Raw genomic sequence first — 57,671 nt, forward strand, 5'->3', positions numbered from 1 at the left:
TGGCATCTTCAAATTTAAAGCCACTACCTGGCTCCAGCGGCTCCAGGCTCAGCACCACATGGCCGTACTGCCCTTTACCGCCGGACTGGCGAACAAATTTACCTTCGATATCCTTCACCGTTTTACGCAGGGTTTCACGGTAGGTTACCTGCGGACGACCAATGTTCGCCTCGACGCCAAACTCACGCTTCATGCGGTCGACGATGATCTCAAGATGTAGCTCACCCATCCCGGAGATGATGGTCTGGCCGGACTCTTCGTCAGTATGCAGGCGGAAAGACGGATCTTCCGCCGCCAGACGCTGCAGCGCGATCCCCATTTTCTCCTGATCGCCTTTGGTTTTCGGCTCGATCGCCAGCGAGATAACGGGGTCCGGGAACTCCATGCGTTCAAGCGTGATCACCGCGTTCGGATCGGTGAGCGTGTCGCCGGTGGTCACATCTTTCAGCCCAACGCAGGCCGCGATATCCCCGGCGCGCAGTTCGTCCACCTCGTGGCGATCGTTGGCATGCATTAGCACGATACGCCCGATACGCTCTTTCTTCCCTTTCACCGGGTTGTACACCGCGTCGCCTTTGCGCAGCACGCCAGAGTACACGCGGATAAAGGTCAGTTGCCCGACGTACGGGTCGCTCATCAGCTTGAACGCCAGGGCGGAGAACGGCTCATCATCGCTTGGATGACGCTCCGCGTGCTGCCCTTTTTCATCCACACCATCAATGGCCGGCACGTCCAGCGGCGACGGCATGAGCTCAATCACCGCGTCGAGCATGCGCTGCACGCCTTTATTCTTGAACGCGCTGCCGCACAGCATCGGCTGAATTTCACCCGAGATGGTGCGAATACGCAGCCCTTTGATAATTTCCGCTTCCGTCAGGTCGCCCGTTTCCAGGTACTTATCCATCAGATCGTCGCTGGCTTCCGCCGCCGCAGAGACCATTTTTTCCCGCCATTCACGGGCGGTACTGACTAAATCATCCGGGACGGGCGCATAGGTGAACACCATGCCCTGCGTCGCGTCGTCCCACAGAATGGTGCGCATCTTGATGAGGTCCACCACGCCGGTGAAATGGTCTTCGGCACCCACCGGAATGACAATCGGCACCGGATTGGCCTTCAGGCGTTCCTGCATCATGCGTACGACGCGGAAGAAATCGGCACCCGGACGGTCCATTTTGTTGACGAAGGCCAGTCTCGGAACGTGATATTTATTGGCCTGACGCCAGACCGTTTCCGACTGCGGCTGCACGCCGCCCACGGAGTCATACACCATTACGGCACCGTCGAGTACGCGCATGGAACGTTCCACTTCAATGGTGAAATCCACGTGCCCCGGGGTGTCGATGATGTTGATCCGGTGCGGCTCATATCCCCTGTCCATGCCCGGCCAGAAGCAGCTGACCGCCGCGGAGGTAATCGTGATCCCGCGCTCTTGCTCCTGCGCCATCCAGTCAGTGGTTGCCGCGCCATCGTGTACTTCACCCAGCTTGTGGCTCATCCCGGTATAAAACAGGATGCGCTCGGTGGTGGTGGTTTTACCGGCATCGATATGCGCGGAGATACCGATGTTGCGATAACGTTCGAGAGGGATGGGTCGGGGCATGATATTTCCTTAGTCACTATGACTTGTTTGTGACGACCAGGATGGTCGTGCATTCGTTCGTTTGCTATAATAGTCCTATTGTACGAGTATTATCGAACTATTTTTTAACGGTTGACCTATTGTTGATATAGCTCAATCTGACGCCAAACGCAGGAAAACGATGATCCCCAACCACCCTGAAACTGAACAAATACTGCTGGAAAATGTGCTGTTTGCCCTCGGCAACCCGCTCCGACTGTCGATCATTCGCCGGCTGGCCGATGGCAGCGAACTCAGCTGTAACGCGCTGCGCCCGGAAGACGTGGTGAAGTCCACGATGACCCACCACTGGCGCGTACTGCGCGACAGCGGCGTGATCTGGCAGCGCCCGCAGGGACGCGAAAACATGATTTCATTGCGAAGAGAAGATCTGGATGCCCGCTTTCCAGGGCTGATGAAGATACTGCTGCAGGTTAAATAATTTCAGTCTCTTCCAGATGATAGACCGGGATCCGCCGGGTTGTTTTGGTGAGTGTATCAAACACCTCGGCGTCGGACGTCACGATCCTCATCCCTGTCTTGCGTAACCTCTGTACATCCGCCGCGATGCGCTGAATGCCAAACCAGAAAAGCCCGTCGAGTGCCGTTACCGTTAACCCATTTTCCAGCGCCAGCTTAAGGCGTTCGCGAGGTGCTTTAACCTGCTGGGCAATTTGCCGGTAAGGCAATTCATTACATCCTGTCGCATCACTGCGCTGGATCCGCGTTTTCAGCTGATAGGTAAACTCGTCAGGTATTCCGTCGAGATCCCTTTTAAGGCTATAGACGCAGCCAAAGCGCTTGCCGTTAAACAGAACATTTTTCTGACTGAGCTGAAGCTCTTTTCTGACGGCGTCTATCAGCTGGGGCGCACGGGTAAGAAGCAGCCTGAAGGGCAGCTCGAAGCTGGTGACGTAATCCACATTAAGCAACGCGAGGCGCAGCCGCTCCTCTGCACCGGACTTTTGCTCGCGACACTCCTCCATCACCTCTGCCCACTGGCGCGTCAGACGCTCCGGCTCGGCGGCTTCGGTAAGGAGATATTTTTCAATCTGATAATCAACTCTTGCGGTCATCGTGTGGTATCCCGTCGCTGTGGATGCGGTAATTCTATACAGTACGGTGAGTTTTATAAAGGACTGAACCGCAGCGACATCCTGAAAATGTCGTTGCGATTCAGTATCCTGACGTTTCGGATCAGTGCGCCATAATCCAGCCCATCAGCAGCGTGGCGAAAATCACCGTCGACGCGCCGCCGATGCGGGTGGCGATCTGCGCGAACGGCATGAGCGACATCCGGTTAGACGCGGACAAAATGGCCACGTCCCCCGTCCCGCCCAGCCCGCTGTGGCAGCAGGTCACAATGGCCGCTTCCACAGGATACATATTCAGACGCGACGCGATAACGTAGCCGCTAAGCGCCATCGCAATCACGACCGAACCGCATACCACCACGTATCCCACGGAGAAAACCGACACCACGCTCTCAAGCGGCACGTATAACATCCCGAGGCCGATCATCAGCGGCCAGACCAGCGCAGCCGAGACGAATTTATAGCAGCTGTGCGCGCCCTGCTCCATTGAGGCTGGGATCACCCTGAAGTATTTACACAGGACGGCAATCAGGATCATCAGCACCGGGCCGGGAATGTGGACCAGTTTCTCAAACAATCCGCCGACGATGAAAAACGCGCACACCATCAGCAATCCGCCCCCCATCAGATGAAAATCCGTCTGCTGAGCGCTTTGTGCCCCGGCAAACAGGCTGGCGTCGTCTTTACTCCGCGTGAGCATGCCGTTTCCCGAAAGCGCAGGACGTTTCGCGCCGAGACGCGCCAGCGAGCCCGCACAAATAATGGCGAAGATATTCCCGACGACCGCAGCGGGTGCCAGCTGCGCAACGTAGACGTCCGGCGTCTGCCCCAGTATTGCCGAATAGGCCAGGGACAGCGGCAAAATCCCCTCGCCAATTCCGCCGCCGATGATGGGCACAATGATGAAGAAGAAGGTGTGGTAAGGCGTATAACCAAACAGTGAGCCCACCATGAGGCCGCTCAGCACGGCCATGCATGTCCCCGCCGCCAGCGGAACAAACATGCGCATCATCCCCTGGATCAGCAGCACCCTGTTCATTCCCAGAATGCTGCCGACCACCAGGCAGGCGATGACGAAATAGAGCAGATTCGCCTCTTTCATCAGCAGGTGCACGGTATCAAGGGTTTGTTTCCCGAATACGCCAAAATAGACCAGCACCGAGGGCACCATCAGGCACAGGATCGCCGGGCCGCCGATATCCTTCAGCACCGGGATTTGACGCCCCACTTTGGCAAACGCGAAGCCGAGGGTCATGATGACCGCGAGACCACCTATCATATTTTTCGGCAGCAGCCCTGCCCAGGCGGACGTCGCCACGATCGCGGCAATCCCGACGAACAGCATCAACGGGACCGTGCCCACCTCGGTATTGTTGAGCCCAAAGGCAAAACGCGAGGTAGACAGCTCAGAAGTCGGTACAGGATTATCTTTCATATAATCACCTGAAAATTGTGTTCGGATATACAGAGAAAGGAATAACTGAAATTATTCCTGATACGAAAAAATGTTCTTAAATATAAATAATGAATTATGCGGCCTTTTCTAAAAACAGGCTCAGGGTGAAATTAGCATGTGCTCCCGCAGAGAAATGTGAACGCAACAACTCTTTCCTTTTAAATAATTTAATTCATCATTATGTAACTAAAGTTATTCATGGCGATCGGTGCATTCCTTTTTGAAATTAATAAAACCAGAAAGAATGTGAACTTTATCACTCCTGCTCCGTTAGCTAAGCGCTAAATTACCCCCCAATCAAACGCACAATAAACCGTGTCTTTACACCCAGTAAAGCCACTGTTTTTACTCGCCTTTTATCTGTATTGCTTAAATATTCAGGAGTTAACCATGTCCCGGAAAGAAGTTCTGTACACCCCCTATAACGGGGCCGTATTGCTGGAAAATCCGCTGCTAAATAAAGGGCTCGCATTTATTAAAGAAGAGCGTGACAATTTTAATCTACATGGGTTATTGCCGCACAACGTTGAAACCATTGAAGAACAAACCGAGCGCGCCTGGGTGCAGTTCTGCCATTTTAAAAGCGATATTTCGCGTCATGTTTATCTGCGAAATATTCAGGACACCAATGAAACACTCTTTTATAATCTCCTGCGTTCGCATCTGAAAGAGACGTTACCGATTATCTATACCCCGACGGTCGGTGAAGCCTGCGAGCATTTCTCCACGATTTATCGACGCGCGCGCGGCCTGTTTATTTCATGGCCTAACCGCCATCGTATTGACGAGATGCTGCAAAGTTTTTCGCGCAACGACGTTCGCGTGATTGTGGTGACGGACGGGGAACGTATTTTAGGGCTTGGCGATCAGGGTATCGGCGGAATGGGCATCCCCATTGGCAAGCTGTCGCTTTATACCGCCTGCGGCGGGATCCATCCGGTCTCTACCCTGCCGATTATGCTGGATGTCGGCACCAATAATCAGCAACACCTCGACGACCCAATGTACATGGGCTGGCGTCATCCGCGCATCAGCGACGACCAGTACGCTGAGTTTATGGATATGTTTGTCAGCACCGTTAAAGTGCGCTGGCCCAACGTCCTTCTGCAGTTTGAAGACTTCGCGCAGAAAAATGCCACCCGACTTCTCCAGCGCTACCGCGACCAGCTGTGCTGCTTCAATGATGATATCCAGGGCACGGCCGCCGTCACCGCCGGTACGCTGATGGCGGCGGCGCATGCGGCGGGCACGCGCATTCGCGACCAGCGCGTGGTCTTCCTGGGCAGCGGCTCTGCCGGATGCGGGATAGCTGAAAAAATTGTGGCGCTGATGGTGGATGACGGCCTGACCGAGTCCGAAGCGCGCAGCCGGATCTTTATGGTCGATCGCTTCGGCCTGCTGACCGACGACATGACTAACCTGCTCGATTTCCAGAAAAATCTACTTACCGCGCGCGACGCCGTTAGCCGCTGGCAGGTAGAGGCGAAGAATATTTCCCTGCTTGACGTGGTGAAGAACGCGCATCCTACGGTGATGATCGGCGTGTCAGGCCAGCCGGGGCTGTTCAGCGAAGAGATTGTCAAAGAGATGCATCGCCACTGTCCGCGCCCCATCATCATGCCGCTTTCGAACCCAACCTCGCGGGCGGAAGCCCAGCCGCAGGATCTTATCGCCTGGACCCAGGGAGCCGCGCTGGTGGCCACCGGCAGCCCGTTCGCCCCGGTATTCTGGGAGAATGAACACTACGAGATCGCCCAGTGCAACAACGCCTATATTTTCCCGGGCCTGGGGCTGGGTGTACTGGCCTGTAACGCGCGCCGGGTGACGGAAGAGATGCTGATGGCAGCAAGCCGCAGCCTGGCCGCGCAGTCTCCACTGGTCACTACGGAAAAAGGTGGATTGCTGCCGCCGGTAGATGAGATTGAAACGGTGTCACGCCAGATTGCCGTTGCCGTCGCCCGGGCCGCGATTGCACAGGGCATGGCTCCGGCGATAGATGATGAGACGTTGATGGCGCGTATCGAGAAGACCTGGTGGCAGGCGGACTATGCGCCGTACCGCCGGTCTGCGCTATAGCGCCAGTCATGCCCTCACCCCAGGGTGAGGGCATCGCTGAGGTTTTAGTGCTGTACGCCTGAACGGTCAGAAAAATCGCTAGCGGAGAGAATATCACCCCGTGTTGCCGTCTGTTTCAGGCGGGTATACCGATCGGGTACACCTTCAGGACGCGTTTTGAAGCGACGGTGCAGCCACATATATTGCTCAGGCGCCATCCGTACCGCTTGCTCAATCGCCCTGTTCATCTGCGTCGCAACAGATTCTTTATCTCCCCCCTGCAACGCCTCGCTGATATCCTCCAGAATGATCAGTTCGTAACCGGTGCCGTCCGCCCTGCGGCGCGGCACAAAGGGAACGATGGCAGGCTTAGCGCTTTTGACCAGCATATAGCTCCCCGCGGTCGTGGCGGCATCCGGCACCGCAAAAAATGGCACAAAGACGCTATTGGTTTTGCCATAGTCATGGTCCGGGGCGTACCACAAAATTTCATTCTGCTTCAGCGAGCGAATCATGCCCTTTAAATCATGGCGATCGAGCATGGTTTTATTTGAGCGCAGGCGTCCACGCGTCTGGAGCCAGTCCAGCAGCGCATTATTGTTGGGACGATACACCCCAATACCGGGGTTAAGCATGCCAAATATCCGCGCGCCTAGCTCAAGCGTCAGAAAATGCATCCCCACCAGCACCACGCCCTTTCCTTGCGCCCTGGCCTTTTCCATGTGCTCATAACCCGTCACGGTAAAGCATTTCCGCACCCGCCATGCAGGCCAGAACCATGCCATTCCGGTTTCGATCACCCCCATTCCTACCGATTCAAAATTACGCTGCAGCAACGTCTCGCGTTCATCCTTTTTCATCTCCGGAAAACAGAGCTCAAGGTTGCGGCGGGCAATCTCAACGCGGCGCGGAAGCAGGCGCATCGCCAGTCGACCAAGCCCATGACCGATTCTGAACAGAAGCGGATAAGGGAGCAGCATAATGAGCCACAGCGCGGCAATGCCGGTCCAGCTTAGCCAGTAACGGGGATGAAGAAAGGCGAGTGAAAAACGGGGTAATTTTGTCATGAGAAAATTATCCTTTAACGTGTCTGTCCTTAACTGATTCTGTTGGAGATCTTTCCTAAGGATTGATGAGCTGTCAGTCAGAAACGTTAAGTGTAGCGGATAAGACAAAACGCATTTTTATCGTTTTTTGCGAAAAGCGGGAAGACGTGACGGGAAAAACCGGGAAGGAGCGCTCCCCCCGGCAATTGCGCTTACATTGAATAGCCTGGCTTTTTGATTAACTCGTCCAGCTTTGGTCCTATTTCGGTGTCCCAGACCTGCGCTTTCCAGTCCTCCTGGTTCACCTGATTCAACGCAACGGACACCGAGCTGTCTTTGCTGTTGAAATGGCGAATAATGACCTCAGCAATATCCTCGGCCAGTGCGGTTTTTTGTTCGTCGTTCAAATCGCGGGGAAAACATTTGATATCTACGTGTGGCATATGCAGGCTTCCAGTTGTGAGTAAGAGCTCCACGTTATCAGATAATACCGTTGGCCTTTAACACCTTGTGCAGTTCCGGCAGCTGGCAGACGGTATCTGCGATGGCCGTCAGTTTCGGCGTATTGGCTGCAAACCAGTCATGGCGTGGCCCCCAGGTGCGCGCCACCGCGATATACACATCCAGCAGCGTCAGCCGTTCACCTAACGCAAACGGGGCGGCCTTGAGCTGAGTGTCGAACCACAAATAGAGGGATTTCCGGTATTCGATGCAGTTTTTCTGCAGCTGTTCCGGCGCATCCGGCGCCCAGCGTTCGGGATAGTCCGCATACGTAAATGTGGGATAGACGTTGGCCACAAACCAGATCAGCAGACGCTGAAACTGCTGGCGTTCGGCCTGTCCCACGGGCGGCGCGAGATCGGGGCATCGGTCGAGCACCATAAGGGCAATCGCCGCCGTTTCGGTCATGATGGCACCATTTTCCAGCGCCAGCGTGGGTACCTGACACAGCGGGTTGAGCTTTTGCAGCAGCTCACGCTGCGGGCCGGGCTGGTCAAACCCGTCCACGTTGATAAATTGATAAGGGATATCAGCCAGGGTTAGCATCACTTCACCGATTGCCGAGCCCCAGCCGGGTACGCCATAGAGTTTTATCATGTTGCCCCCTGCGGGATGAAAACCCTAAGTGTAGAGCACCATTAGTAGGTTATCCCAGGCGGGTTGACCTCCGACTGCGCCACCGCTTCCCCCTGCTCGCCCCAGCGCGGCCTGCGACGCGTACACCAGCTCATTGGGGTCAGTTTGGATATCGAAAATTATTGTACGTTAAGGCTGTTATTTAACCACTCAGATATGAGAAAACCGCTCTCTGTGCAGATTCTCGTATCTTGATGGGCGATGCTGAGAGCACCGCTCAAACGATCTTAAAAAGATCCTTCTGAATCTTTGATCTTAATAGTATATGTTTTATCAAATTCCCCACCTGTCGCTACATTAGTGCCAAACAATCCGCCTGATACTCGTACGGTGACGATCCCCGGCTTTACTGGCACTCCCTGAACCCTGATGCAATTGTGAGCTGGAGAATCATTACAATACCTTAAAGTTAATCCTGTATCGGGTGGAGTCATTTCACCTACGAATCTTTCTTTTCCACTAGAATCTAAAGATGATACAGCACCACCATTTATATTTATTTCACTGGCATACAGCGTTCCTACTATAGCATCGTTAAGTGAATTACCATCAGGAGTAACATCAGCATGTAAAGTACATGCTGATACTGAAAATGAAATAAAAATAACAGAAAATATCCTCATGGCTATTTTAATGGTTTGAAAACCACTCCCCCGAAGAATCTATTAATGAAAAATTGCAAATCTTTTTTCTGTTTAATCCAGTTGGTTGACTGCCCCCAGGAAAATAACTTCAAATTAACATACCCATTTTTATCCTGTGTTACAGAACCATCCCATACAATCCAGTGCGTAGGTAATGTCGTGTTGTTTGTACTACCTTCAAGCAGCCCATCATTTATTAATGTCACGACTTTATAGCCTTGCTCAACATACTTATTTAAATCTCTGATCGCCTGGACACCTGCCTGAGTGATTCCTACATTACTGAACACCTTTTCATAACCGGCCTTTTCAAACCATTCAGTCAGTGTTTGCCACATTGTGATACCAGCCACTGGCGAATCAAGAGTATCAAAGTTCAGTACAGTATTCTCTGAATCCCTTAGCCCAGCCAGTGTCATCCAGTCAAGCCCTAAGATTCTTGGCTGACCTCCACCTGTATAAAACATACCTGAAGGGTGTTTACACCCTTCGCCAGGGGAGATGGTCAGTGCACCTATTTTAGTCTTTCCATACCGCCATAGTTCCCTGGCAGCTTGTGCATATACATCAGGACGATCCATTTGAACACAATAAAAAAATGCAGCAGGTCCACATACACTTGCCCTATCCTGATAAGGGTAAGAATAATGATAAAATCTGTCGTTTATCTCAGAATCAATTTTGTTTTTTTCAAACGGATCCTGCGGTGTTCCGATAGGATATTCTTTTGCTATAAATGGACGTTTCGGGATGGTGATTTTAATCTGCTTTGTTTCGCCTCCCTGACTCTCAGGTTTCATTGTCCCTTTTGACTCAAAATAACAGGGGTTCTCCCGCTTCACCGAAGACCAGGCTCTGCCTGACGCAAATTCTTCCAGCGTGTACATTTTAGTGAACGGAACAGGTGTTACACAGTGAGTATGCAACATGGTTTTTCGGTAAAGCTTCATTTCCATAATATAAATTGTCGAGAGTGACTCATTTATATTTCCGGTCATGTAACTCTGTGTTTCATAATTTTCCAAAAACGGCTGCTGCTTCACATTCACCAGGGGGGATTTATTCCTGCTGGATTCCATGCGATAAATACACAGGTCATACAGCAAAGAATCAGCCGGTACATTAGAGTTAATACGGGTTCTGAGATGGTAAACAGCCATAATTAATCCATTAATATATGCAGGTTAATATTTTCAGCGGATTCAGCATAATGCCATCCGGTAACCCCGTGTTCATCGATAACACCAGCTTCAGAACGTCCGTCCGGGAACATCAGAGTGTAGCGGCAACCAGCCATTAGCTGGCCATCGTCACTGGCGCACTGAAAGCGTATACAGTTCCGCGCGCCGGAATCCTGTGCCTGCTGCACCGGGACAGGCGACTGACTGGTATTGCGGGAGGTCAGAGAGCCGGTGCCTGTGCTGGTAGACTGCGTGGCTGAACCGTACACATAGTGATCTGGGCAACGGCACAGCACTCTGTCACCTGTGGCCGCATACGCTTTGCCTTCTTCTGCCCAGTCCTGCGCGGAGGCCAGAATTTCAAAATACCCGTTGCATTTGCTGCATGATGCCTTGTCGCCGGTCCGGGCTATTGCTTTACTTCCTTCATACCAGGACGCAGTCGCTGAAATGATTTCTCCGTAACTCGTTTTATCACCCAAACAGGCCAGTGCTCTTGCCATCATTAATCCATCAATATATAAGGGGTTATACTCACCGGCATCATACAACAATCACAACTTAACCAAAATCTTCGGCTTCTGGTTGCCGGTACAATGCCTGAATGCGGCATATCTGGGAGGGGCTGTACCCTGTCGCATCTACCGTTTCACGGATGCTCAGTTTCTTGACCTGCATGTAGTACAGGACTTTCTGGTGCCGCTCCTGATCGGCCTGTTTTCCCCGGTATCTCCCCAGCGTATGTGCGCGTTCAATTCCCTGTTTTTGGCGCTGGCGGCTGTTCATACGGCCTGTTGATGTCAGTAAGTACAACAAACAACCTCAACGTACAATATTTTCCGTTTCCCAAACGGAGCACCATCAGTAGGTTATCCCAGGCGGGTTGACCTCCGACTGCGCCACCGCTTCCCCCTGCTCGCCCCAGCGCGCCAGCACCTTCTGGTAATCTCCCCGCTTAATCGCGCCGTCCAGCGCGGCCTGCAGCGCGTACACCAGCTCATTGCCTTTTTTGGTGGTGGTCGCGACATAGGCTTTTTTCGGCCCTAAACCGACAACGCGGGTTTTGCCGGTGAGCGCCGCTTTGTAGGCCGAGACCGACTGAGGGCCAAAGAACACGTCCGCCCTGCCGGACTGAATATAGAGATTGCCCGAGGCATCGTCGTGGAGATAGACCGGCAGCGCAGGCGTCCGCCCCGCCTTTTTGTTCTCTTCGTTCCAGCCCAGCAGAATGCGCTCCTGATTCGTACCGGAGCCGACAATCACCTTTTTCCCTGCCAGATCTTCCGCGCTTTTGATTGACTGGATCTCGCTGGTGGATTTCACCGAAAACGCCAGCGAATCGACGCGGTAGGTCGCAAAATCAAACTTCTCTTTACGCTGTTCGGTCACCGCAATATTTACCAGCGCCACGTCGTAGCGCCCGGAGGCGATCCCCAGAGGCCAGTCTTCCCACGCCGTCGGCACCAGCTTCAGCTTCAGTCCAAGGCTGCCCGCCAGCAGACGGGCGATATCCGGATCGCTGCCAATGCGCGTGCGGTTATCGCTGGCCAGCAGCGCCAGCGGCGGAGAATTCAGCGCCGAAACGGCGACCGTTAGCGTACCCGGCTCCACGAATGTGTAGTTTGCGGGGATCTTCGCTACGGCCTGCCGATCCACCGTCACCGGCAGCGGCTGTTCGTTGGCTTTCAAATCAATGCTGGCGTGGCTCACCGTCGTGAAGACCAGCCCCGCCAGAAGTCCATATTTCATTGGCGCTCCTTACAAGACTTTGGAGAGAAACTGGCGCGTTCGCGCATGTGACGGACGGTTTAATACCTCGTCACTGCTTCCCTGCTCGACGATTTTTCCGTCTACCATAAACACCACCTGATCCGCCACTTCCCGGGCAAAGCCGATCTCGTGAGTCACCACCACCAGCGTGGTGCCGGACCGGGCCAGCTTTTTGATCACGTCCAGCACTTCCCCTACCAGCTCCGGATCCAGCGCCGAGGTGGGCTCATCAAACAGCATCACGCGGGGACGCAGCGCCAGCGCGCGGGCAATGGCAATACGCTGCTGCTGACCGCCGGAAAGATGGCGTGACCAGGCATCGGCTTTATCACGCAGCCCGACCACGTCCAGCAGGCTGTACGCCCTTTCCACCGCCTCTTTTTTGCTGAGCTTTTTATGCGCGATGGGCGCCTCAATCAGGTTTTCCAGCACCGTGAGATGCGGAAAGAGATTGAAGTTCTGGAACACATAGCCCACGTTGACGCGCTGTTTGAGGATCTCCTTTTCCTTCAGCTCATAGAGCTTATCGCCCTGACGACGATAGCCGATGTAATCCCCGTCAATCTGGATAAAGCCTTCGTCGACGCGCTCCAGGTGATTAATAGTGCGCAGCAGCGTCGATTTACCGGAGCCGGAAGGCCCGAGGATCACCGTCACGGACCCGGGCGGGATCTCAAGCGAGACGTTGTCGAGCGCTTTATGGCGGCCAAAAAACTTGCTGACGCCGGTAATCGAAATATGTCCTTCAGGAGAGGCTTGCATGAATAGGCTCCTGTGTTGGTGCGGTGGTGACAGAACGGGTACGACGGGTGGCACGGTTCTGATTAACGGCAGAGCGGCGTTCGCTGCGGGCAAGCGCGCGCTCGACGCCATACTGGATAGCGGACAGGACGGTGGTGATCGCCAGGTACCAGGCGGCACCGACCATCAGCAGCGGGATCACCTCCTGCGTGCGGTTGTAGATCATCTGGATGGTATAGAACAGCTCCGGCATCGCCAGGACGTACACCATCGCCGTGCCCTTAGCGAGGCTGATGATTTCATTGAACCCCGACGGCAGAATGGTACGCAGCGCCTGAGGCAAAATGATGCGCACCGTTCGACGCCAGGCCGGGAGGCCGAGCGCGGCGGCGGCCTCGTACTGCCCGTGATCGACCCCGAGGAATCCCCCGCGAATGATCTCGGCAGTATAGGCGCTCTGCACCAGGGTTAGCCCCACCACGGCGGTAGAAAACTGCCCCAGCACGTTGATGGTTTCAAAGCTGCCCCAGGTGATGCCGGTGAACGGCACGCCGAGAGAGAGCGTGTCATAGAGATAGGAAAAGTTGTACAGAACGATCAGTACCACAATCAGCGGCAGTGACCGAAACAGCCAGATGTAGGCCCACGCCAGGCTGCTCAGAAGCCACGACGAGGACAGTCTCGCCAGCGCCAGCATGCCACCCAACACCACGCTCAGCGCGGTGCCAATCAGGGTCAGCAGCAGGGTCTGCCCTACGCCTTCCAGGATCACCGGATCAAAGAACCAGCGGGCGAACACCGCCCACTCCCAGCGCGGGTTAAAGGCCACGGACTGAATCACGACCGCCAGGACAAACAGCGCCACCGCGGCGCCGACGGTCCGCAGCGGATAACGCGCCGGGACCACCTTAATGGTTTCAACGTTGCTCATCGTCGTTCCTCATGCGGTTTTACTGAACGCTTCGCGTACCAGCGTTTTGGTGAAGCGCAGCCGACCGTCAAACGGCGGCTGGCTGTACTCTTCCGGATCCCGGTTCAGATCGAACTGCGGCTGATATCCCTGACTAAGATAGAGCCGTACCGCTTCCGGCTGGCGAAAGCCGGTTGTCAGGTAGATTTGGCTATAGCCTGCCAGCACCGCCCTGCGCTCCAGCTCCTGCACCACACGTCCGGCAAGCCCCTGCTGACGCAGGGTTTTGTCCGTCCAGATGCGTTTGATTTCCGCGGTGCGTTCGTCAAAAGGTTTGTACGCGCCGGTGGCGATAATCTTCCCGTCGCGTTCCAGCACGATAAACAGCCCCTGCGGCGCTAAATACCATTCGGTGAGTTCAACTTCCGCGTCTTTTGAGAAGTAGTCGCCATAGCGGGCGGCATATTCACCGAACAGCCCCTCAATGATGGGCTGAAGCTCGGCATCCTCCGGGGAAACGTCACGAAATCGTTCGCTCATGCAGCCTCCTTAATCGCCCAGGCCAGCCGGGTTCACTTCGGACTGAGGAATGCGCTCAACCCCTTCCCCCCAGCGGTTCAGCACTTTGTCGTAATCGCCGTTTTTGATCACGCCGTTCAGCGCGGTTTGCACCGGCTCAACCAGCCCGCTGCCTTTTTTCAGCGTCACGGCAATGTGCGCCGCCTTCGGCCAGCCGCCGTCGACGCTACCCACCAGTTTGGTTTTCCCGTTCAGCGCCGCTTTCCAGGCGCCAATCACGTTCGGACCAAAGTAGGCGTCCGCGCGTCCGGACTGCAGCGCCAGCGTTTGTGCCGCATCGTCTTTGGTGTAGATCGGGGTGAAGGGCTTCAGTCCCTTCTTCAGGTTTTCGGCATTCCATGCCAGCAGAATGGCCTCCTGGTTGGTGCCTGAGCCGACGATAATCCGCAGCCCTGCGATGTCTTCCGCCTTCTGCAGCGACCCGATCGGGCTGGTGGATTTCACGTAGAACCCGAGGGAATCTTTTCGGTAGGTGGCAAAGTCAAACTTCTCTTTACGCTCTTTGGTGACGGTAATGTTGCTGATGGCGGCATCATATTTCCCGGAGGCCACGCCCAGCGGCCAGTCTTCCCAGGAGGTCGGCACCACGTTCAGCTCCAGCCCCAGGCTGTCAGCGACCAGACGGGCGACGTCCACTTCACTCCCCAGCAGCGTTTTGTTGTCATCGGAAAACACCGTCAGCGGCGGTTGATTGAGGCCCGCCACCGCAACGGTAAATTTCCCCGGCACGGCGAAGCGATAATCTTTTGGCAGCTGTGCCACCGCATCGTTGTTTTTGGCGGTATTAACCGGCGTTTTATTGGCCTCGATGCTCACGCCGGTGCCGTTAATATTCACATTCTCTGCCCAGACGGCAGGGGTAAAGGCCAGCGCGAGCGCCAGAATAAGCGATGTTTTCTGCATAGCGGTGTTCTCTTTTATTGTTGTGTGAACTGGTTTTTAGGTTCGTCTAAACCCAGACTTTCGCGCAGCGTGGTGCCCGGATAGTCGGTGCGGAACAGGCCGCGGGCCTGCAGAACAGGCACCACCTGATCAACAAAGCGCGGGAAGGTGTCCGGCGTGCCGCCCTGAATGATGAAGCCGTCTGCGGCATAGCCTTCAAACCAGGCCTGCAGGCCGTCGGCCACCTCTTCCGGCGTACCGGAAAAGCGCGGGCGAGGCGAAGCGGCTTCAAGCGCCACCTGACGCAGGGTTAAGCTGCGCTCGCGGGCGTTACGCTTGATTTCATCGGTGGTGCTGCGGAAGCTGTTTTTGCCTAAGTCGCCGATATCCGGGAACGGCTCGTCGAGCGGATACTGGCTGAAATCGTGATGTTCGAAGTAGCGTCCGAGATAGTTGAGGGCATCGTTAATCGACACCAGCGCCGCCGTGGTTTGATACTGGTTTTCCACGTCATCGGCGTCTTTACCCACAATCACGCTGACGCCCTGGAAAATATGTAAATCTGACGCGCGGCGTCCGTTACTTTCCAGCTGCTGCTTCACGTCGCGGTAAAAGGCTTTTGCCTCGTCGAAGGTCTCGTGATGGGTAAAAATGGCATCTGCATGCTTCGCCGCCAGCTTTTTCCCGTCGTCAGACGCGCCGGCCTGAAAGACAATCGGTCGTCCCTGTGGCGTTCGACCAATATTCAGCGGCCCGGCGACCTGGAAGAAATCACCGTGGTGGTCCAGGGTATGCAATTTTGCCGAATCAAAGAATTGGCCGCTCTCTTTATTGCGCACAAAGGCGTCGCCCTCCCAGGAATCCCACAGCCCTTTCACCACGTCGAGATACTCATCGGCAATGCGATAGCGCAGCGCGTGTTCGGGGTGTTTTTCGCGGGAAAAGTTCTTTGCGGACCCTTCCAGCGGCGAAGTCACCACGTTCCAGCCCGCGCGTCCGTTGCTCAGGTGGTCGAGGCTGGCGAACTGGCGCGCCGTGGTGAAAGGCTCGCTGTAGGAGGTGGATAAGGTTCCCACCAGCCCCAGGCGCGAGGTGATGCTGGCGAGAGCGGATAACACCGTCAGCGGTTCAAAGCGGTTTAAAAAATGCGGGATCGATTTCTCGTTGATATAGAGACCGTCGGCAACGAATAGAAAATCGAGTTTGCCCTCCTCCGCCTTCAACGCAGTGGCTTTGACGAAATCAAAATTGATGCTGGCATCGGCGAGGGCCTCAGGGTGACGCCAGGCGGACATATTTCCGGATGCGCCATGCAAAATGGTCCCCAGCCGCAGTTGTCGGGTTGCAGACATATTCACCTCTTAAGAATTAAACGTGTTGCAGGGCTTTTTCCGCAAGCTGTGCAAAATAGCGGGCAGCGGGCTCAATTAAGGCTTCATCCGGGTTGAATGCCGGATGATGCAAACCATACGGGCTGTTGCTGCCGATGCTGACAAACGCCCCGGGAATGGACTGCAGGTAGACCGCGAAATCTTCCCCGCCCATATGCAGCTCAGCGTGCCGGGTTTCGTATCCGGCGTCCCGGGCAACCGAGGTGGCGAAATCGGCCCAGCGTTCGTCATTGACCAGCGCGGTGGGCCCGGCATACCAGGTGATATCAATCTGCGCGCTAAAGGCGCTGGCAAACCCGGCGGCGATTTCGCCCACGCGGGCCTTCACGTTCTGCTGCACTTCCGTGCGGTGGGTGCGCAGCGTGCCTTCCAGCTCGACGCTTTCCGGCAGCACGTTCCAGGTGTTACCGCCTGCAATGCGCGTCACGCTCAGCACCACCGAATCCAGCGTGTTGACGTTGCGGCTGGCGACGCTTTGCAGCGCCGTCACCAGCTGGCTCGCCAGCACAATGGCGTCGTTGCCTTCATGAGGTCGTGCGGCGTGCGCGCCCTTACCGGTAATGCGGATCACGAAGCGATCGACGTTGGCATAAAACGGCCCGCCGCGGGTCGCGAACTCACCCACCGGCAGGCCGGGCTCGTTATGCATGCCGAAGATGGCGCTAACGTCACGCAGGGCACCGGCCCGTACCATGCTCTTCGCACCGCCAAAGTTCTCTTCGGCAGGCTGAAACAGGATCCGCACCCGGCCGTTAAGCGACGCTTCCCGCTCTTTCAGCTTCAACGCGGCGCCGAGGATGACGCTGGTGTGGATATCGTGCCCGCAGGCATGCATTACGCCTGCACGCTGGGAGCTAAACGGCACGCCGCTGCGCTCTTCAATCGGCAGAGCATCAATGTCGGCCCGCAGCGCAATCAGTTTGTTGCCCGAGCCGATTTCCGCCACCAGCCCGGTAGTCAGGTCGTAAGGCTGCGGGGTAATCCCGGCATTCGTCAGCCACTGGCGCAGGCGCGTCGTGGTCTCCACTTCCTGGCCGGACAGCTCCGGGTTCTGGTGCAGTTCGCGACGCCAGGCAATCAGCTGTTCGCCAAAGCTCATACGGTGACCTCCTTGTTAAGACGCGCCTCGGCCAGCAGGCGCAGCGACGCAACGCGCGTTGCTCCCTCCGCTACCGGCGTGTCGATGATAAATTCGTCAATGCCCCACTTTTCATACAGGGCGTTAAGCTGTTCGACCACCGACTCAGCCGTACCCGCCAGCAGCGACTGCGCCCGACGTGCAATGCGTACCGGCTCGCTGCCCGCCTGACGCGCAAAGGCGTAGGCCTGCTCTTCGCTGGCGACGGTGACGCGCTGGCCGTTTGCCAGCTCGACGCCCCACACTTCGACCTTTTGCGCCAGGGCTTCTGCCTCGGCCTGCGTCGGCGCGACAATCGCCTGTACCGCTACTATCGCGTCCCGCGTGCTGTTCTCACGCCAGGTGGTAATCACCTCACGCAGCAGGTCCGGGTCACCGTTCAGGTGCGCGGCAAACACAAAGTGCCAGCCGAGCCCGGCGGCCAGCAGCGCGCTTTCGGTACTCGCGCCCAGCAGGAAACCCTCAGCAGGCAACGGTGGCAGAGGCGTGGCGCGGACGGCATCCTCGGTTGACGGATGTTCAGGACGGATCCAGCGGTCGAGCTGGGCCAGCTGTTCGGCGAAGCTGCCCTTTTCCTGTTGATTCAGGCCCTGCTGCAGCGCGCGGGTTGAGAGCGGTAATCCGCCGGGGGCTTTCCCGACGCCGAGATCCACACGGCCAGGCGCCAGCGCGGCCAGCACGTTGAAATTCTCGGCGACTTTATAAGGGCTGTAGTGCTGAAGCATTACGCCGCCGGACCCAACCCGAATGCGCGTGGTTTGCCCGAGGATCCAGGCAATCAGCAGCTCCGGCGAGGGGCTGGCAAGGTGGGGAGTATTGTGGTGTTCGGCAATCCAGAAGCGGTGATAGCCCAGATTTTCTGCCTGCTGCGCCAGCGCCAGGGTACGCGCCAGTGCATCGGCAGCCGTTTCGTTTTCAGCGATGGGGCTTTTATCCAGAATGCTGATTCGCCATGACATGTTGCGTTCTCGTTTGACTTAACATGTCGACATTATTAAAGGCGCATTTCACCACTGAGAAACAATTAATTTACATTTAGTTTGCCGGAAATCAGATATATAAAACCATGCTAAGAATAAGACTTTAAGTCGGCAATCAGCGTTTCCACCTGCCCGCGCCGGGTAATGCGGATGAAGCGAATATGCCCATACTGCGGGTTTTGCAGATCGGCTTCATAGCGCGTGCGGTTGTTACGCCAGGTTTTTATCGTCCAGATGAGGATGGACTCTCTGCTGAAAAACGCGCGCCGGAAACTCTCTTTGTTCCCGGTGCCGGGCCAGAGCTCGTGCTTATGCCAGGCCCGTTTGATGGCCCTGATGACGGCCTGCCAGAGGGTGCGGGCAAAGCCATAATCGACCCAGACCACAACGTCGACATTACGCCATTTCACCGGCCGCGTGCGGTTATAGTTGCCGTCAAGCACCCAGTCTGGCGACGCCTGTAGCGCCTGCTCCAGCTTTTCCTGAAACACATCGTCCGGCGTGCCCTGCCAGTCGGGTCGCCAGTAGAGTCTGTCCATCTCGATATAGGGAATAGCCAGTTCGGTCGCAATCTGCTTCGCCAGCGTGCTTTTTCCGCTCCCGCTGGTTCCGATGACGTTAATTTTCACCTCAGCCTCACTGTGTTATCGAAAACAGCCCAAATCATAGCGTTTTCATCCTGTTAACGAAACGCTATTTCAGCATGGCAATTTTTCCTGAGAGACGATCTCCCTCTTTCAGTTTGGCTTATGTCGTTTATTTGCAGCGACTCCAGAATACACCCCTGAAAATATTTTCATTTTTATTACATTCGCCAGCATTAACAGATTAAAAATAATGAACAACGGGTATTTCAGACGGTCAGAATTTCAGAGAGAATATGCAGCAGGCCGTTATATAAAAATAATCACATTAATCTTGCCGGAGCATTTTCCGGACGTTTTTTTATTCTTGCACATCATCATGGAGTTACTCATGAGGCGTAACAGTCCCGTTACACAAAACGAGTATTTACTTAACGATGGTTCGACGTTAATGTCGACCACCGATATAAAAAGTCATATTACCTATGCTAATTCCGCTTTTATTGAAGCCAGCGGATATAAAGAAGAACATCTTCTGGGTGAGCCGCATAATCTCATCCGTCATCCCGATATGCCTGCCGAAGCGTTTGGCGACATGTGGTTTACCCTGCAGCAAGGCGAGACCTGGACGGGGCTGGTGAAGAACCGTCGTCATAATGGCGATCACTACTGGGTGCGGGCTAACGTGACGCCGGTCTGGCAGGGAGGATCCCTGACGGGCTATATTTCCGTGCGAAATATCCCCGCGCGGGAAGAGATCGCGGCCAGTGAAAAACTGTATGCCAAAGTGCGTAATAACGAATTAAAACATTACCGCTTTTATAAAGGATTACTGGTTCGGCGCGGTTTATTTTCGTTTATGTCGCTTTTTAAAAGCCTCAGCACCAGCAAACGCATTCATCTTGGTATTGCGACGACGGCCTTACTCTCCTGCCTGGCGGTGTATTTATTCCCTGATAAACTGGTGCAGTCGGGGAGTCTGGTACTGCTGTTTACTTCCCTGGCTTATTATCTTCATGCGCAGATCGCCCGGCCGGTAAAATCCATTGTGCAGCAGATGCAGCGCATAGTTTCAGGACGTAAAACCGACTATTACCATTTTGACAGGATCGACGACATCGGGCTGATGATGCGCCTGGTGAATCAATCAGGCTTGAATCTGAATTCGCTGGTTGACGATGTCGGGGCGCAAATCAGCGGGATTGGCACCATCAGCCAGCAGGTCGCGAAAGAAGGTGCAGCGCTGCAGACGCGCTCAGAAGAGACCGCAGACTTTCTCCAGCAGACCGCGTCGGCGGTGGAGGAGATCGCCAGCGCGGTGGAGCAGACGGCAGAAACCGCGAAAGAAGCCACGGAGATGGCGGATCGCACCCGCGACAGCGCCCACTGCGGCGAAGCGATGATGAAAGAGACCATCGGCATGATGCAGTCCGTGTCGCAGGATAACAGCCAGATCGTCGATATTATCAGCGTTATCGATCGTATTGCCTTCCAGACCAATATTCTTGCGCTGAATGCTGCCGTGGAAGCGGCGCGCGCAGGTGAAGCCGGGCGCGGTTTTGCCGTGGTGGCGGCCGAGGTGCGCAACCTTGCGCAGCACTCCGCGACGGCGGCGAAAGAGATCAAAGCGCTGATTGAGAAAAACGTCGCCAGCGTCAACGCGGGCGTGGAAAAAGTGGAACAGACCGAAACGCAGCTGACGGTTATGATCGACAACGTGCTGCGGGTCTCCTCCCTGATTAAGGAGATCGGCCACGCCACGCAGGAGCAAACCCAGGTGCTGACGCTCATCAACGCATCCATCTCCCGTATCGGCGCAATGACACACAACAATACGGGGATGGTGGATAACGTCACTCACGCCGCGAATCACCTGACGCAGCGCACGACGCGCCTGCAGCAGGCGATTGCCGTTTTTGGCACTTAGCCGTTCGGGTACTGCTCGTCGGTGACTTTTTCCAGCCAGGTTACCGGGCTGCCGTTAACGGATTCGGCGATGGCAATATGCGTCATCGCCGTTTGCGCGCTTGCGCCGTGCCAGTGCTTTACGCCGGGTGGGATCCAGGCAATATCGCCCTGATTCAATATTTCCGCCGCTTTGCCCCACTCCTGTAACCAGCCGCGCCCCTGCGTCACAATCAGCGTTTGCCCAAGGGGATGCGTATGCCACGCGGTGCGCGCGCCCGGCTCAAAGGTTACGGTTGCCCCGCCGACGCTGGCAGGTTCGCTCGCCTGAAATGGCGCGTCAATGCGGACCGTGCCGGTGAACCAGGCTTCCGGTCCCTTTGCTGAAGGTAATGACCCGCTGCGGATAATTTTCATCTTATGCTCCTCTTTTACTGTTGCGTTAACAGTAGCGCAAAGCAATCCGGAGCATTAGCGTGCATAATCAGATAGGAAATATGATTGAAATTCATAAATAGAGGCAATCGCGGTGCTAAAAGATAATTTCAACGACCTGCTCTCCTTTATGGTGGTTGCCCGCGAGCGCAGCTTTACGCGCGCCGCGGCGCAGCTGGGCGTCTCGCAATCGGCGCTAAGCCATGCCATGCGCAAGCTTGAAGCGCGGCTCGACGTTCGCCTTTTAACCCGCACAACCCGCAGCGTGGTTCCCACCCAGGCGGGTGAGCAGCTCTTTGCGCGCTTGAGCCCGCATTTGCTTGAGATTGAGCAGGAGCTCACGGCGCTTCGCAGCGCGCACAACAAACCCGCAGGTTCTATTCGCATCGTCGCCGGCGAGCATGCCATGGATGCCGTGCTCTGGCCGGTACTGAAGGCGTTTATGGTGCAGTATCCTGAGATTAACGTCGAAGTGACGGTCGATAATGGCCTGACGGATATCGTGGATGGCCGTTTCGACGCGGGAGTTCGCCTGGGTGAACAGGTGGCAAAAGATATGATTGCGGTACGGATCGCGCCGGACATGCGCATGGCGGTCGTTGGCTCCGAGGATTATCTGGCACGCTTTGGCGTACCGCAGACGCCGGAGCAGCTCGCTAACCACCGCTGTATCAATATGCGCCTGCCCACGCGAGGGGGGTTATACCACTGGGAGTTTCAGCGCGACGGGCGCGAGCTTCGCGTGCGGGTTGAGGGGCAGCTTACGCTGAACAACCTGTCGCAGCGCATCGACGCCGCTGAGAATGGACTCGGACTAGCCTACGTGCCGGAGGCGTCGGTTCTGGGGGCGCTGAGTGACGGACGGCTGGTCAGGGTTCTTGACGCGTGGTGCCCTACTTTCGAGGGGTATCACCTTTATTATCCAAGCCGTCGCCAACACACTACCGCTTTCAGGTTACTGCTAGATGCTCTGCAGCAATCAAAATCTTGACCACCTGGTAATAATTAAGAGAATCTGATGATTAAATAATCAACCCGCCAACTGTTTTGTCTAAAAACTCACCACGATTCAGCGTGTTGTGATCGCCGTCTGCTCTGACCACACGATTTCCTTCGACGTGCATCACTTTCGGCACGGTTATATTTTGCGTCGCTTATGAATTGCAGGTAGGATGCCTCGCCATGTTTCGCCTTATCCATACGCAGAATGACTGGGAAGGCGACATGTGTTTGCGCAGAAGCAATCGTTTGTATTGCGCTCTGCCAGGCAGGACTATCACGATAATGGTTCAGACAGGCAAACAGGTAACTCAATGAAAACAAGCAATAAAAGCGCAGCCGATCATCATGCTGCTAAACGTCGCTGGTTGAACTCCCACGAAGAGGGCTACCACAAAGCGATGGGCAACCGTCAGGTTCAAATGATCGCCATCGGCGGCGCTATCGGAACGGGTCTGTTTTTAGGTGCGGGTGCGCGTCTGCAAATGGCTGGCCCGGCTCTCGCCCTGGTCTATCTGGTGTGCGGGATCTTCTCTTTCTTCATTCTACGCGCGCTGGGCGAACTGGTACTGCATCGCCCTTCCAGCGGAAGCTTCGTCTCTTACGCCCGCGAATTCCTCGGTGAAAAAGCGGCCTACGTTGCGGGCTGGATGTACTTCGTCAACTGGGCTATGACCGGTATCGTCGATATCACCGCCGTTGCGCTGTATATGCACTACTGGGGCGCGTTTGGCGATGTGCCGCAGTGGGTATTTGCGCTTGGCGCGCTGGCGATTGTCGGCACCATGAACATGATCGGCGTGAAGTGGTTCGCGGAGATGGAGTTCTGGTTTGCGCTGGTAAAAGTGCTGGCCATTGTGATTTTCCTGGTTGTGGGTACCGTCTTCCTCGGCAGCGGCAAACCGCTGGACGGCAATGCTACCGGCTTCCACCTGATAACCGATAACGGCGGTTTCTTCCCGCACGGTCTGCTGCCTGCGCTGGTGCTGGTTCAGGGCGTCGTGTTCGCCTTCGCCTCTATCGAACTGGTGGGCACCGCAGCAGGTGAATGTAAAGATCCGCAGACCATGGTGCCAAAAGCCATCAACAGCGTGATCTGGCGTATCGGTCTGTTCTACGTCGGTTCCGTGGTGCTGCTGGTTCTGCTGCTCCCGTGGACTGCCTATCAGGCAGGTCAGAGTCCGTTCGTGACCTTCTTCTCTAAGCTGGGCGTACCTTACGTGGGCAGTATCATGAACATCGTGGTCCTGACGGCGGCGCTCTCCAGCCTGAACTCCGGCCTTTACTCTACCGGCCGCATCCTGCGCTCTATGTCGATGGGCGGTTCTGCGCCGAAGTTCATGTCGAAGATGAGCAAGCAGCAGGTTCCCTATGCGGGGATTCTGGCAACGCTGGTGGTTTACGTCTTTGGCGTATTCCTGAACTATCTGGTGCCGTCCCGCGTATTTGAGATCGTTCTGAACGTGGCTGCACTGGGGATTATCGCCTCCTGGGCCTTCATTGTGGTCTGCCAGATGCGTCTGCGCAAAGCAATCAAAGAGGGCAAAGCGGCTGATGTGAGCTTCAAGATGCCGGGCGCACCGGTGACCTCCTGGCTCACCCTGCTGTTCCTGTTCAGCGTGCTGGTGCTGATGGCGTTTGATTACCCGAACGGTACTTATACCATCGCGACCATTCCGCTGCTGGCCGTGCTGCTGATTGCCGGCTGGTTCGGCGTGCGTAAGCGCGTTCACGAGATCCACAGCACCGCGCCGGTTCATCACGACGATGATAAACACGACGCACCGCTGGTAGAAGAAACCTCGCGTTAATAAAAAAGCCGGGTGGCGGCTTCGCCTTACCCGGCCTACTTCTCATGGTTTTGTCGGCCCGGTAAGCGCAGCGCCACCGGGCAATTCCCACCTTACAGCGCGATACGAATGACGTCGTCAGGCTGAGTGGCTTCCTGCTGACGGGTCGACTTCTGTTTCACCGTCACGTACAGCGTTTTACCATCCCCAGAGAGTGCCAGGCTGTTCGGGTAAACCGGCGTGTCGAAGGTTTTTGTGACCTTATAAGATTTCGCGTCAATCACGCTCACCTTACCGGCTTCCCGGTGCGTCACATAGGCTTCATTGCGGGCCGGGTTAAACAGGACCGCCAGAGACTCCGGCGCGGCGATTTTCTCGATCACGCTGCCGTCTTTCAGGCTCACCACCAGCACTTCCGGCTGTTTTGAATCGGTCAGGAAGGCACGCTGACCGGCGGTATCGAGGCTCAGGTTCAGGTAGAAGTGCTCTTTACCGTCATCCTGCACTTTTTTACGGCTCAGGATCTTGTTCGTGGCCGTATCAATGGTTACCAGCTCACCGTCCGCATTCGTGGTATAGAGGCGTTTCGCCTGCGCATCCAGCGCCAGGCCGGTGCTATAGGTACCGGTATTGGCAATGGTCTCTTTCAGCTTCAGCGTTGCGCCATCCACCACCCAAATCACGCTCTCTTTGCCGACACCGGTGATGTAAATCGTGTTGCTCGCGTCATTCGCCACCAGCTGGCGTGGCTGCAGCGGCTTGACGGTTTCACTGCGCTGGCGATTATCGAGCACCAGACGCCCTTTCACGTCGCCCGTTTTCGCATCGATGGCCGTCACCGCGCCGTTGATAGTGTTGCCAAACCACAGGGTTTGCGTCGCGCCGTCGAGAGTGGCACCAAAGGGTTTGAGATCGCTATGAATCGCCTGCGTCACGTCCAGCGTAACCGGATCAAGGCGATAGATAACCCCGCCCTTATCGGTTTTGCGGCTTTGCGACGTTGCCACCCACAGCGCATTCTCCTGCTGGCTCACCGCCATTTCATACGCCCCTTTGCCCACCGCTTTACGCAGCACCTCTTCGGCGGCATGCGCCTGGAACGTCCCGGCAAGCAGTAAAGTGGCAGACAGCAGCGACAGGCTCAGACGCGGCGAGCACAGTTGACGTAAAGACATAACAATTCCTTTTCTGAAAAGTGGGGTTGGGCTGACATCACTTCCGGCAGACAACGTCATGGCATTGCCTTTTGATAATGAGAATAGTAATCATTAATGTGTTAAATGTGGAGTTTTTCTTTCCCGCTTCGCCTTCCATTAACGCAATGTGCGGTTATAGTTTTCAAAACTTTTACAAAACCTTTAACATATATGGACATGTTCCATTTGGTTCGTTTATACACCACAACCGGTTTTATTCATGAAAATCATTTCTGCCCGTAAGGCTTCTCTCCCGCTGCTGCTGGTTCCTGTTATTTTTGCGCCGCTCACTGCCATGGGCGCAGAGGAACAGACCATGATCGTCAGCGCCACGCCGCAAACCGTATCGGAGCTGGATACCCCGGCCGCGATCAGCGTCGTCAATGGCGATGACATGCGCCAGGCCACGCCTCGCATCAACCTGTCTGAATCCCTCGGCAGCGTCCCGGGACTGCAAATTCAGAACCGTCAGAACTATGCTCAGGATCTCCAGCTTTCGATGCGCGGGTTTGGCGCCCGTTCAACGTTTGGCGTGCGCGGTATCCGTATGTACGTCGACGGCATCCCTGCCACCATGCCGGACGGACAGGGCCAGACCTCCAACATCGACCTCTCCAGCGTGGAGAGCGTTGAAGTGCTGCGCGGCCCCTTCTCTGCCCTGTACGGCAACGCCTCTGGCGGCGTGATTAACATTAACACCCAGACCGGGCAGCAGCCGCCGACCATTGAAGCCAGCAGCTATTACGGCAGCTACGGTACCTGGCGCTACGGCATGAAAGCCACCGGCGCGATGGGTGACGGCACCCACGCGGGCGATGTGGATTACACCGTTTCCACCACCCGCTTCACCACCAAAGGCTACCGTGACCACAGCGGCGCGCGGAAGAACCTCGCTAACGCCAAACTGGGCGTGCGAATTGATGACGTCAGCAAGCTGACGCTGATTTTCAACAGCGTGGACATGAAGGCCAACGATCCGGGCGGGCTGAGCTATCAGGAGTGGCAGAATAATCCGCGTCAGTCTCCGCGCGGCGATCAGTACAACACCCGCAAGACCATCAAACAGACCCAGGCCGGTCTGCGCTACGATCGCCAGCTCAGCACGCAGGACGACCTCAGCGTGATGATGTACGCCGGCGAGCGTGAAATGACGCAGTACCAGTCGATTCCCTATCAGCCGCAGCTGAAACCTTCCCACTCCGGCGGGGTGATTGATATGCAGCGCCACTATCAGGGTATTGATACCCGCTGGACGCACCGCGGCGAGCTGCTGGTACCGGTCACCTTTACCACCGGCCTGAACTACGAAAACCTGAGCGAAGATCGTCGCGGATACGAGAACTTCGTGATGAACAACGGCGTGCCGGATTACGGCGTGAAGGGCGACAAGCGTCGAAACGAACGTAACCTGATGTGGAACGTCGATCCCTATCTCCAGACGAGCTGGCAGCTAACGCAGAAGCTGTCCGTGGATGCGGGAGTGCGCTACAGCTCGGTCTGGTTTGATTCCAACGACCATTACGTTACGCCGGGCAACGGCGATGACAGCGGTGACGCGAGCTACCACAAGTGGCTCCCGGCGGGCTCCGTGAAGTATGCGGTGACGGACGCCTGGAATCTTTACGCTGCCGCAGGGCGTGGATTCGAAACCCCAACCATCAACGAACTCTCCTACCGTGCCGATAATCAGGGCGGTCTGAACATTGGCCTGAAGCCGTCCACGAACAACACGTACGAAGTGGGCAGCAAAACCCGCATCGGCAATGGCCTGCTGACCGCTGCCCTGTTCCGCACCGATACGGATGATGAGATCGTGGTGGATGCCAGCTCTGGCGGACGTACCAGCTATAAAAATGCCGGTAAAACCCGTCGTCAGGGGGTGGAAGTCTCCCTCGACCAGCAGTTTGCTGAAAACTGGAAGCTGAAGCTGGCGTGGACCTACCTGGACGCGACCTACCGCACCAACGTCTGCGGCGACGCAGACTGCAACGGTAACCGTATGCCGGGCATCGCCCGCAACATGGGTTACGCTTCGTTTGGCTGGCAGCCGGAGGAAGGCTGGTACGCGGGTTCGGACGTGCGCTACATGAGCGATATTATGGCCGACGATGAGAACACGGCGAAAGCGCCGTCGTATACGGTCGTCGGTTTGAATACCGGATATAAATTCAACTATGGCAACTGGGGCATGGACGTCTTTGGCCGCGTCGATAACCTGTTTGACAAAGAATACGTTGGCTCGGTAATTGTTAACGAGTCCAACGGTCGTTATTACGAACCTGCACCAGGCCGTAACTACGGGGTTGGGCTGTCGGTTTCTTATCGCTTCGAGTAAGCAAAAAAAAGTTTATTTTATTAATGAAATAACCCTCCTGATGGCTTATTGCCATCAGGAGTTATTCACCAGATAAATAATTAGGTGCGGTATATAGTCGCTTTACTAAATAATCTCTTAGTTAAAATATTGTCGCTGTAAAAGCAAATTCGCTTCATCAATCACCTTATCAATCGCCTTCTGGCAGGCAGCAACATCTCTTCGCTCAAGGGCGGAAAGGAGTTCGTCATAGTGATATGTCGACGCTTTGATGTCGTCAAGCTCCTGATGCAGATAGTTCATACAGGGTCCGATGCGCACCCAGAGCTGTTCAATTAACGCATTAAGCGTCGGCATTTCCGCATACTGATAAAGCGTAAAGCGGAAAACGCGATTTGCATGAAGCGCCTGCTGAACGTTTCCGTTGCGCATGGCCTCATGGAATGCGTCAGACATTTTGCGCAACGCCTCCAGCTTGCCCTCTGACATATTCTGGCATGCAGCGGCGACCGCCATCGGCTCAAGCTGTTTTCTGATGGCGTTAATCTCGTTATAACGCTCCAGCGTCACCTCCGGAACCAGAAATGCCTGTGCGGGCGTGGCGTGTAACGCCCCGGATGACACCAGGCGCAAAAGCGCCTCGCGAACCGGCGTAATACTGGTTCCTAATTTATCGGCGATCTCTTTCGTAATCAGTCGTGCCCCAGGTTTGAGGGAGCCTGTAATTAACGCCCCTTTCAAACTGAGTTCAACTTGCATAGTAAGACTGATCCTTTGGGCTTTTTCTAAGTGATCCAAATCAAGCATGTTCAATTCCTGTAGCTAAAACTTAATGCTATTTTTAAACGCCAGTTTTAATAAAACGACGCTGGTCCGATATATCCTGTATCGTCATGCCTGGTGGTGGGAAGAACGTAAAAACATCAAAAAAAGCAAAATTTGTTTTTTATCGGTTTCGGGCCCATCCGGGATACGGGCGCGAAAAACCATGTCCATTAATTAAAGACAATATATCGTATCTTCACAAATAAATATGGCGGGAAACCCCCGCCATAACGCTGTTTATTTATTGTCACTCGCGACGCGAATCACGACTTTGCCGAAGTTACGCCCTTCAAGCAGGCCAATCAGCGCCTCGGGCGCGTTCTCCAGCCCGTCCGTGACCTGTTCACGATAGTGAATTTTGCCTTCCTGCACCCAGCGTCCCATCTCTTCCTGGAACTCCTTAATGCGGTGCCCGTAGTCCTGACCGATGATAAAGCCCTGCATACGAATGCGTTTCTTCAGGATGGTCGCCATCAGGAGCGGCAGACGATCCGGCCCCTCGGGCAAACCCGTCGCATTGTAGCCGCTCACCAGGCCGCACACCGGCACGCGCGCGGAGGTATTCAGCAGCGGCAGCACGGCATCAAATACTTTCCCGCCGACGTTTTCATAATAGACATCAATCCCGTTCGGGCAGGCGCGTTTCAGCTGTTCGGCAAAATCGGCCGCGTGATGATCGAGACACAGGTCAAACCCGAGGACCTCAACAGCATGGCGGCATTTTTCAACCCCACCGGCGACGCCGACCACCCGGCAACCTTTGATTTTGCCGATCTGCCCGACGGTCGCACCCACCGGGCCCGTCGCCGCGGCAACCACCAGCGTTTCGCCCGCTTTGGGCTGCCCGATATCCAGCAGCCCCATATAGGCGGTAAAGCCCGGCATGCCCAGAATACCCAGCGCCCAGGAAGGATGAGTCGGATTTTCGCCGAGCTTCACCAGGCCGCTGCCGTCTGAGAGTTCATACTCCTGCCAGCCGCTGTAGCCCAGCACCCACTCTCCGGCTTTGAAGTCGGGATGATTTGACTGTTCAACGCGGCTAACCGCCCCCCCCACCATCACCGCGCCCAGCTCAACCGGCGGTGAATAGGATGGCGCATCGCTCATGCGCCCTCGCATGTAAGGGTCCAGCGACAGCCAGACGGTACGCAGCAAAAGCTGTCCCTCAACGGGTGCGGGAACAGGCTGCGTTTCGAGACGAAAATTTTCCGCGACCGGTGCACCCTGCGGGCGAGAGGCCAGTACCCAGCGGCGATTTTGCGAAACAGATTGATTCATCGGGATCTCCTTCTGCTACAAATGTCATTACAGCCTGGCTCACGATCGGCGTTATCGCATTAGCATTACGAGCCTGACTGATTAAGCCGTACAACCAGATAAATACAGGGTTCATTCGTTTCGTTGATGAACCGACAGTCATTTGGCGGCCCCAGTTCGAGACAGTCCCCGGCGTGCATTTCGTGGCGCGTATCGCCCTCCTGAAACACCAGCTCGCCGGACTGGAGCCAGATCAGTTGACGTGCCAACGCGTAAGAAGAGGCAGGCATCGGAACATCGCTTCCCGCAGGCAGTTCAACCTGAACAAGGTCAATGGGCAGATCGGTGCGGGGAGAAACATGGCGGCGGAGGTAGTGCGTCTGCGGGTCGCGCCAGACGGGCTGGTTTGCCAGGCGCAGCAGCTTGCCCTCCTGCATTTCGGCCCGGGCAATAAGCGTTGACATGCTGATGCCAAACGCGCCGGACAGACGGGCAAGCAAGGTGGCTGTCGGGCTGCTGTCTCCGCGCTCTATCTTGTGAATCATGGCGCGGGAGACGCCTGCCCGGTCGGCAAGCTCGCTCAGGGACCATCCGCGAGACTCGCGTTCAAGGCGAATTCTTGCGCTAATCCGTTGATTCATTGTGTCTGTTATGGTGTTCATGACGTCATACTATAGTGTATGAACGGCATTTCAATGGGCTTTTGATAACAAAAAAATATGCCTTATGCCGTAGCGATCGGGCGATACGGTTGTGTAATATCGTAGGAATAACGTAATACTATAGTGAACAACACACACAGAGGGTTAATCATGATCGTTCGTCACGCCTGCAAAGAAGACTGCGCTGCGATAGGAGAGATCTACAACCACGCGGTGCTGCATACTGCCGCGATCTGGAACGATAAAACCGTCGATGCCGACAACCGCATCGCCTGGTTTGAGGCGCGCACGCTCGCGGGTTACCCGGTTCTGGTGAGCGAGGAAGACGGCGTTATCACCGGTTACGCCTCTTTTGGCGACTGGCGCGCCTTCGACGGTTTCCGTCATACGGTTGAGCATTCGGTCTATGTCCACCCGGATCATCAGGGCAAAGGTATTGGCCGCACGCTGATGAAGGCGTTGATAATCGAAGCTCGTCAGATCGGCAAACATGTCATGGTGGCGGGAATTGAGGCGCAAAACCACGCTTCGATTCATCTCCATGAAACGCTCGGTTTTGTGATAACGGGGCAGATGCCGCAGGTGGGGACCAAGTTTGGCCGCTGGCTGGACTTAACCTTTATGCAGCTTCAGCTCGACGAGCGCAGCGATCCGGACGCCATCCCATGAATCAGTCACTGACGCTGGCGTTTCTGGTGGCGGCGGGGATCGGTCTGGTGGTGCAAAACACCTTAATGGTGCGTATCACCCAGTCCTCCTCCACTATTCTTATCGCGATGCTGCTGAACTCTCTGGTCGGCATTGTGCTGTTTGTCAGCATTCTGCTGCTGAAACAGGGCGTCGCCGGGTTTAGCGAACTGGCCGCAACGGTACGCTGGTGGACGCTTATCCCTGGGCTGCTGGGGTCGTTTTTCGTGTTTGCCAGCATCAGCGGGTATCAGAACGTTGGCGCGGCGACGACTATCGCCGTGCTGGTGGCGAGCCAGCTAATTGGCGGGCTGGTGATGGACGTGCTGAGGAGCCATGGCGTTCCGCTCCGCGCCCTGATTGGCCCGGTGTGCGGCGCGGTGATGCTGGTGGTCGGGGCCTGGCTGGTGGCGCGACGCCAGTTTTGAACGTTACAGTATGGTGCCGCCTTTGGTCAGCTGTTCCTCACGCGCATCCATCTCCTCTTTATGCTGCTTACCGTGGTGTGAAATCGCGGTACGCAGACGCTGCTGCTGGGCGTAGCGTTCATCGCGGCTCAGCTCAGCGTCGTCACTTAATTCGATTAGCAGTTCATTCATGTGGGTGATGACACTCTCTTCGATGGCGGCATCGACACGGGCGGTAACTTCGCTTAAATGTGACATTGTCACTCCTTGTTATGTGCCCGGTGGCGCTACGCTTACCGGGCCTACGGGTGCCAAATGTAGGCCGGGTAAGGCGTAGCCGCCACCCGGCGATAAAACGCTTAGTTCAGCTTCGCTTTGGAGAAATCGCTGCCCATCAGGCTCACGCTGTATCCGGTCACGTTGCTGCGGGTCGCATAGAACGTTTTCCCGTTTGCCAGTGCGATCCACGGCGCCTGCTGGTAGAAAATCTCCTGCGCCTGGCCGTAGAGCTTCGCACGCTCGGCCGGGCTGCTGGTCAGCTTCGCTTTTTGCACCAGAGCATCATAACCCTTATCGCACCAGCGCGCGGCGTTTGATCCGGTTTTGATGCTGTTGCAGCCCAGCAGCACGTCGGCAAAGTTGTCCGGGTCGCCGTTATCGGACATCCAGCCAAACAGCGCGGAGTCATGTTCGCCTTTACGCATCCCGGAGAGATATTCCCCCCACTCGTAAGAGACGATTTTGGCCTTCACGCCCACTTTCGCCCAGTCGCTCTGGATCATCTCCGCGATACGGCGCGAGTTCGGGTTATACGGACGCTGAACCGGCATTGACCACAGCGTGACTTCCGCCCCCTTCTCCAGCCCCGCCTGCTTCAGCAGCGCTTTCGCTTTTTCTGGATCGTAGCTGTAGTCCTTCAGGTCTTTATTAAAGCCCAGCATATTTGGCGGGATCGGCGATTTTGCCACCGTACCGGACCCCATAAAGACCGCATTAACGATGGCCTTCTTGTCGGTCGCGTAGTTAAGCGCCTGACGCACCAGCACGTTATCAAACGGTTTTTTCTCGGTGTTAAACGCCAGATAGCCGACGTTCAGCGCATCGACCGAGTGCAGCGTCAGGTCTTTGTTGTTCTTTATGGCGTCAAACTGAACCGGGGACGGCGCAGGAATAATCTGGCACTCGTTGGTCTGCAGCTTCGCCAGGCGGGTTTCCACATTTGGCGTGATGGAGAAAATGAGATGCTTCGTCGGCACCTCGCCTTCCCAGTAGTTCGGGTTAGCGACGTAGCGGATCAGCGAATCCACCTTGTACTGCTGCAGCGCATAAGGCCCGGTACCAATCGGCCAGGTGTCTACGTTTTCAGGCGTGCCTTTTTTCAGCATCGCGTCGGCGTATTCGGCGGAGAGAATGGAGGCGAAATCCATCCCCCAGTCGGCCAGGAACGCGGCATTGGGCTCGCTGAGGGTGAACTGAACGTGATAATCGTCGACCTTTTTCACGTCCTGGATCAGCTTATCGAGACCCACGTCGTTAAAGTATTCGTAGTTGCCCTGCGACACGTTGTGATACGGGTGTTTAGGGTCTTTCTGACGCATGACCGAGAAAATAACGTCATCGGCGTTAAAGTCGCGCGTCGGTTTGAAGTATTTGTTGCTGTTGAACTTCACCCCTTTGCGCAGGGCAAAGGTATAAGTCTTACCGTCCGGTGAAATCGTCCAGGACTCTGCCAGCGACGGGACCGGGGTGTTTTTCACCGGGTCGAAATTGATCAGGCGGTTGTATAGCACCTGAGAGCTGGCCACAAATGACGGGCCAGAGCTGGCGATTTGCGGGTTAAACGACTCGGGGGACGCTTCAGAACAGTAAATAAGCGTGTCGTTGTTTGCCGCCCATGCGGCACCGGCGGGTAGAAGAGCGCTCAGCGCAAGGGCGAGCAGTGTTTTCCCTGTAGACATGGTTATAACCCTGACAGTTTTATTATATAAGACAGTAATAACAGCACAGGCGGTATGACCTGGCAAATAACGAAACACTATCAGGTTATTCTAAAGCCGCGTTTTTTGCTGTTTTAACCGCCAGCGCCCAAAATCGTGATTTGCCTTAAGGGCCATTATTCGTCAAGCACAACCGTCACTTTCTATGCCGCAAGAAATCGGCCCTTTTAGCGTCTCTTCCCCCGTTTGGTTGCTTCCTCATTTCGTTAAAGTAACGGTGTGAAGAAGTATATGGGATCAAATCGTGGCAAAAACTCTTTTACGCAGCGGTAACCTGGATGACTTTCAGGCCGTTGGCGGCGGCGGACAAGCCGTTTTTGAATCAGCGTTACAAATCCGGGAAGCGCTCCGGTTGCGCAAACAACAGGCCATCGTCGACTGTCTGGCTATTCCTCAGGTCAACGACAGCGGTGACCGCGTGGACTGGTATTCCCCTGCGGAAGGGAGCGTAACCAGCTGGAAAGCGGCCGATGAAGATGACCGCTATCGCGCCCTGCGCTATCTGGAAAACACGCTGGCCAGCGTTGAGTCGTTAAGCAAGAAATGCCTCCAGTCCCCCAAAACCGCACAGCAGCTTTTTGGTTCTCTGCTGTCGAAGGCGTTTCAGTTCCCGGGTGAAAACTTCCTCTTTCTGGTGGACGGAAAGCCGGTCATCAGCTTCTGGGGGTTCGTCAACCTGAACGAGAATGCGCGCGACGATGTCCTCGACTGCCTGCGTGAATCGCTGGTCCCTGAGCCTGCCCCCGTTGTCATTGAAGATCCTGAACCAGAACCTGAGCCAGAACCGGTTGTGACCTTTGAACACGCTGACGAGCCGCTGATCGCCCCTTCCACGGTGGTGCGCATTACGCCGGAAGAGCTGTATGAACCAGAGCCGGCCCCGGTCGTGGCGCAGCCCGTTCACGAACCGGCACCGCCGATCGTCGAGAAAAAGCGCCGCGTTCCCCTGTGGACGCTGCCGGTTGCCGCCGTAATCGTTGCCGCCATTGCCGCACCGCTGCTGTGGCCAAAACAGTCGCCTTCCGCTGAACCCGCACCGGCGCCCACACCTGAGCCCGTGGAGATTGCGCCAAAACCGATCAAAGCGGTTGAGCCGCTGGCCATGAAATTACCGCTGCATCAGGCAGAGGTCCTGGCAAGTAAAGAAAAAGAGCCTGCTCCTGTTCCTGCGCCACAGCCCGCCCCGGTGGTGATTGTCGCCATCCCGAAAGATGCCATGGTGATGGAAGCGAATCAGGTGAAAGCGGGATCGACGCGTTTCCTGAACGGCACCTGGCGTGCGGTTCTGGACGTGAAAGATCCGGTCACCGGCAAGCCGCCGTCAATGCGCTATCAGATTCAGAACAATAAAGGCTTCGCCAGGGTTGTCCATGGCGACAACGTTGTCTGCCGCGCGGAGGTCTTCTCCGGGCTGCACAGCAACGGCGAGCTGATGATTAAAAGTCGCGGTACTGCCCGCTGCACCGACGGTTCCCGCTACCCGATGCCGGAGATTGCCTGTAAAGCAGGCACCAGCGATATCGCAGAATGTCGCGCCCGTTATGATGCCAATACCGTCGTCCCACTGACGTTCAAGAAAGCAGGTGCCTGATCCTATGCTGGTTAATCTTTGCGACTATAAACAAAGCGTCACGCTTATTGCCAACAGCGGCGTGCAGTTCCTTGATTTCGGGCTGACGCCGCAGGATACCGCCAGCAACGGGCGCTTCGTACGTAAAACCGCGAACGGCCCGCTGTTGCGGCTCGATTTCGACCTGGTCAACGGGCGCTATACCGTGCCGGGGACGAACGGCGGGCAGCCTGAAGTGGTCAAACCGGAAACCACCATTCCGCTGCATCAGTCTCTGACGGTGCTGGACGGCGTCTGGCTTCCGGTCCCGTTCCTGCGCTTCAACCCGCCGCGAACCTTTGTTGAGGGGCCGGATAACTGGGCCCGCGTTCAGGTGCGAAGGCTGGATACACCCGATACGGCAGGTAATACGCACCGCGTTACTCTCGCCCTTGACAGCCAGATAGCTGAACACGCCACGTCCGCCCTGTCCCCGGTTGAAAACGATATTCTGAACGGGACCCGATTCGCGCTGGCCTGGCGAGACAATGAGGTGGAAAGTTTTCTCGACCAGACCTGGATTGACGGCTGGCTGCGCGAGGCATTTACCCATTATGCCGACGGCGTTGAGAACCGCTCCGAACGCGATCTCCAGCAGGCGATGCGCGGTTTTGAATATCAGGCCCACTGGCTCAACCTGATGACCATGCTCGGTGAACAGCTCACCGTGCCGGAAGTGAAATTTGTTACCCATACGCTCAGCACGCCTGCCATTCCGGTCGACCTGATCCTCGACGTGGGCAATACCCACACCTGCGGCGTCATTATTGAAGACCACGGCGACGCCAACGATGGACTGCGCCAGACCGCCGAGCTGCAGGTACGCTCGTTAAGCGAGCCGCAATTCCTGAACGAGCCGCTGTTCACCAGCCGTCTCGAGTTTTCGGAAGCGCGTTTTGGCAAGCAGCACTTCTCGGTTGAAAGCGGTCGCGAAGACGCCTTTGTCTGGCCGTCAATTGTTCGCGTCGGCGATGAAGCTCGCAAGCTGGCGATGCAGCGTCTGGGAACGGAAGGCAATAGCGGCATCTCCAGCCCGCGCCGCTACCTGTGGGATGAAACGCCGGTCGTGCAGGACTGGCGCTTTAGCCAGATGAACAGCAAAACCCAGCGTGAACCGCTTGCCACCGCGTTTCCGCTGATGAACCTGATGAACGATGACGGAGAACCGCTCTTCACGCTGCCGCAGGACGAGCGGCTGCCGGTCTTCTCGCCGCAGTACAGCCGCAGCACCCTGATGACGCACATGCTGTGCGAGCTGCTGGCGCAGGCGCTGGGGCAGATCAACAGCGTCGCCACGCGCTTACGTCTGGGCTTCCCGGCGTCGCCGCGCCAGCTGCGCACCCTGATCCTGACACTGCCTTCGGCCATGCCAAAGCAGGAGCGCGAGATTTTCCGGCGCCGCATGTTTGAAGCCATCGCCATCGTCTGGAAAGCGATGGGCTGGCACCCGCAGGATGAAGATTTTGTCACCCGCAAACAGCAGGATAAAAGCGTGGTGCCGGTGCCTGAAATCCAGATGGAGTGGGATGAAGCGAGCTGCGGTCAGCTGGTCTGGCTGTATAACGAGGCGATCTCCCGCTTTGGCGGACAGACCGAAGCCTTCTTCGCCTCCCTCGCCCGCCCGGACCGTGAGCCTGAGCCGGGTAGCCAGCCGGGCCGCGCGCTGCGCGTCGCGTCCATCGACATCGGCGGCGGCACAACGGATATGGCGATCACCCATTATCAGCTGGACGACGGTTCCGGCAATAACGTCAAAATCACCCCGCAGCTGCTGTTCCGTGAAGGCTTTAAGGTCGCGGGTGACGATACGCTTCTGGACGTGATTCAGCGCTACGTGTTGCCTGCCCTGCAAACGCAGCTGCAGAAGTCCGGTATCGCGGACGCCTCGCTGCTCATGGCTTCGCTGTTCGGCGACTCCGGGCGCATCGATACCCAGGCCGTACTCCGCCAGCAAACGGCGCTTCAGCTCTTTATGCCGATTGGCCATGCCATTCTTGCCGCGTGGGAATCGAGCGACGTTGACGATCCGCTGGCCGGTCTGCATGCCACCTTTGGCGATCTCCTGGCGCAGAAGCCGACCCGTAACGTGATGAATTATCTGCAGCAGGCGATCGATCATGCCCTGCCTGCGGGTTCAGACGCGTTTGACCTGTTCGCCGTGCCGCTGCACGTGAATTTCCGCGAAATGCAGGATGCGATGCTGGCCGGGCAGTTTACGCTGGCCTCACCGCTCCACGCGGTGTGCGAGGCGATATCCCATTACAGCTGCGATATTCTGCTGATCACCGGACGTCCCGGCTGCCTGCCGGGCGTTCAGGCGCTCATTCGTCATCTGCAGCCGGTGCCGGTCAACCGCATCGTCTGGCTGGATAAATACCAGGTGCACGAGTGGTATCCGTTCAGCCAGCAGGGGCGCATTGGCAACCCGAAATCGACAGCCGCGGTGGGCGCCATGCTCTGCAGCCTGGCGCTCGATCTGCGTCTGCCGCGCTTCAACTTTAAAGCCGCGGACATTGGCGCGTATTCAACCGTGCGCTATCTCGGCGTGCTGGATAACACCGTCAATACCCTGCGCGAGGAAAACGTCTGGTATCAGGATATCGACCTTGATAAGCCGGGCACGAAGCTCGACGCACGTCTGCACTTCCCGCTGCGCGGTAACGTCACCCTCGGCTTCCGCCAGCTGGCGAACGCGCGCTGGCCTGCCACGCCGCTCTACACGCTCAGCATTAACTCGGCTGAACTGGCGAAAGCCATTGCCGGTGACGGCGTGCTGAACGTGCGGCTGAAGCTCTGCGGCGGCAGCAAGCAGGCAGGCCCGGAGGCCTTCGAGCTGAGCGATGCCTGGCTGCAGGACGGCACGCCGGTTGCGCCTGACGCATTAACCTTCAAACTGAATACTTTGGCCGATCGCCGACACAGCGGTAGCCACTACTGGATCGACAGCGGGAGCGTATACCTGAAATGACAGCGACGACGACCACCACTCAGGCCTTAATCGGGTGGATTAATGAGACGCGCCTGAACGCCCCTGTGCTGGATAACGATGCTGACGCCCTGCTTGCTCGCATCAACGCGGCGCAGGCGCGGGAGCAGGCTATTGAACGCGCCATGACCCGCCAGAGCAGCATTGGGCTGTACGGTCACTCGCAGAGCGCGAAAGCACACCTGCTGTTATCTCTGTGCGGCAGCGGTAATGGGCGCCTCAACGTGACGCCGGGCCAGCGCACCTTTGACTATTTTTCGCATATCAATCCGGGACATGCCCTGACCAACATGGCCGTCCGCTTCAGCCGGGAAAACCCGGAGGCGGCGGATGAGGCGTTCCCACTGCGCCTGCGTCTGGTCACCGAGGCCGAGCTGGTACAGCTGTTTATTGCCCGCACGACGCTGCATCCTCAGATGCGCGCGGTGGATAAGGCGGTCATTGAGACACGCCTGGAGAAATGGCGCGGGCTGCGCCAGCCGCAGGGCGTGCCCGGCATCACGGCTCAGGAAGTGGGGGCGATTGCCCGCTTCTGGCAAAGCACCGTACCCGCCGCGAAACAGCAAATTGATGATGCCCTGTGGCATGAATTTGCCCGGCTGGTACCATCGCTCGATCTCAGCACCCGGGCAAGCGTCTGGTCCCTGCTGTGGGGCGAGCAGCAGGAGCTGACCCAGCAGTGGTTAAATCTGGCCCACGTGCTGCATCAAACCAGCCATGCCAGCGAGCTTGCTGCCCCGCTTAGCCTGCTGGTGGACAGCTTTGGCCTGCCGGGTGAAGGGTTCCTGACGCACGACGGCACGTTAGATCTTCAGGACGCGCAGGAGACGCTGCTTCATCCGCTGAATAACGGTGAAATGCTAAACGCCATCAGCATCCCCGTCGACGTGCTGGCCTTCCTGACCCGCGAGCTGGTGCTGCCGGTAGAGAACGGCGTACTGGATCACGTCGATATTATTGATATTCCGGTTTTTGAAGATAACCGTGCCGACCCGTTACGCCAGGCGAAATCCCAGTGGCTGCTCGAGCATTATCGTCAACAGCTTCAGCCGGATGTGCTGGTCATTTGCAATGCGACGGCGCAGCACGAACAGACGGCCAAAAAAGCAAAAGTGTTAATGAACTGGGTGAAGGAGACGCAGCCTGCTGAAGAATCTGCCCTGCCGGGGCTGGTATGGGCGATAACCCCTCACGACGCCCGCTTTACCACCCGGCAGAATCTCGATGAAGCCGTACAGCATCTGCTCGGGAAACCGGGTTTACGCTGGGGCACGCTGCAGGCGCTGGACAGCCACAGCATGCAGCGCGTCATCGAGTGGCTGTCTCAGGCCACGCTTCCCGCACAGCGACAGAAACGTCTCAGCACGCTGAAAGGCTTGCTGCGACAGGAGCTCTCATCGCTGATGCAAAGCTATCTGGCGCCGCTGGTTGAGGAACCGGGGACAAGACGCGCTCAGGCCGAAAACATGGTACGCATGCTGCAAAGCAGCGCCGCCCGCCACGGCGAACTGCTTGAAGGCCTGCTGCCGCCGCTGAAAGCCTTTGAAACGCTGCTTGCCGTTCAGCAGCCGCGCGAGGAGCAGGTGAACGGGCTGTTTACGGACACCATTGACCTGTTTGCCGAGAATGCACAGGAAAGCGCCGGACTGTTCCAGACAAAAGACAAAGCGCGACTGGCGCACAGAGTTTGGATAAATCATCTGCGCCAGTGGAGCCGCAATGAGGCCGCGGCCGCCCGTCTGGGGCTGGAACCTGCGGTGTTACAGCAAATCGCGGATGTGCTGGTGACCACCAGCTACCGGCTTGATCTCCCTCAACAGCTTCAGCGTATTGTCGAAGCGGATAAAAGCAGCGCTGCGCAACTGCATGCCGTGATGGGCAATTTCATTGGCTGGCTGGGTTACGACCAGACGCCGGTGGCGGTACGTCCGGCAAGCCGCATCCGCAAAGGTCAGGCCATCTTCGTTACGCCGGTGGTCAGCAGCGCCGAGCCCCGCCTGACGCGCCTGGGGGAACAGCCCGTGCATGCGGCCACCGCGTACGTATACGACTGGCTGGTCGCGCTCTATAACCGCGCGATAGAGAACATTGATTACCAGCATCCGCATGATGTTCAGCCTGACGCACGTCAGGCCTTGCACGCATTATTACGCTAAACGCTGATTAACAATGTAGCCGCATTTCTTGCCGGGTGGCGCTGCCGCTTACCCGGCCTACACTCTTCATCGTTGTAGGCCCGTGCAAGCGTAGCGCCGCCGGGCGAAACTTTTGCGCTCATCACTCCGTCATACACCCGGCTAACGTCTCTGCCAGCGCAGACGGGTTTTCCCACGACATAGAGTGCCCCGCCGCAGGGATGATTTTTACCTCAACGCCCTTTTGTTTCAGATTATCCACATCGTCATCCGGGAGAGACAGCTCGCCGAAAATCAACGTTACCGGGCAAGGAAGTGACAGGAACTGCGCTTCCCATTCCGGCTCAACGCCCGCCACCAGGCTCGATGCGCCCCGCCAGACGGCGTACGGCGCATTGCTCTGCAGGCATCCCGCCCACGCCGTTTTTTCTGCGCTGAGCATGGCGTCATAGCCCTGATTCAGAAACTGCTGCTCGGTTTGCGCTGCAATAGACCGGCTGAACATCCCCCCACCCGCATGAAAATTGGGCTCTGACACCATCAGCCCCTTAACGCGCGTGGCCAGCAGCCCCGCCGTTTCGATAGCAATGCTGCCGCCCATGCTGTGGCCGTATAACCAGAAGGCATCCAGCTTAAGGTGGTCAATCAGTTCCGCCACAACGTGCGCCTGGTCGGTGGTTTTATAGCGGTAGTGCTCAGGCTTGTCGCTGTAGCCGCTGCCGGGCAAATCGATGAGAATCGCTCTGCGCGCGCCAAACAGCGGGTCATGAACGACGCGGGGATATTCATAGGAAGAGGCGCAGCCCAGCCCGTGAATGAACACCACGGGATCGCCGGTGCCGGGCAGGTCATGCCAGCGCACGTTACAACCGGCCTGCTGCGAGTAAAAACTGTTCATAAGCACTCCTTTTACGATGCACTGTGTATTTATACAGTTACCGTATCTGGAATGCCATATTCATCTTTTAAAAATGGAAGCGTGCTTCAGAAAAGCGAGACCAGCAGCGCAACGGGAAAGCTCATTGGCCAGGTTGACCCCACCAGAAAAGCGCTGAGCAGGCGGATACGTTTGCGGTCTTTAGAGAGGAACCAGGTAATTAATGCGCAGATGGAAGCCATGATTGCGTAAAAAACCAACATCTTTTGATACAACGTCATTCTGTATACCAGAGCCGAAAAAATAACCGCACGCAATATGCGTCATATGTTGATACAGATCAAGTTTTTTCGTTACAGAATAACCACTTAAAAATTACGGATAATAACAATTGAGTATCATGCGTAACACTCATGGCGAGCGTGGCGAACGCCTGGCCGCGAATGCGACCAGGCATGACGGGCTTAGTGTTTGATCATCACATGCCGCACGACCGTATAATCCTCAAGCCCATAGACCGACATATCTTTGCCGTAGCCGGATAATTTCATGCCACCGTGCGGCATTTCGCTCACCAGCATAAAATGGGTATTCACCCAGGTGCAGCCGTACTGCAGCCGGGCGCTCAGACGATGGGCGCGGCCCACGTCTTTGGTCCAGACCGATGACGCCAGTCCATACTGCGAATCGTTCGCCCAGGCCAGCACCTGCGCCTCGTCGTCAAATTCGGTGACGCTCACCACCGGGCCAAACACCTCGCGCTGAACGATGGCGTCGTCCTGTTTTGCCCCCGCCAGCAGGGTTGGCTGGAAGTAGTAGCCCGCCCCCTCTTTTTTGCTCCCACCGGTGACAACGCGGATATGGCCGAGCGCTTTCGCGTCATCGACGGCCTGACAGACGCGTGAAAGATGGGCGGCCGAACTGAGCGGCCCAAGTTCGGTCGAGGCATCCTCCGGCGCACCCATTTTAAGGCTGGCGACCGCGGCGCACAGCTTTTCCACCAGCGCGGCATAAATGCCCTTCTGGGCATAAATCCGGCAGGCCGCCGTACAGTCCTGTCCGGCATTGTAGAAACCAAACGTCCGCACCCCTTCGACAACCGCATCCAGGTCGGCATCATCAAAGACGATAACCGGCGCTTTACCGCCCAGCTCCATATGGGTGCGTTTAATGGAGGACGCCGTATGGCCGATGATATGTTCCCCGGTCGCAATCGAACCAGTCAGCGAGACCATACGGACCTTTTCATGCCCGGTCAGCGGATCGCCGACCGTTTTCCCCCGCCCAAACAGGACGTTCAGGACGCCTGCCGGGAAAATATCTTTTGCCAGCTCTCCCAGCTTCAGCGCGGTCAGCGGCGTGATCTCTGAGGGCTTAATCACCACGCAGTTCCCTGCCGCCAGCGCGGGCGCCAGTTTCCAGGCTGCCATCATCAGCGGGTAGTTCCAGGGGGCAATAGAGGCAACCACGCCCACCGGATCGCGGCGAATCATCGACGTGTGGCCGTCAAGGTACTCCCCGGCGGCCAGCCCGTTAAGACAGCGGGCGGCCCCGGCGAAGAAACGGAAAACGTCGACCACCGCCGGAATTTCATCACCCAGAGCACAGTGCAGCGGCTTGCCGCAGTTGAGGGATTCGAGCCGGGCAAAGTCCTCCCCATGCGCTTCAATCGCATCCGCCAACTTCAGCAGGCACTCGGCACGGGTTTTCGGTGTGGTTTGCCCCCAGTCGATAAAAGCCTGGTCAGCGGCCTCTACCGCCGCGTTGACCTGGTCCGGCGAGGCTTCAGCAATTTCCAGCAGTACCTCTCCGGTGGCCGGATTATAAACCGGCTGTTTCTCGCCCTCTCCGGCAACCAGTTCACCCTTAATCAGCAGATGTGTTTGCATAGCATTGTCCTGTTGAATTCACTGTTATTTCCCGCTGCCGGCGATGCTCTCACCGTCACGGGTTAGCCACCAGGCTCCCAGAATGGGGATGGTCGTCACCAGCATCACCAGCAGCGCTACGACGTTGGTGACCGGCACGTCGCGCGGACGGCCGAGCTGATTGAGCAACCACAGCGGTAACGTGCGCTCGTGTCCCGCCGTAAACGTTGTGACGATTATCTCGTCAAACGACAGGGCAAACGCCAGCATTCCCCCGGCCAGCAGCGCGGAACCCAGATTGGGCAGCACCACATAGCGGAAGGTTTGCCATCCGTCGGCACCGAGATCCATCGACGCTTCCACCAGGCTCCAGGAGGTGCGTCTGAAGCGGGCAATCACGTTATTAAACACCACCACCACGCAAAAGGTGGCGTGTCCCACCACGATGGTGAAAAAGCCCGGCTCAAGGTTGATGGTTTTGAATGCGGTCAGCAGCGCCAGGCCGGTGATGATCCCCGGTAACGCAATCGGCAACAGCAGCAATAGTGAGATCGCATTCTTGCCAAAAAACTCGCTTCGCCACAGCGCCGCTGCAGCAAGCGTGCCAAGCACGAGGGCAATTGCGGTGGATAACGACGCAATTTGAAGTGACAACGTCACGGATTCAAGGATGTCGCCGCGCCCTGCCGCCACGCTAAACCACTTCAGCGTCAGCCCCTGCGGCGGAAAGCTGAAGGCCGCGTCTTCGGTATTGAAGGCATAGGTCGCGATAATCAGCAGCGGGAAGTGCAGGAAGATGACGCCTCCCCAGGCTGCCACTTTCAGAAACAGCGGTGCGCGTTCAGAGTGCATCGAATGCTCCCAGACGTTTCACGAACGCCAGATAGAGTGAAATCAGCACGATGGGCACCAGCGTGAACGCGGCGGCCATGGGCATATTGCCAATGGCACCCTGCTGTGAGTAGACCATGTTACCGATGAAGTAGCCCGGCGGCCCCACCAGCTGCGGAACGATGAAATCCCCCAGCGTCAGGGAAAAGGTGAATATTGAGCCTGCCGCAATACCCGGGATCGCCAGCGGCAGAACGACATAGCGAAAAGTCTGGCGAGGGCGCGCGCCGAGGTCGGCTGAGGCCTGCAGTAGCGAGGCAGGCAGGCGTTCCAGCGCCGCCTGGACGGGCAGGATCATAAACGGCAGCCAGATGTAGACGAAGACCAGAAACCGCCCCAGCCCGGAAGTGGACAAGGTGTTGCCGCCAATCGCCGGCAGCGTAAGGAGCGAGGTCAGGATCGGCTCCAGCCCCATATGACCAAGAAACCACTGCGCCACCCCGTCCTTCGCCAGCAGCAGCGTCCAGGCGTAGGCTTTGACGATGTAGCTCGCCCACATAGGCAACATCACAGCGATATAGAAAAACGCTTTCCATTTGCCGCGGGTGTATCGCGCCATGTACCAGGCCATCGGGAAGGCCAGAATGGCGCTGGCAATCGTCACCGCAATCGCCATCGTTAGCGTACGCAGGATGATGTCGTAGTTTGCCGGGTTAAAAAGCGCCTGAATGTTCGCCAGCGTCAGGTCCGGCGTGACGGACATGGTGAAATCGTCAAAGGTGTAGAACCCCTGCCACAGCAGGGTCAGCAGCGACCCTAAATAGACGATGCCAAACCACATCAGCGGCGCGAGCAGAAGCAGGAACAGGCCGAGCGACGGTTTACGCCAGAACAGCGCCGTCATGCGGCTTAAGCGGCCGCGCGAGGCGGGAGGATGCGCAACGCTCATATCCATTTCACCTCTCCTCGTGCAGGCGAATCATCGACTCGCGTGACCACGACGCCGTGACGGCCTGCCCCGGCGCAATGCCGCCCAGCGGCGAGGCTTCACTGAGATTGGCCTGGCTCACCAGCAGTTTGGCGCCGTCGGCGAGCTTCAGCTCCAGCCGCGTGGCGGCTCCCTGATACTGAACGGCCTGCACGATGCCCTGAACCTGAACGTCTCCGCCCTCATTAAGGCGAATATGTTCCGGACGCAGGGAATAGCTGCCTTCCATGCCGCATATTTTCTGCGCAAGGCCCGTATCGAAGACGTTAGAAGTGCCGACAAAACCGGCGACAAACGGCGTGCGCGGACGCATGTAGAGATCGCGCGGGGTATCCACCTGCTCAATGCGCCCGTTATTAAACACCGCCACCCTGTCTGACATAGAAAGGGCCTCGCCCTGATCGTGGGTGACGAAAATAAAGGTGATGCCGAGTTCCTGCTGAAGCTTCTTCAGCTCGAACTGCATCTGTTCACGCAGTTTGAGATCGAGCGCACCCAGCGGTTCGTCCAGCAGCAGGACGCGCGGCTCATTGACCAGCGCCCGGGCGATGGCGACGCGCTGCCGCTGGCCGCCGGAAAGTTGCGAAGGCTTACGGGCAACGGCAAAGCTCAGGCCCACTTTTTCCAGAGCATCACGGGCCTGCGCATGGCGTTTTTTCTTGTCGATGCCTTTGACCATCAGCCCGTAGGCGACGTTGTCGAGGATCGACATATGCGGGAACAGGGCGTAGTCCTGAAAGACGGTGTTCACATCCCGCTCCCACGGCGGCAGCGCGCTCGCCTCTTTGCCGAAGATAGAAATCGTGCCGCCTGACAGCTGCTCAAAGCCGGCAATCAGACGCAGGCAGGTGGTTTTGCCGGAGCCCGAAGGCCCCAGCATGGAGAAAAACTCTCCGTCACGAATGGCAATGGTGACCCCATCCACCGCCCGTACGTCGCCGTACAGACGGGAAACATTGTTAAACTCTACCGCGTACGTCATGTTCTGCTCCCGGGCAATTAACGACCGCCCATGATGGCGATGTAATCCTGCGTCCAGCGGCTGTAAGGGACAAATTTACCGCCTTCTGCGATGGGGGTTTTCCAGAACAAGATTTTGTCGAACTCGTTATAACCGTTTGTTTCGCAGCCTTTATCACCCAGCAGCGTGCTGGCCTTACACCCTTCTGCAACCACGGGCAGGGATCCAAACCATGCTGCCAGATCGCCCTGCACTTTCGGCGTCAGCGACCAGTTCATCCATTTGTAGGCGCACATCGGGTGTTTTGCCTGCGCGTGCAGCATGGTGGTGTCCGCCCAGCCGGTCACCCCTTCTTTCGGGAAGACGGTGGCAACGGGCTGGTTCTCGGCCTTCAGGGCATTCGCCTGATACGGCCAGGCGCTGGAGGCCACGACGCCTTCATTTTTGAAGTCGCTCATCTGGACGGTGGTGTCATGCCAGTAGCGGTGGATCAGCGCATGCTGGTCGCGAAGGACCTTGAGCACAGCGGCATACTGTTTTTCGGTGAGCTGGTACGGGTCCTGGATACCCAGCTGTGGCTGCGTGGCTTTAACGAACAGCGCGGCATCGGCGATATAAATCGGGCCGTCATACGCCTGCACGCGTCCCTGATTGCTTTTACCGTCCGGCAGATCCTGTTTGGTAAAGACCACGCTCCAGCTGTCCGGCGGCGTCGGGAAGGTTTTGGTGTTATACATCAGCAGGTTTGGCCCCCACTGATACGGCGTGCCGTAGACTTTCCCGCCGACGTTAAACCATTCCCCTTTCACAATCCGCGCGTCGAGGGTTTTCCAGTTGGGGATGAGGTCGGGGTTAATCGGCTGAACGCGTTTGCCCATGATCAGGCGGAGCGACGCATCACCCGAGGCGGTAACCAGGTCATATCCCCCTTTCGCCATCAGGCTGACCATTTCATCCGACGTGGCCGCCGTTTTGACGTTGACCGCACACCCGGTCTCTTTTTCAAACTGGGTAACCCAGTCATAATTTTTATCCGTCTGTCCGCGTTCGATATATCCCGGCCAGGCGATAATATCCAGCCGACCTTCCCCGTCGCCAATGGCCTTTGGTGGTTCTGCGGCTTGCGCTGTCATGATAGTCATGCCGAGCGCGTACAGGCTGCTGCGGGCAAAATGTTTGCTCATAAGAGTTACTCCTGTCGCAATGAAATTTAGCGGCAGCCGTGCCGTAAAAATATCTCCCTTATTAAACGTAGACCGCGCAAATGCGCCGCACCGTACGGCATCAGGAAATTTCATCAAGGTGTGACCGAGGGCGCATTCCCCGTTAACTGGATTATAGACAAGGAGTTAGACGCGAGAGACGGTATGCAGATTTCCTATGACAGGACACCGCGAAATATTCGCCGTGCCGTCATCAGGATAAGAATTGATTATTTAAATAACGGAGAAAAGTTTATTCCAGCATCGTGCTAATTAATTTTCCTAACTGAATGACCGCCTGCTCTTCTCGCTCTCCCCAGGCCCAGGAGGTATTAAACCGGAAGAACGGTGTCCATGCGTCAGAGGTGGAAAACATCTTTCCGGGAGCAATGCTGATGTGGTGCGTTAAGGCTTTTTCGCTGAGCAGCCCCGCATCCAGCTGCGCCGGAAGCTCCAGCCATAAAAAGTAGCCGCTGTCGTTATGGTGGATTTTGACGCCGGCAGGCATATGACGCAGAAGAGACTGCCAGGCCTGCTGCTTTCGCTCGGCGAGCGTACGCCGCAGGCGGCGCAGATGGGCGTCATAGCGTTTAGTCGCCAGGTAATCCACCAGCGCCAGCTGCACGGGAGAGCTGGTTGAGAGCGTGCTCATCAGCTGCAGCTGCTGAATGCGTCGCGCGTGCTTCCCTGCCGCGACCCAGCCGATGCGGAAGCCCGCCACCAGACATTTTGAAAAGGACGAGCAGTGCAGCGTCATATCCTGACGATCCCAGGCTTTTGCCGGGAGCGGCTTTTCGCGGCCAAAATAGAGCTCGCTGTAGACATCATCTTCAATCAGGGGGACATTGTGCTGCGTTAACAGAGCGACCAGCTGCGCTTTTTTTTCCGCGCTCAGCGTGAAGCCAAGCGGATTCTGACTGTTGGTCATGATCCAGCAGGCTTTAACCGGGTACTCATTCAGCGCCTGTTCAAGGGCATTCAGGTCAATCCCCTCGCGGACGTCCGTCGCAATCGACAACGCTTTGAGCTTCAGGCGTTCCAGCGCCTGCAGCGCGCCGTAGAAACACGGGTTTTCGACTATCACCCAGTCACCCGGCTCGGTCACCGCCTGCAGGCTGAGATTGAGCGCTTCAAGCGCGCCGGCGGTGATCACGATCTCTTCCGGGGAGATGTTCATCCCCTGCTGCGCGTAGCGACGGGCAATGGCGTGGCGGAGATCGACGTTACCCGGCGGCAGGTTTTCAATCACGCTCATCGCCGTCGCGGTTTTGCTGACGTTCGCCAGCGAACGGTTGAGCTGCTGCAGCGGGAAAAGTCGGGGATCGGGAAACGCGGAGGCAAAAGGAACAACGGACGGGTCGCGGCTGGCCTGCAAGACGTCGAAGATGTAGGTGTTAATATCTACCGCTTCGTCACGCATCACCTGGGCAGGTGGAGCAGGCTGTTGTGCGGTCGGGCGCGAGGCAACGTAATAGCCCGACTGCGGTCTGGCGACAATGCGCCCCTGACTTTCCAGCATCTGATACGCGTGGCCAACGGTCATAAAACTCATGCCGCTACTCGCCACCTGCTCTCGCAGCGAAGGCAGCTTATCGCCCGGCAGCCATACGCCAAGCTCGATCTGCGAGATAATTTGTTGCGCCAGACGCTGGTACTTTTTCATCAGATTCTCCTTATGACCGACAGTGTATATCAGCAGGAGAAAAAGAGAAGATTTAGCTAACTGTTATGGTTCGCGAAATGAATTACTTACGGTACTCGGTAACATGGCTTTGCGCCTGACGCGCAGCGGCCAGGTGATCGAGCGTAATCATCGACGATTTGCAAAAAATGCATTTCGCGCCGAGCGGGTTTTTCTCAGACATATCAAAAACTGAGGTACGGTACTGCGAGCCATGACAGCATGGGCAGCGGAAATGAATATAAGAAGTCATAGGATTCTCCTGACACGTAAAACGTAAATTACTAATGGGCCGATTGGGCAATAATGGTTTTAAACAAAACGAATCGGAAAGTAGATAAAGACCCAAGAGAGGCTGCGGAGAGGCACAACGTGATGAGAACTGCTTTATAAAACTACGTCAGATATTTATTTGGACTCAAAACCAGAAGACCATTAACGCACGGCGCTGACGACAAAGCAAGCGGTTTTATGCGTAAAAATCATAAAAATACAGTTTTTATTCCTCAGCGCGAAGTATATCAGATGGTTAAAGCATGAGATTTATGCCAACTGTTATGGTTAAAAATCACTTTTCTGCGTCTGATAGTCCGAACTTCGCCCCTATACCATAACAGCACACCGTTTGACATTGAGGCTGTGCATGTTTGGTTTAGATGCTTTTCACCTTGCACGGATACAGTTTGCGTTTACCGTATCCTTTCACATTATTTTCCCGGCCATCACCATTGGTCTTGCCAGCTATCTTGCCGTGCTCGAAGGCCTGTGGCTGAAAACAAAAAATCCGGTCTGGCGCTCGCTGTACCATTTCTGGTCGAAGATTTTTGCCGTCAACTTTGGTATGGGCGTGGTCTCCGGGCTGGTGATGGCCTACCAGTTTGGCACCAACTGGAGCGGATTTTCACAGTTTGCGGGCAGCATTACCGGCCCGCTGCTGACCTATGAAGTGCTTACCGCCTTCTTCCTTGAAGCCGGGTTCCTCGGCGTGATGCTGTTTGGCTGGAACAAGGTCGGGCCGGGTCTGCACTTCTTCGCCACCTGCATGGTGGCGCTGGGCACCATTATCTCCACCTTCTGGATCCTCTCGTCGAACAGCTGGATGCAGACCCCGCAGGGCTATGAGATCGTCAACGGTCAGGTGGTACCGGTGGACTGGTTCGCCGTGGTGTTTAACCCCTCCTTCCCTTACCGCCTGCTGCATATGTCGATAGCCGCATTCCTGAGCACCGCCCTGTTTGTGGGCGCATCCGCGGCATGGCATCTGCTGCGGGGCAATAATACCCCCGCCATCCGCGCCATGTTTTCGATGGCGCTGTGGATGACGCTGATTGTCGCCCCTATCCAGGCCATGGTTGGCGATATGCACGGGCTGAACACCTTAAAGCACCAGCCTGCGAAAATTGCCGCCATTGAAGGCCACTGGGAAAACCCGCCGGGTGAGCCTACCCCGCTGCTGCTGTTTGGCTGGCCGGATATGGAACAGGAGCGCACCCGCTTTGGGCTGGAGATCCCGGCGCTGGGGAGCCTAATCTTAACGCACAGTCTGGATAAACAGGTTCCGGCCCTCAAAGAGTTTCCGAAGGAAGACCGTCCGAATTCCACCATTGTCTTCTGGTCATTCCGCATTATGGCGGGCCTGGGCATGCTGATGCTGCTGCTCGGGGTGACGGCACTCTGGCTGCGCTACAAAAAACGCGTGTATTCGTCGCGCCCCTTCCTGTGGTTTGCGCTGCTGATGGGGCCAACCGGGCTGATTGCCATCCTGGCCGGGTGGATCACCACCGAAGTGGGCCGCCAGCCGTGGGTGGTCTACGGGCTCCAGCGAACGAAGGATGCGGTGTCTGCCCACGGCGATCTGCACATGAGCGTGAGCCTGCTGGCCTTCTTCGTCGTCTATACCTCAGTATTCGGCGTGGGTTACAGCTATATGGTGCGCCTCATCCGAAAAGGCCCGCAGCCGCATGAATCATTCGCCACCGAGTCCGACGGACGTCCGGCGCGCCCGCTTTCTGCCGTCATAGCTGAACATAAGGAGCAGCCATAATGGGTATCGATCTTTCCATTATCTGGTTTGTGATCATCGTCTTTGCCACGCTGATGTATATCGTGATGGACGGTTTTGATCTGGGGATTGGCATTCTGTTCCCGGCAACGCAGAACGCCGACGATCGCGACGTGATGGTCAACAGCGTCGCGCCGGTCTGGGACGGAAATGAAACCTGGCTGGTGCTTGGCGGTGCCGCCCTGTTCGGCGCATTCCCGCTGGCCTATGCGGTGATCGTTGACGCCCTGACCATTCCGCTGACGTTAATGCTGATCGGGCTTATATTCCGCGGGGTGGCATTTGAGTTTCGCTTTAAAGCCACGCCGGCACACCGCCCCTTCTGGGATAAGGCGTTTATTGGCGGTTCCATTCTGGCGACATTCACCCAGGGCGTGACGGTAGGCGCCGTCATTAACGGCTTTACCGTCACCGGTCGGGCCTTTACCGGCGGCTCCTTTGACTGGTTCACCGCGTTTAACCTGTTTTGCGGCGCGGGGCTGGTGGTGGCTTATGCGCTGTTAGGCTCTACCTGGCTGGTGATGAAAAGCGAAAACGCGCTGCAGCAGCGGATGCGAGAGGTGTCGAAAACGCTGTTACTCGTGCTGCTGGCGTTTATTGCGGCGATCAGCCTCTGGACGCCGCTTGCACACCCGGCCATCGCTGCACGCTGGTTTACGCTGCCGAATCTGTTTTATCTGCTGCCAGTCCCTGCCCTGGTGGTGATTTTTAGCCTGTACCAGTGGCGCTGCCTGAACAATCCCGACAGCCATAGCCGACCGTTTATCCTCACGTTGGGGCTGATATTCCTTGGGTTTAGCGGGCTTGGGATCAGCATCTGGCCGCATATTATTCCACCGTCTATCACCCTGTGGCAGGCCGCCGCACCGACGCAAAGCCAGGGCTTTATGCTGGTAGGCGCGCTGTTGATCATTCCCGTTATTCTGGTCTACACCTTCTGGAGCTACTACGTATTTCGCGGCAAAGTTCAGCATGGGGAGGGTTATCACTGATGCAACAACCGGTCTGGAAAAGATTGCTGTGGCTGGCCATTATCTGGGGCGGCAGCGTACTGGCGCTGGCTGCTGTCAGTATGCTCTTCCGTATGCTGATGACGGCGGCAGGGTTTAAATCGCATTAACGTCACTCCGGGCAACCGCTGCGTTGCCCGGTACTTCCCCCGCACTTTCAGATAAACCCCATTAACGCGCGGCAGAGTATCGTTACACTGGAAAAAGATTCACGGTATTTATAGTTTGAGAAGAAAAATGAAAAAGCTCATTGCGTTAAGTGTTATTAGTCTTGTCCTTACCGGGTGCGTTAATCCGGGTAAAGCCTCCGTTCAGCCGGAGCAACTTAAAAACCACCGCTTTGTGCTGGAAAATGTAAACGGTAAGGCCGTGAAGACCGCGACAACGCAACCTGAGATCGGTTTTAGCGCGCTGCCAGATATCAGCCTGGTGAATAACATCAGCGTTTCCGGCCAGATGTGTAACCGCTTCAACGGACAGGGGAAATTGTCCGAAGGCGAGCTTAAGGTTAAAACGCTGGCAATGACGCGCAAGCTCTGCACTGAACCGCAGCTGAATGAGCTGGATCAGACCATCGGCGACATGCTGCGCAAAGGGGCGCAGGTCGACCTGACTGAGGACCAGTTAACGCTGGCGACAGCCGATAAAACGCTGATGTTTAAGCGTATAGAATAATCAGTAGTTACCGCAGCTTCCAACGGCAAGCGACTGTTCACTACAGCGTTTGCCATTTGGCAAGGCGCACATCCCAATAGCAGAACCATCAAGCTGGCGGGCGACAGACAGCGAACCGCCAATCATTGCGCAGTTGGCCTGACCAGAACTGGACATCGCCGCTCTCATTCCCGGCGCCACGTGGGCTGCCGTTGCCTGCTGGACTGGTTCATTGCTACATGCCGACAACAATAATGCGGCACACCCTACCAAAAATGCTGAGCGCATGCTCTCTCCCCCATGAATAATGCGAAACCTATGCATAATAGGCATCACAACCCGTGTCGTCGAGAGTGGAAGTGCGTATTTATGCGCTCCAGAAACAATTTCTCGCAATTTTTTCGCCAAAAGCTTGATCTACTCATTGATGGCAAGAATGCCAAGGACACAAAAGCGAAAATCGTAAAATCCCTCGTTTGCTAGAATACACTGATAATATTCAGGGTTTGTTGCCGTAACACAGACCCCTATTTTTTGCGCAATGTAAGGGTGTTGTCCTATGCAAACTATTGACGGCAATGGTGCAGTTGCCTCAGTCGCGTTTCGCACCAGTGAAGTTATTGCCATCTACCCGATTACGCCGAGTTCTACCATGGCCGAGCAGGCAGATGCATGGGCGGGTAACGGGTTAAAAAACGTCTGGGGTGATGTCCCGAGAGTGGTTGAAATGCAGTCTGAAGCCGGTGCAATTGCCACGGTACACGGTGCCCTTCAGACCGGCGCGCTTTCCACGTCGTTTACCTCTTCTCAGGGATTGCTGTTAATGATCCCAACGCTGTACAAGCTCGCCGGTCAGCTGACGCCCTTCGTTCTGCACGTTGCCGCGCGTACCGTTGCCACCCACGCGCTCTCTATCTTCGGCGATCATTCTGACGTGATGGCCGTGCGCCAGACGGGCTGCGCGATGCTATGCGCCAGCAGCGTTCAGGAAGCGCAGGACTTTGCCTTAATTTCGCATATCGCCACGCTCAAAAGCCGCGTGCCGTTTATTCACTTCTTTGATGGTTTCCGCACCTCTCACGAAATCAACAAAATCGTCCCGCTGGCTGACGATACTATCCTGAATCTGCTGCCGCAGGCGGAAATCGACGCCCATCGCGCCCGGGCTCTGAATCCTGAACACCCGGTTATTCGCGGGACATCGGCGAACCCGGATACCTACTTCCAGTCCCGCGAGGCCACGAACCCCTGGTACAACGCGGTTTACGACCATGTTGAACAGGCAATGAATGACGTTGCCGCCGCGACCGGCCGAGCGTACAAACCGTTTGAGTACTACGGCCATCCGCAGGCGGAACGGGTAATAGTGCTGATGGGCTCAGCCATTGGGACCTGTGAAGAGGTGGTTGACGAGCTGCTGACGCGCGGCGAAAAAGTGGGCGTGCTTAAAGTGCGTCTCTATCGTCCGTTCTCGGCCAAACATCTACTTTCGGCTCTGCCTGCAAGCGCCCGCGCTGTGGCGGTGCTCGATCGCACCAAAGAGCCGGGCGCACAGGCGGAACCCCTCTATCTGGATGTGATGACCGCCCTGGCAGAAGCCTTTAATCAGGGCGAACGTGAAACGCTGCCGCGCGTGATCGGGGGGCGCTACGGTTTGTCCTCCAAGGAGTTTGGGCCGGACTGCGTGCTGGCGGTATTCAACGAGTTAAGCGAGGCGAAACCCAGGGCGCGCTTTACCGTCGGCATTTATGATGATGTGACCAACCTGTCCCTGTCGCTGCCGGAAAATACCCTGCCCTCGACCGCCAAACTTGAGGCGCTGTTCTATGGTCTGGGCAGCGACGGCAGCGTCTCCGCGACCAAAAACAACATCAAAATCATCGGCAACTCAACGCCGTGGTACGCCCAGGGTTACTTCGTTTACGACTCCAAAAAAGCTGGTGGCCTGACCGTTTCCCACCTGCGCGTAAGCGAACAACCCATTCGCTCTGCGTATCTTATTTCTCAGGCGGACTTTGTTGGCTGCCACCAGCTGCAGTTTATCGATAAATACCAGATGGCCGAGCGCCTGAAACCCGGCGGTATTTTCCTCCTCAATACGCCTTACAGCGCGGACGAAGTCTGGGCGCGGCTGCCGCAGGAAGTTCAGGCGGTGCTGAACCAGAAAAAAGCCCGCTTCTACGTGGTCAACGCCGCGAAAATTGCCCGCGAATGTGGCCTGGCTGCACGCATTAATACCGTGATGCAAATGGCCTTCTTCCACCTGACCAATATCCTGCCGGGCGACAGCGCGCTGGTGGAACTGCAGGGTGCGATTGCAAAAAGCTACAGCAGCAAGGGCCAGGAACTGGTCGAGCGAAACTGGCAGGCGCTGGCGCTGGCGCGTGAATCGCTGTTTGAGGTACCGCTGCAGCCGGTGAATGCCGAAAGTCCGAATCGCCCTCCGGTGGTGTCCGATGCGGCGCCTGATTTCGTTAAGACCGTGACGGCGGCAATGCTGGCCGGTCTGGGTGATGCCCTGCCTGTCTCTGCGCTACCGCCGGATGGCACCTGGCCGATGGGCACCACGCGCTGGGAAAAACGCAACATCGCCGAAGCGATCCCCATCTGGAAAGAAGAGCTGTGTACCCAGTGCAACCACTGCGTGGCGGCCTGCCCGCACTCTGCCATTCGCGCCAAAGTGGTGTCACCGGAAGAGATGGAAGCCGCGCCTGCCAGCCTGCATTCCCTGGATGTGAAATCTCGTGATATGCGCGGACAGAAATACGTTCTGCAGGTCGCGCCGGAAGATTGCACCGGCTGTAACCTGTGCGTCGAGGTCTGTCCGGCGAAGGACAGACAGGATCCGGAGATCAAAGCCATCAATATGATGTCGCGTCTTGAGCACGTTGAAGAGGAGAAGGTCAATTATGACTTCTTCCTGAATCTGCCGGAGATCGATCGCAGCAAACTGGAACGTATTGATATTCGTACGTCACAGCTGATTACGCCGCTGTTTGAGTACTCTGGCGCCTGCTCCGGCTGTGGTGAGACGCCGTATATCAAGCTGCTTACCCAGCTGTACGGTGACAGGATGCTGATTGCCAACGCAACCGGCTGTTCCTCGATTTATGGCGGTAACCTGCCTTCAACGCCCTACACCACCGACGCGAATGGTCGCGGTCCGGCGTGGGCAAACTCGCTCTTTGAGGATAACGCCGAATTCGGTCTGGGCTTCCGCCTGACCGTCGACCAGCATCGCGCACGCGTGATGCGTCTGCTGGAGCAGTTTGCCGGGCAGATCCCTGCTGAGCTCAATGACGCCCTTCACGCGGACGCAACGCCAGAAGAACGTCGTGAGCAGGTTGCCGAGCTGCGTCAGGCGCTTCAGGGCGTGGCGGGAGCGGAACAGCTGCTGACCGACGCTGACGCCCTGGTCGAAAAATCAATTTGGCTGATTGGCGGTGACGGCTGGGCTTACGATATCGGCTTTGGCGGACTGGATCACGTGCTGAGCCTGACCGAAAACGTCAATATCCTGGTTCTGGATACGCAGTGTTATTCCAACACCGGCGGTCAGGCGTCGAAAGCCACACCGTTGGGCGCCGTGACGAAATTTGGTGAGCACGGTAAACGCAAGGCGCGCAAAGATCTCGGTGTGAGCATGATGATGTACGGTCACGTTTACGTCGCGCAAATCTCGCTGGGTGCTCAGCTAAACCAGACGGTAAAAGCCATCCAGGAAGCGGAAGCCTATCCTGGCCCGTCGCTGATCATTGCCTACAGCCCTTGCGAAGAGCATGGCTACGACCTGGCACTCAGCCACGACCAGATGCGTCAGCTGACCGCGACCGGCTTCTGGCCGCTGTACCGGTTCGACCCGCGTCGTGCTGACGAGGGTAAATTACCGCTGGCGCTGGATTCGCGTCCGCCGTCAGACGCCCTGGCCGAGACGTTAATGCAGGAACAACGCTTCCGTCGGCTTAACGCGCAGCAGCCGGAAGTGGCCGAGCAGCTCTGGAAAGATGCCGCTGCTGACCTGCAAAAACGTTATGACTTCCTGGCGCAAATGGCGGGTAAAGCCGAAAAACCGACCAGCGACTAGCGCTAACTCCTCTGCCCGGCTTGTCCGGGCATTTTTTTGCCATAAAAAAAGCCCGGCGTATTCACACCGGGCGAATCCAGATAATCAATGAATATCTATTGAGTTCTCTTAATAGCATTCATGTTAATTATGGATGAATCATCTTAAAGGCATATAACGCCAGCAAGATTACCTTAATTAACGCCTGATTAATAATTTCAATTTAATATACTTACTTTTAAATCATTCATACGATCAATGATCATTTCTGCTGATTTATTCAGTTTAGATTTTACTTAGTTAGTAACAATTCTATTTTATTACTCTTACACGGGAGTGATTTAGCATGAGACAACTTTCTCATTCTGAAAGTTCAACAGGTAATTAAATAAAAACAACTGCAAAGGAATATCACAATGCAAAGAAAAGTACTGGCTCTGATGATTCCGGCTCTGTTAATGGCTGGTTCTGCACATGCAGCAGAAATTTATAATAAAGACGGTAACAAATTAGATCTGTACGGAAAAGTAGATGGTCTGCACTATTTCTCCGACGATAAAGGCGCTGACGGGGATCAAACCTATATGCGTCTGGGCTTCAAAGGCGAAACCCAGATCAACGATATGATGACCGGCTATGCGCAGTGGGAATACAACATTCAGGCCAATAACACCGAAGGGTCTGATAATCAGTCCTGGACGCGTCTGGCCTTCGCCGGTGTCAAAGTGGGCGACTACGGTTCTTTCGATTATGGTCGTAACTATGGCGTGCTGTACGACGTGGAAGGCTGGACCGATATGCTGCCTGAGTTCGGCGGCGACTCCTACACCAAAGCCGACAACTTCATGACCGGCCGTGCCAACGGCGTAGCAACCTACCGTAATACCGACTTCTATGGTCTGGTGCAGGGTCTGAACTTTGCGCTGCAGTATCAGGGCAAGAATGAAGATGCCAGCAACAATCAGGAAGGCACCAACAATGGTCGCGACACGCGTCACGAGAATGGTGATGGCTTTGGTATCTCTACCACCTATGATTTTGGCATGGGGATTACTGCCGGT

General features: G+C 56.3%; 50 protein-coding genes and 3 pseudogenes (2 of these 53 only partly in view). 17 read left to right on the forward strand and 36 right to left on the reverse strand.

The genetic code is table 11. The features are described 5' to 3' along the window. Window positions 1-1,603, reverse strand: partial view of an elongation factor G gene (gene fusA / locus N037_RS20860; RefSeq protein WP_032643227.1) — the 5' portion only. It extends 497 nt beyond the left edge of the window; 1,603 of the gene's 2,100 nt are visible here — the first part of the coding sequence; its start codon is at window positions 1,601-1,603; the stop codon falls past the left edge of the window. A gap of 160 nt (window positions 1,604-1,763) precedes the next feature. Here fusA and N037_RS20865 point away from each other — a divergent pair, with 160 nt between their 5' ends. After that, complete coding sequence (locus N037_RS20865) at window positions 1,764-2,063, forward strand: ArsR/SmtB family transcription factor (RefSeq protein WP_023335843.1); 300 nt, start codon at window positions 1,764-1,766, stop codon at window positions 2,061-2,063. On the opposite strand, the gene N037_RS20870 is transcribed toward N037_RS20865, so the two are convergent. Both N037_RS20870 and N037_RS20875 read right to left on the reverse strand, forming a co-directional pair. After that, window positions 2,056-2,697 (reverse strand): helix-turn-helix domain-containing protein, encoded by a 642-nt coding sequence (locus N037_RS20870; protein WP_032643229.1) that lies wholly within the window; start codon window positions 2,695-2,697, stop codon window positions 2,056-2,058. The genes N037_RS20865 and N037_RS20870 overlap by 8 nt on opposite strands. Window positions 2,698-2,818: 121 nt before the next feature. After that, complete coding sequence (locus N037_RS20875) at window positions 2,819-4,150, reverse strand: 2-hydroxycarboxylate transporter family protein (protein ID WP_032643231.1); 1,332 nt, start codon at window positions 4,148-4,150, stop codon at window positions 2,819-2,821. Between the two features lie 411 nt (window positions 4,151-4,561). Here N037_RS20875 and N037_RS20880 point away from each other — a divergent pair, with 411 nt between their 5' ends. After that, window positions 4,562-6,247 (forward strand): NAD-dependent malic enzyme, encoded by a 1,686-nt coding sequence (locus N037_RS20880; protein ID WP_032643233.1) that lies wholly within the window; start codon window positions 4,562-4,564, stop codon window positions 6,245-6,247. A gap of 44 nt (window positions 6,248-6,291) precedes the next feature. On the opposite strand, the gene N037_RS20885 is transcribed toward N037_RS20880, so the two are convergent. The 16 genes and pseudogenes from N037_RS20885 to N037_RS20955 form a co-directional block, all read right to left on the reverse strand. Beyond that, window positions 6,292-7,293: a Kdo(2)-lipid IV(A) acyltransferase gene (locus N037_RS20885; protein WP_032643235.1), complete on the reverse strand. Its 1,002-nt coding sequence runs from the start codon at window positions 7,291-7,293 to the stop codon at window positions 6,292-6,294. 191 nt (window positions 7,294-7,484) lie between these two features. After that, window positions 7,485-7,715: a tautomerase PptA gene (pptA, locus tag N037_RS20890; protein ID WP_023335848.1), complete on the reverse strand. Its 231-nt coding sequence runs from the start codon at window positions 7,713-7,715 to the stop codon at window positions 7,485-7,487. 37 nt (window positions 7,716-7,752) lie between these two features. Next, window positions 7,753-8,370 (reverse strand): glutathione S-transferase family protein, encoded by a 618-nt coding sequence (locus N037_RS20895; RefSeq protein ID WP_032643236.1) that lies wholly within the window; start codon window positions 8,368-8,370, stop codon window positions 7,753-7,755. 41 nt (window positions 8,371-8,411) lie between these two features. Then, window positions 8,412-8,477, reverse strand: a pseudogene (locus N037_RS25455) (hypothetical protein); the annotation flags it as partial. Between the two features lie 159 nt (window positions 8,478-8,636). Beyond that, complete coding sequence (locus N037_RS24410; protein ID WP_072164031.1) at window positions 8,637-9,032, reverse strand: hypothetical protein; 396 nt, start codon at window positions 9,030-9,032, stop codon at window positions 8,637-8,639. 2 nt (window positions 9,033-9,034) lie between these two features. Further along, window positions 9,035-10,213 (reverse strand): hypothetical protein, encoded by a 1,179-nt coding sequence (locus tag N037_RS20900; RefSeq protein WP_032643238.1) that lies wholly within the window; start codon window positions 10,211-10,213, stop codon window positions 9,035-9,037. A 2-nt stretch (window positions 10,214-10,215) separates the two neighbouring features. Further along, window positions 10,216-10,737: a PAAR domain-containing protein gene (locus tag N037_RS24415; protein ID WP_072164032.1), complete on the reverse strand. Its 522-nt coding sequence runs from the start codon at window positions 10,735-10,737 to the stop codon at window positions 10,216-10,218. 58 nt (window positions 10,738-10,795) lie between these two features. After that, window positions 10,796-11,020, reverse strand: a pseudogene (locus N037_RS20910) (recombinase family protein); the annotation flags it as partial. A gap of 75 nt (window positions 11,021-11,095) precedes the next feature. Continuing rightward, entirely contained in the window at window positions 11,096-11,983 is an 888-nt protein-coding gene (locus N037_RS20915) for an ABC transporter substrate-binding protein (RefSeq protein WP_032643240.1), read from the reverse strand. A gap of 9 nt (window positions 11,984-11,992) precedes the next feature. Beyond that, window positions 11,993-12,766 (reverse strand): amino acid ABC transporter ATP-binding protein, encoded by a 774-nt coding sequence (locus tag N037_RS20920; RefSeq protein ID WP_023335851.1) that lies wholly within the window; start codon window positions 12,764-12,766, stop codon window positions 11,993-11,995. Then, a complete protein-coding gene (locus N037_RS20925) occupies window positions 12,750-13,676 on the reverse strand; it encodes an amino acid ABC transporter permease (RefSeq protein ID WP_032643242.1) in 927 nt (308 codons plus the stop codon). Before N037_RS20925 ends, N037_RS20920 begins: the two co-directional genes overlap by 17 nt. A gap of 9 nt (window positions 13,677-13,685) precedes the next feature. Next, on the reverse strand, window positions 13,686-14,195 hold the full coding sequence (locus N037_RS20930; protein ID WP_008501765.1) for a GNAT family N-acetyltransferase: 510 nt from the start codon (window positions 14,193-14,195) through the stop codon (window positions 13,686-13,688). Window positions 14,196-14,204: 9 nt separating this feature from the next. Continuing rightward, window positions 14,205-16,468 (reverse strand): annotated as a pseudogene (locus N037_RS25300) (NtaA/DmoA family FMN-dependent monooxygenase). A 16-nt stretch (window positions 16,469-16,484) separates the two neighbouring features. Beyond that, a complete protein-coding gene (locus N037_RS20945) occupies window positions 16,485-17,606 on the reverse strand; it encodes a M20 peptidase aminoacylase family protein (RefSeq protein ID WP_032643248.1) in 1,122 nt (373 codons plus the stop codon). Beyond that, window positions 17,603-18,604 carry an LLM class flavin-dependent oxidoreductase gene (locus N037_RS20950; protein WP_032643249.1) on the reverse strand — a complete coding sequence of 334 codons (1,002 nt, stop codon included), beginning with the start codon at window positions 18,602-18,604 and terminating at the stop codon, window positions 17,603-17,605. Before N037_RS20950 ends, N037_RS20945 begins: the two co-directional genes overlap by 4 nt. 110 nt (window positions 18,605-18,714) lie before the next feature. Beyond that, window positions 18,715-19,254: an AAA family ATPase gene (locus N037_RS20955; protein ID WP_032643251.1), complete on the reverse strand. Its 540-nt coding sequence runs from the start codon at window positions 19,252-19,254 to the stop codon at window positions 18,715-18,717. Between the two features lie 346 nt (window positions 19,255-19,600). Between N037_RS20955 and N037_RS20960 the strand changes: the two genes are divergently transcribed. Beyond that, window positions 19,601-21,136, forward strand: a complete 1,536-nt coding sequence (locus N037_RS20960; protein WP_032643253.1) for a methyl-accepting chemotaxis protein — start codon at window positions 19,601-19,603, stop codon at window positions 21,134-21,136. Here N037_RS20960 and N037_RS20965 read toward each other — a convergent pair. Next, window positions 21,133-21,531: a (R)-mandelonitrile lyase gene (locus N037_RS20965; protein ID WP_032643255.1), complete on the reverse strand. Its 399-nt coding sequence runs from the start codon at window positions 21,529-21,531 to the stop codon at window positions 21,133-21,135. The genes N037_RS20960 and N037_RS20965 overlap by 4 nt on opposite strands. A 112-nt stretch (window positions 21,532-21,643) precedes the next feature. Between N037_RS20965 and N037_RS20970 the strand changes: the two genes are divergently transcribed. Next, window positions 21,644-22,540 carry a LysR family transcriptional regulator gene (locus N037_RS20970; protein ID WP_032643257.1) on the forward strand — a complete coding sequence of 299 codons (897 nt, stop codon included), beginning with the start codon at window positions 21,644-21,646 and terminating at the stop codon, window positions 22,538-22,540. A gap of 322 nt (window positions 22,541-22,862) precedes the next feature. After that, window positions 22,863-24,359: an L-asparagine permease gene (gene ansP, locus N037_RS20975; RefSeq protein WP_023335861.1), complete on the forward strand. Its 1,497-nt coding sequence runs from the start codon at window positions 22,863-22,865 to the stop codon at window positions 24,357-24,359. A gap of 92 nt (window positions 24,360-24,451) precedes the next feature. On the opposite strand, the gene yncE is transcribed toward ansP, so the two are convergent. After that, window positions 24,452-25,513, reverse strand: a complete 1,062-nt coding sequence (yncE, locus tag N037_RS20980) for a 7-bladed beta-propeller protein YncE (RefSeq protein ID WP_032643258.1) — start codon at window positions 25,511-25,513, stop codon at window positions 24,452-24,454. A gap of 241 nt (window positions 25,514-25,754) precedes the next feature. On the opposite strand from yncE, the gene pqqU reads away from it, so the two are divergent. Then, window positions 25,755-27,869, forward strand: a complete 2,115-nt coding sequence (pqqU, locus tag N037_RS20985; protein ID WP_032643261.1) for a TonB-dependent receptor PqqU — start codon at window positions 25,755-25,757, stop codon at window positions 27,867-27,869. A gap of 117 nt (window positions 27,870-27,986) precedes the next feature. Here pqqU and N037_RS20990 read toward each other — a convergent pair whose 3' ends face one another. From N037_RS20990 to N037_RS21000, 3 genes are all read right to left on the reverse strand, one after another. Continuing rightward, entirely contained in the window at window positions 27,987-28,655 is a 669-nt protein-coding gene (locus N037_RS20990) for a GntR family transcriptional regulator (protein WP_023335864.1), read from the reverse strand. A gap of 255 nt (window positions 28,656-28,910) precedes the next feature. Beyond that, window positions 28,911-29,951 (reverse strand): NADP-dependent oxidoreductase, encoded by a 1,041-nt coding sequence (locus tag N037_RS20995; RefSeq protein ID WP_032643263.1) that lies wholly within the window; start codon window positions 29,949-29,951, stop codon window positions 28,911-28,913. A gap of 65 nt (window positions 29,952-30,016) precedes the next feature. Beyond that, complete coding sequence (locus N037_RS21000) at window positions 30,017-30,592, reverse strand: helix-turn-helix domain-containing protein (protein WP_032643265.1); 576 nt, start codon at window positions 30,590-30,592, stop codon at window positions 30,017-30,019. Window positions 30,593-30,742: 150 nt separating this feature from the next. On the opposite strand from N037_RS21000, the gene N037_RS21005 reads away from it, so the two are divergent. Together N037_RS21005 and N037_RS21010 are read left to right on the forward strand one after the other, a co-directional pair. Next, window positions 30,743-31,261 carry a GNAT family N-acetyltransferase gene (locus tag N037_RS21005; protein ID WP_032643267.1) on the forward strand — a complete coding sequence of 173 codons (519 nt, stop codon included), beginning with the start codon at window positions 30,743-30,745 and terminating at the stop codon, window positions 31,259-31,261. Beyond that, window positions 31,258-31,707 carry a DMT family transporter gene (locus N037_RS21010; RefSeq protein ID WP_023335868.1) on the forward strand — a complete coding sequence of 150 codons (450 nt, stop codon included), beginning with the start codon at window positions 31,258-31,260 and terminating at the stop codon, window positions 31,705-31,707. The genes N037_RS21005 and N037_RS21010 overlap by 4 nt, the downstream gene beginning before the upstream one ends. Before the next feature lie 3 nt (window positions 31,708-31,710). Here the strand turns inward: N037_RS21010 and N037_RS21015 are convergent, their stop codons facing one another. Both N037_RS21015 and N037_RS21020 read right to left on the reverse strand, forming a co-directional pair. After that, complete coding sequence (locus N037_RS21015; protein WP_032643269.1) at window positions 31,711-31,944, reverse strand: YdcY family protein; 234 nt, start codon at window positions 31,942-31,944, stop codon at window positions 31,711-31,713. A 101-nt stretch (window positions 31,945-32,045) separates the two neighbouring features. Next, on the reverse strand, window positions 32,046-33,644 hold the full coding sequence (locus N037_RS21020; RefSeq protein WP_032643271.1) for an ABC transporter substrate-binding protein: 1,599 nt from the start codon (window positions 33,642-33,644) through the stop codon (window positions 32,046-32,048). Between the two features lie 283 nt (window positions 33,645-33,927). On the opposite strand from N037_RS21020, the gene N037_RS21025 reads away from it, so the two are divergent. Genes N037_RS21025 through N037_RS21035 form a run of 3 tightly spaced genes read left to right on the forward strand, consistent with a single transcriptional unit; the run spans window position 33,928 to window position 40,434 of the window. Next, the gene (locus N037_RS21025) at window positions 33,928-35,274 is read left to right on the forward strand and encodes an SrfA family protein (protein ID WP_032643273.1); all 1,347 of its coding nucleotides are present in this window, start codon (window positions 33,928-33,930) and stop codon (window positions 35,272-35,274) included. Between the two features lie 4 nt (window positions 35,275-35,278). After that, on the forward strand, window positions 35,279-38,260 hold the full coding sequence (locus N037_RS21030) for a virulence factor SrfB (RefSeq protein ID WP_032643275.1): 2,982 nt from the start codon (window positions 35,279-35,281) through the stop codon (window positions 38,258-38,260). Then, a complete protein-coding gene (locus N037_RS21035) occupies window positions 38,257-40,434 on the forward strand; it encodes a virulence factor SrfC family protein (RefSeq protein WP_032643277.1) in 2,178 nt (725 codons plus the stop codon). Before N037_RS21030 ends, N037_RS21035 begins: the two co-directional genes overlap by 4 nt. Window positions 40,435-40,555: 121 nt before the next feature. Here the strand turns inward: N037_RS21035 and N037_RS21040 are convergent, their stop codons facing one another. From N037_RS21040 to ymcF, 9 genes are all read right to left on the reverse strand, one after another. Beyond that, window positions 40,556-41,311 (reverse strand): alpha/beta fold hydrolase, encoded by a 756-nt coding sequence (locus N037_RS21040; protein ID WP_023335874.1) that lies wholly within the window; start codon window positions 41,309-41,311, stop codon window positions 40,556-40,558. An 86-nt stretch (window positions 41,312-41,397) separates the two neighbouring features. Further along, entirely contained in the window at window positions 41,398-41,571 is a 174-nt protein-coding gene (locus N037_RS24420) for a GhoT/OrtT family toxin (RefSeq protein WP_013096478.1), read from the reverse strand. 183 nt (window positions 41,572-41,754) lie between these two features. Beyond that, complete coding sequence (gene patD / locus N037_RS21045; RefSeq protein WP_032643279.1) at window positions 41,755-43,179, reverse strand: aminobutyraldehyde dehydrogenase; 1,425 nt, start codon at window positions 43,177-43,179, stop codon at window positions 41,755-41,757. A 24-nt stretch (window positions 43,180-43,203) separates the two neighbouring features. Beyond that, window positions 43,204-44,010 (reverse strand): ABC transporter permease, encoded by an 807-nt coding sequence (locus N037_RS21050; protein WP_032643281.1) that lies wholly within the window; start codon window positions 44,008-44,010, stop codon window positions 43,204-43,206. Further along, on the reverse strand, window positions 44,000-44,938 hold the full coding sequence (locus tag N037_RS21055) for an ABC transporter permease (protein WP_420254933.1): 939 nt from the start codon (window positions 44,936-44,938) through the stop codon (window positions 44,000-44,002). The genes N037_RS21050 and N037_RS21055 overlap by 11 nt, the downstream gene beginning before the upstream one ends. A gap of 7 nt (window positions 44,939-44,945) precedes the next feature. Continuing rightward, window positions 44,946-45,959 (reverse strand): ABC transporter ATP-binding protein, encoded by a 1,014-nt coding sequence (locus N037_RS21060; RefSeq protein ID WP_023335878.1) that lies wholly within the window; start codon window positions 45,957-45,959, stop codon window positions 44,946-44,948. A gap of 17 nt (window positions 45,960-45,976) precedes the next feature. Then, window positions 45,977-47,122, reverse strand: a complete 1,146-nt coding sequence (gene ydcS, locus N037_RS21065; protein ID WP_032643285.1) for a putative ABC transporter substrate-binding protein YdcS — start codon at window positions 47,120-47,122, stop codon at window positions 45,977-45,979. 271 nt (window positions 47,123-47,393) lie between these two features. After that, a complete protein-coding gene (locus N037_RS21070; protein WP_032643287.1) occupies window positions 47,394-48,803 on the reverse strand; it encodes an aminotransferase-like domain-containing protein in 1,410 nt (469 codons plus the stop codon). Window positions 48,804-48,885: 82 nt separating this feature from the next. Next, window positions 48,886-49,074 carry a cold shock small protein YmcF gene (gene ymcF / locus N037_RS21075; RefSeq protein WP_023335881.1) on the reverse strand — a complete coding sequence of 63 codons (189 nt, stop codon included), beginning with the start codon at window positions 49,072-49,074 and terminating at the stop codon, window positions 48,886-48,888. Between the two features lie 390 nt (window positions 49,075-49,464). Here ymcF and N037_RS21080 point away from each other — a divergent pair, with 390 nt between their 5' ends. The 4 genes from N037_RS21080 to hslJ all read left to right on the forward strand — a co-directional run bounded on the left by N037_RS21080 (window position 49,465) and on the right by hslJ (window position 52,568). Then, window positions 49,465-50,865, forward strand: a complete 1,401-nt coding sequence (locus N037_RS21080) for a cytochrome ubiquinol oxidase subunit I (protein WP_032643289.1) — start codon at window positions 49,465-49,467, stop codon at window positions 50,863-50,865. Next, window positions 50,865-51,875 carry a cytochrome d ubiquinol oxidase subunit II gene (gene cydB / locus N037_RS21085; RefSeq protein WP_032643291.1) on the forward strand — a complete coding sequence of 337 codons (1,011 nt, stop codon included), beginning with the start codon at window positions 50,865-50,867 and terminating at the stop codon, window positions 51,873-51,875. Before N037_RS21080 ends, cydB begins: the two co-directional genes overlap by 1 nt. Continuing rightward, complete coding sequence (locus tag N037_RS24425) at window positions 51,875-52,003, forward strand: DUF2474 domain-containing protein (protein ID WP_008501283.1); 129 nt, start codon at window positions 51,875-51,877, stop codon at window positions 52,001-52,003. Before cydB ends, N037_RS24425 begins: the two co-directional genes overlap by 1 nt. Window positions 52,004-52,130: 127 nt before the next feature. Next, window positions 52,131-52,568: a heat shock protein HslJ gene (gene hslJ, locus N037_RS21090; protein ID WP_032643293.1), complete on the forward strand. Its 438-nt coding sequence runs from the start codon at window positions 52,131-52,133 to the stop codon at window positions 52,566-52,568. Here the strand turns inward: hslJ and N037_RS24430 are convergent, their stop codons facing one another. Beyond that, window positions 52,569-52,835, reverse strand: coding sequence for a putative hemolysin (locus N037_RS24430; RefSeq protein WP_023335885.1), 267 nt, complete (start codon window positions 52,833-52,835; stop codon window positions 52,569-52,571). 271 nt (window positions 52,836-53,106) lie between these two features. Here N037_RS24430 and nifJ point away from each other — a divergent pair, with 271 nt between their 5' ends. Beyond that, window positions 53,107-56,631, forward strand: a complete 3,525-nt coding sequence (gene nifJ, locus N037_RS21095) for a pyruvate:ferredoxin (flavodoxin) oxidoreductase (RefSeq protein ID WP_032643295.1) — start codon at window positions 53,107-53,109, stop codon at window positions 56,629-56,631. A 395-nt stretch (window positions 56,632-57,026) separates the two neighbouring features. Continuing rightward, window positions 57,027-57,671: the 5' portion of a porin OmpC gene (gene ompC / locus N037_RS21100; RefSeq protein ID WP_032643297.1), read on the forward strand. It continues 465 nt past the right edge of the window; the window shows 645 of its 1,110 coding nt (coding positions 1-645); its start codon is at window positions 57,027-57,029; its stop codon lies beyond the right edge, outside the window.

Origin of the sequence: Enterobacter sp. EGD-HP1 (assembly GCF_000733275.2) — a bacterium.
GTDB lineage: Bacteria > Pseudomonadota > Gammaproteobacteria > Enterobacterales > Enterobacteriaceae > Enterobacter.

What these genes read in the sequence shown, in the direction of transcription:
- N037_RS20950 (WP_032643249.1), bottom strand. Translation starts at nt 18,604, where the DNA reads ATGTCATGGCGAATCAGCATTCTGGATAAAAGCCCCATCGCTGAAAAC.
- N037_RS21015 (WP_032643269.1), bottom strand. Translation starts at nt 31,944, where the DNA reads ATGTCACATTTAAGCGAAGTTACCGCCCGTGTCGATGCCGCCATCGAA.
- yncE (WP_032643258.1), bottom strand. Translation starts at nt 25,513, where the DNA reads ATGTCTTTACGTCAACTGTGCTCGCCGCGTCTGAGCCTGTCGCTGCTG.
- cydB (WP_032643291.1), top strand. Translation starts at nt 50,865, where the DNA reads ATGGGTATCGATCTTTCCATTATCTGGTTTGTGATCATCGTCTTTGCC.
- nifJ (WP_032643295.1), top strand. Translation starts at nt 53,107, where the DNA reads ATGCAAACTATTGACGGCAATGGTGCAGTTGCCTCAGTCGCGTTTCGC.
- N037_RS21005 (WP_032643267.1), top strand. Translation starts at nt 30,743, where the DNA reads ATGATCGTTCGTCACGCCTGCAAAGAAGACTGCGCTGCGATAGGAGAG.
- N037_RS20965 (WP_032643255.1), bottom strand. Translation starts at nt 21,531, where the DNA reads ATGAAAATTATCCGCAGCGGGTCATTACCTTCAGCAAAGGGACCGGAA.
- N037_RS20895 (WP_032643236.1), bottom strand. Translation starts at nt 8,370, where the DNA reads ATGATAAAACTCTATGGCGTACCCGGCTGGGGCTCGGCAATCGGTGAA.
- N037_RS21030 (WP_032643275.1), top strand. Translation starts at nt 35,279, where the DNA reads ATGCTGGTTAATCTTTGCGACTATAAACAAAGCGTCACGCTTATTGCC.
- N037_RS21060 (WP_023335878.1), bottom strand. Translation starts at nt 45,959, where the DNA reads ATGACGTACGCGGTAGAGTTTAACAATGTTTCCCGTCTGTACGGCGAC.
- N037_RS21050 (WP_032643281.1), bottom strand. Translation starts at nt 44,010, where the DNA reads ATGCACTCTGAACGCGCACCGCTGTTTCTGAAAGTGGCAGCCTGGGGA.
- ansP (WP_023335861.1), top strand. Translation starts at nt 22,863, where the DNA reads ATGAAAACAAGCAATAAAAGCGCAGCCGATCATCATGCTGCTAAACGT.
- N037_RS20945 (WP_032643248.1), bottom strand. Translation starts at nt 17,606, where the DNA reads ATGAGCTTTGGCGAACAGCTGATTGCCTGGCGTCGCGAACTGCACCAG.
- N037_RS20875 (WP_032643231.1), bottom strand. Translation starts at nt 4,150, where the DNA reads ATGAAAGATAATCCTGTACCGACTTCTGAGCTGTCTACCTCGCGTTTT.
- N037_RS21080 (WP_032643289.1), top strand. Translation starts at nt 49,465, where the DNA reads ATGTTTGGTTTAGATGCTTTTCACCTTGCACGGATACAGTTTGCGTTT.
- N037_RS21020 (WP_032643271.1), bottom strand. Translation starts at nt 33,644, where the DNA reads ATGTCTACAGGGAAAACACTGCTCGCCCTTGCGCTGAGCGCTCTTCTA.
- N037_RS24430 (WP_023335885.1), bottom strand. Translation starts at nt 52,835, where the DNA reads ATGCGCTCAGCATTTTTGGTAGGGTGTGCCGCATTATTGTTGTCGGCA.
- pqqU (WP_032643261.1), top strand. Translation starts at nt 25,755, where the DNA reads ATGAAAATCATTTCTGCCCGTAAGGCTTCTCTCCCGCTGCTGCTGGTT.
- hslJ (WP_032643293.1), top strand. Translation starts at nt 52,131, where the DNA reads ATGAAAAAGCTCATTGCGTTAAGTGTTATTAGTCTTGTCCTTACCGGG.
- N037_RS20925 (WP_032643242.1), bottom strand. Translation starts at nt 13,676, where the DNA reads ATGAGCAACGTTGAAACCATTAAGGTGGTCCCGGCGCGTTATCCGCTG.
- N037_RS21035 (WP_032643277.1), top strand. Translation starts at nt 38,257, where the DNA reads ATGACAGCGACGACGACCACCACTCAGGCCTTAATCGGGTGGATTAAT.
- N037_RS20885 (WP_032643235.1), bottom strand. Translation starts at nt 7,293, where the DNA reads ATGACAAAATTACCCCGTTTTTCACTCGCCTTTCTTCATCCCCGTTAC.
- N037_RS20920 (WP_023335851.1), bottom strand. Translation starts at nt 12,766, where the DNA reads ATGCAAGCCTCTCCTGAAGGACATATTTCGATTACCGGCGTCAGCAAG.
- N037_RS24425 (WP_008501283.1), top strand. Translation starts at nt 51,875, where the DNA reads ATGCAACAACCGGTCTGGAAAAGATTGCTGTGGCTGGCCATTATCTGG.
- N037_RS21055 (WP_420254933.1), bottom strand. Translation starts at nt 44,938, where the DNA reads ATGAGCGTTGCGCATCCTCCCGCCTCGCGCGGCCGCTTAAGCCGCATG.
- N037_RS21010 (WP_023335868.1), top strand. Translation starts at nt 31,258, where the DNA reads ATGAATCAGTCACTGACGCTGGCGTTTCTGGTGGCGGCGGGGATCGGT.
- ymcF (WP_023335881.1), bottom strand. Translation starts at nt 49,074, where the DNA reads ATGACTTCTTATATTCATTTCCGCTGCCCATGCTGTCATGGCTCGCAG.
- N037_RS24420 (WP_013096478.1), bottom strand. Translation starts at nt 41,571, where the DNA reads ATGACGTTGTATCAAAAGATGTTGGTTTTTTACGCAATCATGGCTTCC.
- N037_RS20865 (WP_023335843.1), top strand. Translation starts at nt 1,764, where the DNA reads ATGATCCCCAACCACCCTGAAACTGAACAAATACTGCTGGAAAATGTG.
- pptA (WP_023335848.1), bottom strand. Translation starts at nt 7,715, where the DNA reads ATGCCACACGTAGATATCAAATGTTTTCCCCGCGATTTGAACGACGAA.
- N037_RS24415 (WP_072164032.1), bottom strand. Translation starts at nt 10,737, where the DNA reads ATGGCAAGAGCACTGGCCTGTTTGGGTGATAAAACGAGTTACGGAGAA.
- N037_RS20990 (WP_023335864.1), bottom strand. Translation starts at nt 28,655, where the DNA reads ATGCTTGATTTGGATCACTTAGAAAAAGCCCAAAGGATCAGTCTTACT.
- N037_RS20915 (WP_032643240.1), bottom strand. Translation starts at nt 11,983, where the DNA reads ATGAAATATGGACTTCTGGCGGGGCTGGTCTTCACGACGGTGAGCCAC.
- N037_RS21000 (WP_032643265.1), bottom strand. Translation starts at nt 30,592, where the DNA reads ATGAACACCATAACAGACACAATGAATCAACGGATTAGCGCAAGAATT.
- N037_RS20960 (WP_032643253.1), top strand. Translation starts at nt 19,601, where the DNA reads ATGAGGCGTAACAGTCCCGTTACACAAAACGAGTATTTACTTAACGAT.
- N037_RS20870 (WP_032643229.1), bottom strand. Translation starts at nt 2,697, where the DNA reads ATGACCGCAAGAGTTGATTATCAGATTGAAAAATATCTCCTTACCGAA.
- N037_RS20930 (WP_008501765.1), bottom strand. Translation starts at nt 14,195, where the DNA reads ATGAGCGAACGATTTCGTGACGTTTCCCCGGAGGATGCCGAGCTTCAG.
- N037_RS24410 (WP_072164031.1), bottom strand. Translation starts at nt 9,032, where the DNA reads ATGAGGATATTTTCTGTTATTTTTATTTCATTTTCAGTATCAGCATGT.
- N037_RS21070 (WP_032643287.1), bottom strand. Translation starts at nt 48,803, where the DNA reads ATGAAAAAGTACCAGCGTCTGGCGCAACAAATTATCTCGCAGATCGAG.
- N037_RS20900 (WP_032643238.1), bottom strand. Translation starts at nt 10,213, where the DNA reads ATGGCTGTTTACCATCTCAGAACCCGTATTAACTCTAATGTACCGGCT.
- N037_RS20995 (WP_032643263.1), bottom strand. Translation starts at nt 29,951, where the DNA reads ATGAATCAATCTGTTTCGCAAAATCGCCGCTGGGTACTGGCCTCTCGC.
- patD (WP_032643279.1), bottom strand. Translation starts at nt 43,179, where the DNA reads ATGCAAACACATCTGCTGATTAAGGGTGAACTGGTTGCCGGAGAGGGC.
- ydcS (WP_032643285.1), bottom strand. Translation starts at nt 47,122, where the DNA reads ATGAGCAAACATTTTGCCCGCAGCAGCCTGTACGCGCTCGGCATGACT.
- N037_RS21040 (WP_023335874.1), bottom strand. Translation starts at nt 41,311, where the DNA reads ATGAACAGTTTTTACTCGCAGCAGGCCGGTTGTAACGTGCGCTGGCAT.
- N037_RS20880 (WP_032643233.1), top strand. Translation starts at nt 4,562, where the DNA reads ATGTCCCGGAAAGAAGTTCTGTACACCCCCTATAACGGGGCCGTATTG.